Here is a 56,221-nt window from a genome sequence, read left to right on the forward strand (position 1 = left end):
CAGCTGGTGCTGCTGAAAACGGATGCCTAGCGAAACCCGCCGCCTTGCTTTCTGAAAACGCCTGCCTTGTTACGGGGCAGGCGTTTTTTATATCGGCCAACAGCTCTGTGGCGGGGCGCTGACCTGAACCCACAGGCCGGTGCAGCGGGTACAGGGCAGCGGGCCGAAGTTTGAATTATGTCTTCTGGCGGCCAAGGGCTCCGGCTGCAAAACGCCTACATTAGAGCGTTGGAATTCTTTCCCGCTGCATTCCCTCCTACCCCCTCGTTATGCCCGATACCTCTACCCTGCGCCCGGGGCCGTGGGTTTGCCTGAAAAGGGCAGCTCTAACGACTGTTCTGGCCGCCTTCAGCACTGCGGCCGTAGCGCAGCAGGTGCTGTGGGCCGATGCTCCCAAGCTGCCCACCGCGGCAGCCCGGAAATCGGCGCAGCCGCTGACGTACTTCCGGTCCGTTACGTTCCGGCTGCCGGCGCTGCGGAGTGCCTTGCGCAGCGCGCCCGCAGCGCGGGGCATCAGCGCGGCCGGCTCGGCTACGGTGGTGTCGCTGCCCCTGCCCGATGGCACTTCTCAGCGGTTTCGGGTGGCCCAGATGCCGGTGATGGCGCCCGCACTGGCGGCCCGCTACCCCGATATTCAGACCTACACGGCCCAGGGCATCGACGACCCCACGGCTACCGCCCGCCTCGACGTGAGCCCCTCTGGGTTTCATGCCCTGATTCTGGCCGCCGACAAAACCGTGTACATCGACCCGGCTGAGCGCGGCACCGACACCCACCTGGTTTTTGACCGGCGGGCCATGAACCGGGCCGCGTTTCCTTTTGTGTGTGCTACCGCTTCAGCCGAGGAAGTAGCGCCGGCCGCCCTCAGCCAAGCCGCCCGCGCCGCCGTGCCCAACGGTACTACCCTGCGCACCTACCGCCTGGCCCTGGCCTGCACCGGCGAGTATGCCGCCTTTCACGGGGGCACCAAAGCCGGGGCCCTGGCGGCCATGGTTACTTCGCTCAGCCGCGTGAATGGCATTTATGAAAAGGAGCTGGCCGTGCGGATGCTGTTGGTGGAGAATACTGACCGGCTGATCTTTCTGGATGCGGCCAAGGACCCGTATTCCAATGACAACGGCGAGGCCATGCTGGAGGAAAACCAGTACGCCGCCGACTCCCTGATCGGGCCCAGCAATTACGATATCGGGCACGTATTCAGCACCGGCGGTGGGGGCATTGCCCTGAAAGCGTCGGTGTGCCAGCCGGAAAAGGCCATGGGTGTCACCGGTTCCTCGGCGCCCCGGACCGATGCATTTGACGTGGACTACGTAGCCCACGAAATGGGCCACCAATTCGGGGCCGACCATACTTTTAACAGCACCACTGAGTTCTGTAGCGACAACCGGGTGACGGCCTCAGCCTTCGAGCCCGGCTCGGGCTCCACCATCATGGCCTACGCCGGCATCTGCGGCGCCGACAACCTGCAGCCCAACTCCGACGCCTATTTCCACTCGCGCAGCTTCGACCAGATTGTGGCCCATATTACCGGCCGCGGCAACTGCTCCGTGAACACTCCCTCCGGCAACAACCCGCCCCAGGTGGACGCAGGTGCCAACTACGCCATTCCTGTCCGGACGCCCTTCGTGCTGACGGGCTCGGCCACCGATGGCAACCGAGACGCCCTGACCTATGCCTGGGAGCAGTACAACCTGGGCCCCGAGGGCAGCCCAAACGCGCCCGTTGCCGATGCGCCGATTTTTCGTTCGTTCCGGCCCACTGCCAGTCCCTCCCGCACGTTTCCGCGCCTGACGGATATTATCAACAACACCCAGACCATTGGGGAGCTGCTGCCGACTTATGGGCGGCGGCTGATCTTCCGGCTGGTGGCCCGCGACAACCGCTCCGTGGGCGGGGGCGTGAACTACGACTCCATGCACGTGGTAGTGGTGCCTACGGCGGGCCCGTTTGTGGTGCGGGCACCCAATACGGCTACCTCCTGGCTGGCGGGCGCGCAGCAGCAGGTTATCTGGGATGTGGCCAACACCACCCAGCCGCCCATCAACGCCACGGCCGTTAATATTCTACTTTCCACCGATGGGGGCCAGACCTACCCCACGGTGCTGCTGGCTAACACGCCCAATGATGGTTTTGAAAACGTAACCCTGCCTGCCGGTACCAGCAGCAGTGCCGTGCGGGTGCGGGTGCAGGCCAGCAACGGCATCTTCTTCGATATTTCCGACCAGAACCTGACCCTAACGGCTCCTACTGGCCCTACCTTTTTTCTGCAGAGCAGCTCTGCCGCCGCGTTGTCGTTTTGCCCGGGTAGCACCGGCACCCTGCCGCTTAGTGTGGGCCAGTTGCTGGGCTTTACCGGGGAGGTAGCCTTATCAGCCACCAACGTACCGGCGGGGGTTACTATCAGCTATGGAGCACCTACCCTGGCGGCGGGCGGCAGCACTACGGCCACCATTGCCACGGCTTCCACGGCGGCGGCCGGCACCTACACCATCCGCCTGACGGGCACGAGCGGGGGCGTCACGCGGGCCCTAGATTTGCTGCTGACCCTGCAGGCCTCGGCTACGCAGGCCGCTACCCTGACCGCCCCGGCCGCCAATGAGCTGACGACTCTGCGGCCGCGCTTTACCTGGTCCGCCGTGCCCAACGCCACCGCCTACGAGGTGCAGGTAGCCACCGACGCGGCTTTTACCAACCTGGTCATCAACCAGGTGGGCCTCACGGGTACCAGCTTCACAACGCCTCTGCTGCAGCCCGGCACGAATTATTTTCTGCGCGTGCGCGGCCTCAGCAACTGCACTGCGGCCCCATATTCGGCTACCCGCCCTTTCCAGACGGGCACGCATACCTTGCGCACCCTCACGGCTACCCAGGTTCCGCGTACCATTGGCTTAAGCGCCGGGTCCACTATCACCTCTACCATTAGCATCAGCAACACGGAGCAGATTTCGGATGTGCGCGTGCGCGACCTGACCCTGACCCATCCGGAGGTCAGTGAGCTGGAAATCACCCTGACCAACCCGGCCGGCAGCCGGGCCGTGCTGCTGGCCCAGGCTTGCCCCGGTACGGCCAACCTCAACCTAAGCTTTGCCGACGATGCGGCGACTCTTACCTGTCCTATTCCGGCGGGCATCAGTGTACGGCCGGCTACCTCGCTCGGGGAGCTGCTCAACACGTCGGCGTTTGGCCGCTGGACGCTAACTATCCGGGATGCCAGAGCGGGTAATGCCGGTACTCTCACCGGCTGGAAGCTGGACGTATATACCCTCAACGAGCCCCCGGCGGCCCCTTCCAACCTGAGCGTACAGGCCCCGGTTGCGGCCAACAACATCGTTAGCCTGAACCTGCAGTGGTCAGATAACTCGGGCAATGAAACCGGCTTCGAGATTGAGCGGGCCCAGCTGAACACCACGGCCTTCAGTCGCATTGCCACCGTAGGGGCCAACATCACGGACTACACCGACCAGCTACGCACCAACGGCACGTTCTGCTACCGGGTGCGGGCTATTAACGGCAACGGCGCCTCGGGCTACTCCAATGAAGGCTGCCAGACGGTTTCCACTATCACAGCCACCACTAGTCCACTTTTACTGCCGGGTATCGAAGTGTACCCCAACCCCAGCCCGGCCCTGTTCACGGTGAAGGTGGATAACGCACACCGCGGCCCGATTACCCTGCGCCTGACTGATGGCCTGGGCCGCAGCCTTTTCACCCAGACACTGCCCAAAACCGCCGCTGCCTTCCAGTACCCTCTTGATCTGCGCAGTCTGGCCCCGGGTGTGTACCTGCTGCACCTGGACATGGCCGACGGCTCGGCCGTGGTGCGCCTGCTGAAGCAGTAGCCCTCCCAGCCAGCTGATTTACTCAGCAGAAAGGCCGCTTCCCGTTCAGGAAGCGGCCTTTTCTATAGTGCGGCGGGGCCCGATGATGGCAATTTGCTGCCCTACCTAAAACCGGTAGCGCAGCTGGGCCTTTACCTCGGAGCGGGTGGGGCCCTCAATCTCCTCCAGGCCGGAGCCGATGGACTCCTGGTGCCGGTAATGGGTAGTGGCGTAGCGTGCCCATAAAGTCAGGTGGCGGTTGAAGTCGTATTGGGCCAGCAGGTAGGCCCGCGTGCCCTGCCCCGCAAGCGCCGGCACCGAAAAAGCGTACAGTACATCCTGCTCGAATACGTACTGACGGGTGTCGTAGTCATCGGTATCGAAGAGAGCGTAGCGGGCCGAAAGGCGCAGGCGGCGCAGGGGCTGCACAGTTACATCCTGGGCCAGCACGTAGCCGTGGCGGACGGGGCTGCCGGCGGCCTGCTCCTGGTAGCGGGTGCCCTGCACGCGGGTACGCAGGCTGAGCGCGGGGGTAGGGCTGGCATCGTAGAACACCAGCACGCTCCGGCGCTGGGTGGGCACGGGCAGCGGCACGGGGCGCAGGGTATCAGCATCGTAGGCCTTGGTGCGCTGGCGCAGCTGAGCGTAAAGCAGGCTGGTTTTCGTGGGGCTGAAGGTGAGGCGCACCAGCCAGTCGTGGCCGGCACTGGGGGCACCCACCTGGTAGCGCAGCCACGGAAACCGGAACCGGTCATAGTACGCCGAAACCTCCCAGCGGGGCGCGGGCCGCACCTTCAGGCCCAGGTACAGGCCGTTTTCGTTGATGTTGCGGGTGTTTTCACTGAGGGCATTGCCGTAGAGAGTATGGAAGTCCCGGTCGTAGCGGCGGTAGAGCACGGCCGCATCCACGGAGGGCGCCAGGCTGGCCAGCAGCCCGTTCACGGTACCCAGGCCACCACCGCTGCTCCGCGCCATTTCGCCGAAGAGCAGCAGATTGCGCCACACGTAGCTGTAATGCGCGCCCACGGCCAGGTTGCGGCGGCCGCGCAGCTCAAAAGCATTGTACGGCTCGTCGCGACGCTGCAAGGGCTTATCGAACTGGGTATTTACGGCGGTGAGGCCCACCTGCAGGTCGCCGCTGCGGCTGCTGTACCCCAGGTTGCCGCCCAGCACGGTTTCGCCCAGGGCCCGGCGGCCGGCCAGCTCCGTGGGGGTGCGGTGAAAACCCGTCAGGAGCAGCCCCGAGGAAAACTCGCTGAAATCGGCCAACGAATCCTGAGCCTGCCGCACGGAAGCATCAATACGCTTGCGCGAGGCAAAGGCCGTAGCCCGCACCGTGGAGCTGAGGGCCACGGTGGCGGCTGCCCCACGGAAAAACGTGTTTTCCAGCACCGAAGAGTAGGGCCGCACCCCCAGGGAGCTGCGGCGCAGGGTGGTGATGGTTTCGGCTCCCTTCCCCACCGACAACCCCGAGGACAGAAGCAGCCCTTGCCCGAACTGCAGCTGGTAGTCGCCGAGGGCCAGGGTTTTCAGCCTACCCCGCTCCTGCACCACAAAGTGGGCCGAGTAGAAATCGGCGCCGTAGCGGCGGGTAGCAGGGTCCCAGCGGAACTGCTCGCCCGCATCCTTTTCGGCTGTAAAGCCCAAACTGAAATCTTTGCTATGACTCACGCGGTAGCGCAACAGCAGTTTGTTGGGCGAACCGAGGTAGCGCGTGGCCGGGGCGCCGGTGCGGGTGGTATCGGGTGGGGCATAGCCGGGGCGGTTCTGCAGCACCCGCTCGTAGCGCAGAAATAAGGCGTTGTTTTCCTCGTGGGCTATCCGCTGCCAGAGTGGCCCCCGGCTGGCGTTGGGGCTGGGGGTAGCAGCCGTAACAAAGGGCGCGGCCCGGTAAATGGTGCGCAAATCGAAGCCCTCAACGGTTTGCAGCTCATACAAGCTCAGCAGCGCCCCGTTCCGTTGCCGGTGCTCTAGCAGGCGAGTTATCTGGGTTTCGGAAAGCAGCAGCAGGCCGCGCAGCTCCTCGCGGGTGGCGGTGTTGAGGTTGAGCGGGGTCTGGTAATACTGCAGCAGGGTTTCGTAGAGGTCCTCGTAGGGCACCTGGTCGCTCTGGATTTCAGCAAATAGCTCCTGGGTCAGCCGGTCGAGGTCGGGCACGGCGGGGCGGGGGTACTCCTGGGCCTCGGCGGACAGCGCCGCCAGCAGCGCCGCCCCTACCCCCACAACAAACCGCAACCTCATGGCTGTTTGGCTACCCGGTGCCAGGCCACGCTTACCTGCTGACTAAGGCCCAGGGCCTCGTGCCAACCGGCGGCGTAGTCAATCTGAAACTGCCCGGCCCGAAACCCAGCCCCACCCGTCAGCTGACCGGTAAGCGAGGACAGCCCGGCCCGCAAGGCCAGCACTGGCAGGGGCTGGTATTCCAAAGCGGCCTTAAAGTCGGCGTCCTGCTCCACATCTTTTTCGGTTTCGGCCAGCAGCAGCACCTTTTCCGAGGGGCGCCACGCCAGCCCGGCCCGCAGCACGGTAGGCACCCGCTCGTCCTGGTAGCGGGCCAGCCGGGCCTGGGTCAGGTTGTAGAGGGTAGCCCCGAAAGTGAGCTTGCGCGGAATGATATCGGCCTGGCCGCCCAGGGACGCTACTACTACCCGCCGGCTGCCCAGGGCCTCCAGACTGGTTTGCAGCATTTCCACCCGGGCCCCGAGTTGCACTGTACCCAGACGGTAGCCGTAGCCCAGCCCTACCCGCTGCTCGGAGTATAGCCGGCCGCCAAACCGTTGGGCCGTGATGCCTAACACCCCGTAGCGCGGGGCATCGGCGGCTACGGCGGCAGGAACACCCGTTACCGGGGCGGCGGGCAGCTGGTAGCCCAGGGGCACAGCCGCCACTACGGATACGGTATTAAGCGAGGGGAGCAGGTAGCGGTTTTCGGCCCCTACCCCAACCCTGATTTCCCGGAGGCTGCCCAGGGCTGCCGCGTTGTTAGCACCAGCCCACCCATCGTCGGCCAGTACGGCGCTTATTTGCCCGAGGCCGGCGCTGCGGGCGCCCCATAAACCCGGCCCGTTGCCCTGGCTGCGGGCCTCCTGAAATACAGCCATAAGCATAGCTACACTGAGGTAGAATTTTAGCATATATCGAATAATAATAGCCTTGACAGCTGGAAGATAGTCAGGCTTCCTGAACCACACAAACACCCAGGGGTAAGGCATAAAAAAGCCCCGGCACCAAGGGCACCGGGGCTTTCCAGGGGTGGGCCTGCGCCTTACAGCGTGGCCGCGTCTTTCTTGCCCTTGATTTTGGTTTTACCGCCGTTTTCGGTTTTCACCTTCATCTTTTCCACGTCGCTCATTTCCAGGCTGGAGGCGGAAGCGGCGGGGCCTACGCCGGGGTTGGGGCCCTTGTTAACGATGGTCATTTCATCGACGAGGTGCTTGGCGCCGCCCAGCTTTTCCACGCACCAGAGCACGTAGCGAATATCAGCGTTGATGCAGCGCTTCAGCTCGGGGTCGTAGGCCAGGTCGCCGGTCATGGCTTCCCAGTTGCCATCGAAGGCCAGCCCGATCAGCTCGCCACGGCCGTTGATTACGGGCGAACCGGAGTTGCCGCCGGTAATGTCGTTGTCGGTGATGAAGGCCACGGGCAGGTTGCCCTGCTTATCGGCGAAGCGGCCATAATCCTTCATTTTCAGCAGTTCCAGCTCTTTCTGGGGCACTACAAACTCGGGGTTGGTGGGGTCTTCTTTCTCCAGAATGCCCTGGGCCGTGGTTTTGTAGTCGTAAGCCACAGCGTCGCGGCCGCGGTAAGGGCGCACCGTGCCGTAGCTCAGGCGAATGGTGGAGTTAGCATCGGGCGAGTACACCTTCTGGCTGTTCTTTTCGCGCAGGGCGGCCACGTAGAGGCGGTTGGCCCGGCCCAGCCCGGCCTGCAGACCCTGCAGCTTGGGCACGATGTTCTGCACGTAGTTCTGGTACACCGACTGGTAGGTTTTGTAGCCGGGGTCGGCTTCCAGCTTGGCGAGGGTGGGCGCGGCCAGGAAGGCGTTGAGCTTGGCTTCCGAGGTCAGGAACGAAGTACCGAACACGTAGTCGGCGTACTTCGGCAGGGAGCCGCCGTACTGCTTCTGCACCGTCTGAAACACATCGGGCAGCTGGTTTTGGGGCACGTCCTGCTGGTAAAGGGCCATCAGGGCCGCAAACACCTTTTTGTCGGTGGGGGCGCTGTAGTCTTTGAAATGGTCGGCTACGGGCTCTTTCAGGTCGGCTACGGCTTTGTCAATAGCGGCTTTGTCGGCGGCTTTCAGGGCCGTAGCCAGGGGCATCAGGCGGGCGGCCATGGTCACGATTTCGGTGCCGAAGGCGGCCTCGTTCACGTACTGGGTGCTCAGGTTGTACTCCCGGATGCCGGCGTAGGCCTGGTTAATTGTGGCCAAGGCCTCGCCGTACTGCTGCTGGCGGGCCGGGTCCTGGGCTATCCACTGGGCCAGGGCGGCCTCCTCGACCTGCTTGGCATCTACGGTTTTCAGGCGCTTCATGCCCTCATTCTGTCCAATGAAATACTTCCAGTAGTTGGCGATGCTGGCGTACTTGGAGGCGTATTTCAGGCGCAGGGCAGGGTCCTGGTCCATGTCTTCCTTCCAGAGCTTCAGGCGCGTATCGCGCAGCTTGATGCGGGCGGGGTTGGTCTGGTCGAGGGTCAGCTGCAGGCCGGCGGCGGGCAGGAAGCGCTGGGTGCGGCCGGGAAAGCCGAATACCATGGCAAAGTCGCCTTCACTTACACCCTGCAGGCTTACGGGCAGGTGTTTTTTGGGTACGTAGGGTACGTTGCCGGGCTGGGGGGTAGCGGTGGGCTGGTTGTTTTTGTCGGCGTACACCCGGAACATGGAGAAGTCGCCGGTGTGGCGGGGCCACATCCAGTTGTCGGTGTCGCCCCCGAACTTACCCACGGCTTCGGGCGGCGCGCCTACCAGGCGCACGTCGCCGAAGCGCTGGTAAATGAAGAGGTAGTACTCGTTGCCCCCGAACATGTCGCGCACGTAGGCCACGTACTTGCCATTTTCCTTGGCGTTGTCGGCCAGCTCACGCTGGCGCTTCTGCACGGTGGCGGTGCGCTCCTGCTCGGGCGTAGTGGCCGAAATGCCTTCCAGCACTTTGCCCGTCACGTCTTCCATGCGCACCAGAATATCCACGTACAGGCCGGGGTTCTGCTTTTCTTCCTGGCGGGTAGCGGCGAAAAAGCCGTTTTGCAGGATGTTGTTCTGCGGAGTGCTGTGGCTCTGGATGGCATCGTAGCCGCAGTGGTGGTTGGTCAGCAGCAGGCCCTGGCTGCTCACGAACTCGCCGGTACAAAAGCCCCCCAGCTGCACCACGGCATCTTTCAGGGAAGCATTATTCACGTCGTAGATTTCTTCGGCCGTCAGCTTGAGGCCTTTCTTCTGCATGTCGGCCTGGTTGAGCCGCTTCACGAACAGCGGCAGCCACATTCCCTCATCGGCATGGGCCGCAAGGGGTAGCAGCAGCGTCAGCAGCAGGGCTTTGGCCCAGTGGGTGGTGCGCATACGGGGGTGGTTTTAATGAACTATACTCAATGCACGAAGGTACAACTCCGGTTGTTCTGATGGTGCGGCCCCAGCGGAGGAATGCGGCGCCGCACCCGTTTTCCCCGACCTTTGCCGCCATCATGTCGTACCTGTTTCGCCAGCTGCTGCTGGGTTTGCTCTGGGTGTACCGCCACCTGATTTCGCCGCTCACGCCGGCCAGCTGCCGCTATACCCCTACCTGCTCGGCCTACGCCGTGGAGGCCGTAACCAAATACGGCCCCTGGCGCGGCGGCAAGCTGGCTCTGCGCCGCATCAGCCGCTGCCATCCCTGGGGCGGCCACGGCCACGACCCAGTGCCGTAACGGCTGTGAAATGGTAAGTGAATGAGGGAAGTGTCATGGCGAAGGCACCGAAGCCATCCTTCCTGACCAACGCCCTACCCCCTAAAACGTGACAAGCCCTTGACGACTGTACTAGCGTCAAGGGCTTGGCTGTTTAGCAGGCTACTCACAGAAGAGAGGATGGATGGCGGCGCGCTGCTCGCCAGGGCACTCCACTCACTCACTCTCTCACTTACTCATGCATCATTTTACCACCTCCCTATTTCACCGCACGTATAAGGCTTGGTACTGCTGCGGTGGCCTTTGGCTACGGCAGCTTTTTTTCAGCTCCACCCTACCCTTGTATGCGCACGTTATTCTTTACCGCCGCCCTGGCGGGCTTGCTGCTCAGCAGCTGTTCCGAAGCACAAACCCAGGAAGCCCGCGCTCAGCCGCAGCAGGAAAAATCATCGGGGAAGTCCGGGAAGAAAAAAGGCAAGAAAAACAAAGGGCCCGCCGACATTGCCAACCTCACCCAGGTAGGCAAGATGAACGGCGTACCGGAAAGCTCCGGTCTGGCTCTCACTGGCGAGGCCGGCACCTTCTTCACCCACGGCGACGAGGGCGCCCGCCCTATCCTGTTTAAGGTGGATGCCACTGGCCGTACCCTGGCCGAGCTGGAAGTGCCCGTGCAGGGCGACGACTGGGAAAGCATCACCCGCGACACCCGGGGTAACCTCTACATCGGCGACGTGGGCAACAACAACAACAACCGCCGCGACCTGGTGATTTACCGTTTGAACCCGCAGAACATCCAGCAGGTGCAGGAAATCAAGCTAAAATATCCTGATCAGCAGGACTTCCCGCCGGCCAAGCAAGACCAGAACTTCGACTGTGAGGCTACCCTCTGGCACGGCGGCAACGTGTACCTGTTCACCAAAGACCGGGGCCAGGGCCAGACCAGCAAGGTGTATTCCGTGCCCGACCAGCCCGGCTCCTATACCGCCCGCCTCGTAACCAAGCTCGCCATTCCGGGTGAGGTAACCGATGCGGCCCTCAGTCCCGATGGGCGCCGCCTGGTACTGCTGGCCCGACAGGAAATGTTTGTGCTGGAAGGTGGCAGCTTCGAGGAGGCGCTGAAAGCTACCCCTCTTCAGATTTCGCTAAAAGGCGCCGGCCAGACGGAAGGCGCCGTGTTCACCGATAATAACACCCTCTACATCAGCTCTGAGCAGGGCAGCCTGTATAAATACACGTTCTGACACCAGTTGTCGGAAGGCACACAGGCCGCCCCAGCTCCAACCCACGGGCAGCGAATTTTCGCCAGCGCCGAGGTTATACTGGGTAGGCCCTGTTCTTTTCCTTAAGTTTGGCCTACGATTCCGAAACCCGGCGCGGCCTTTTCCAACCACGCCATTACTCCCCAGCAAATGGCTGAACAAACCACTCTCACCGGCCTGCGGGCCGGCGTGCTGCACGGCGACGAAGTGCAGCAGCTCTTCGAACACGCCAAAGCTAACGGCTACGCCCTGCCCGCCGTGAACGTAACGGGTACCGATACGGTAAACGCCGTGCTGGAAGCCGCCCGCGACCTGAACTCGCCGGTAATTATTCAGTTCTCGAACGGGGGAGCCCAGTTCTTCGCCGGCAAGGGTCTGCCCAACGATAAGCAGCAGGCCAGCATTGCCGGCGGCATCTCGGGTGCCCAGCACGTACACCTGATGGCCCAGGCCTACGGTGTGCCCGTGATTCTCCACACCGACCACGCCGCCAAAAAGCTGCTGCCCTGGATTGACGGGCTGCTGGAGGCCGGTGAAAAGCACTTCGCTCAGCACGGCCAGCCCCTGTACTCCTCCCACATGCTCGACCTCTCGGAAGAGCCCATTGAGGAGAACATCGAAATCTGCAAGGAGTACCTGAAGCGCATGTCTAAAATGGGCATGACCCTGGAAATTGAGCTGGGCGTAACCGGCGGCGAGGAAGACGGCGTGGACAACTCCGACGTGGATTCCAGCAAGCTCTACACCCAGCCTTCGGAGGTAGCCTACGCCTACGAGGAGCTCAGCAAAATCAGCCCGCGCTTTACCATTGCTGCCGCGTTCGGCAACGTGCACGGGGTGTATAAGCCCGGCAACGTGAAGCTGCAGCCCGTTATCCTGAAGAACTCCCAGGACTTCGTGAAGGAGAAGTACAGCTTGGAGGCGGAGCGCCCCATTAACTTCGTATTCCACGGGGGCTCGGGTTCGTCGCAGGAGGAAATCCGCGAGGCCATCAGCTACGGGGCCATCAAGATGAACATTGACACCGACCTGCAGTGGGCGTTCTGGGATGGTATCCGGGGCTACTACCAGAAAAACGAAGGCTTCCTGCAAAGCCAGATCGGCAACCCCACCGGCGAGGACTCGCCCAACAAGAAGTACTACGACCCGCGCGTGTGGCTGCGCAAGGGCGAGGAGAGCTTCATTGCCCGCCTGAAGTCAGCCTTCGAAGACCTCAACGCCACCAACCGCCGCTACTAGCCGCCGTCGGATTCCGGCACAAAAAAGCCCCGCGCTCAGTTGAGCGCGGGGCTTTTTATTTCATGAGCCAAGCGAAAAACTTAGGCTACCTACCCCCCTTGGGCGACCTAAACCTCCCGGCTGGCTCTAAATGAAAGAGAGTTATTTGCGGCTGGCGGCCGCCTCCAGGGCAGCCTGCTCTTCCAGGTCGCGGGGGGCATAGCCGTAGGGATTCTGCGGGTCTTTGCCCGCGCGCCATACCACCCAGAGGCCCACAAAAATCAGCGGGACGCTCAGCCACTGGCCCATGTTCAGGCTCATATTCTGCTCAAACGCTACCTGATCTTCCTTGAGGAACTCAATTAGGAAGCGGAAGGAGAACAGCAGCACCACAAACAGCCCGAATAACTGCCCGCGCGGGGTACGCTCCTTGGTGCGGTTCCACATGCTGTACAGAAGCACAAACAGGAACACGCAGAACAACGATTCGTAAATCTGGGTGGGGTGGCGGGGCACTGCCACTTCCGTATTCGCTGCTACCGCACCAGTCACGGGTTGGGTTTCTACCTTGATAGAGCCGTCAGCCTCACGGAAGCGCTGCACAGCTACTGAGCCGGCCGGCACGGGCTGGTCGGGGCGGGGCTGCTGCAGGTGCTCCAAGTCGCGCGGGAACACAAAGGCCCAGGGCACATTCGTCGGGTGGCCCACAATTTCCGAGTTCATCAGGTTGCCCAAGCGAATCAGAGCGCCACCTACGGCCACTACCAGCACAATCCGGTCGAGGGTCCAGAGCCAGTCGAACTTGTTGTTGCGGCTGAACAGCCACACGGCGAAGATGATACCGATAGTAGCTCCATGCGAGGCCAGCCCACCCTGCCAGATCTTAAAGATATCCAGCAGGTTGTCTTTGTACTGGTCCCAGTCGTAGAAAAATACGTGACCCAGGCGGGCACCCACTACCGTGCCCAGCAGCATGTAGATGGTAATGACATCAACCCAGCGCGGCGACACTTTCTCGGAGCGGTAGATGTGCGAGAGAATGAAGGTACCCACCACAAAGCCCGACATAAACAACAGGCCGTACCAGCGCAGGGTCAGCGGGCCGATTTCCGCCAGGATGGGGTTGGGGCTCCAGAGAATGGCGCTCAGAAAGCTCATAAGAAGAAGAAAAGATAGTAGGAGCCCGAAAGTACGGAAAGCGACGGGTACTCGCGTGCTTGGCCGGGGCTTAGCCGAGCAACAGCTGGCGGTAGGCCGGCCAGTCCCACTCGTGCGTACCGTAGAAACACCCGTCATAACGCACCGATACGCGCATATTGTACGCCAGCGCCAACACCAGCAAGGCCCCGGCGCTCCAGCGCAGCCACTGCGGGCGTTGCCATAGGTAGGCCACGGCCGCCGCCAAAGGCCAAGCCAACACCGGGTACAGCTCCACGAAGCCCCGGCCCGCGTAGCTGCAGCCCAGCCCGTAGTCCCACCAGGCCGCGTAGAAGTAAGAGGCGCCCGCCCACAGGCCCAGGGCCAGCCCGGCGCGCCGCCCCGACGTACGGGCCAGCAGCAGGCAGCCCGGCAGCACCAACAACAGCACCGGATTGTAGAGGAAGCTGCCGTTGCGGGGGGCCAGCCACAGCGCAGCTAGTTTAGGCGACAGCGCGTTCGGAAAGCCTTCCTGCCCGTAGCTGTACATCAGCCAACTGCCGCGCAGGTAGTGGTAGTAGGCCAGCTGGGGCAGCCACAGCACTACCCCCGCCAGCAGCAGCAACCCCAGCACCCGCCCCTGCAGCAGTCCGCGTACCTGGGCCGGCCACGCCACACCCTCCCGCACGGGCCAGAGCAGCAGAGGTAGGGCAAATACCATATTCAGGGGCCGCAGCACCGAAATAAGGGCCACGGTGGCCGCAATGGCCACCACATGACCCCACGCCGCCCCCCGCTCATACCAGGCCGGTCCGGTACGCCGGGTAAGCAGGTAAAGCAGCAAGGCAAAAGCGCAAAACGAAAACACATGCGACATGCCCGTTTCCCGGATGCCATAATACCAGAGGTTGGTGCCCACCACCAGCAGGGTCACGCTCAGGCCCGTTATCAGCCCCGAGAAGTAGCGCCGCAGGGTGGCCGTTAGGAGCCAGAGCCCCAGCACAAAATAGGTAGCCGCAGCCACATCAATAGCTTTGTGCTCGGCTTTGGAGAAACCTGATTTATCGGCGGTAAAGGCGTGGGCCACGGCCCAGAACGGGGCTTCCAGCAGGGCTACCCCGTAGGAATATTTGGTTTCCACTTTGCCGGTGGTCCGCTGGAGCCGGAACCCGTTGCCGGTGGCCGTATCCAGCGAATCGGGGAAGGCGCGGGCATCGAAGTCGTAAACAAAGGCCGCCGGCAGGTACACGTAGTACCCGGCCTTATCAGCCCAGATTTCGCTGTGGTAAGTAAAGGGCCGGGCCTTGGAGTGCCGGTTCAGGGCCAGGAAAATCAGGAGGCCATACAGCAGCCCCCACAGCAGGTAGTTCAGATATCCGGTTCTCATTGCGGCACTAAAGGTACACGTCCGGTCACTGCCTACCCCCTCCCGGGTACCGAAAGCCAGGTATTAAGCCGTGAAGAAGAGGCGCCTCCGGTAAAGCACTGACAGAATCAAGACCCACAGCAGCGTGTACACCACGGCCCAGCCCAGGGAAGCATGGTAGGCATCCGTGAACAGGGGCCGCCAGTGGGCGTAAAGCCAGTCGCGGGCGTAAAAGACCGATCCATCGGGATGGTGGAAGCGGAAGCGGGTCAGGAAGCGGTCCAAGGCTTCGGGCACAAAGAACACCAGCAGGGCATTGCTGCCGCAGGCAACCAGGGGCCAGGTCCAGGCTCCCCGCCAGCCCTGCACGTCGCAGAGGAAATACAGGGCTGCCAGAACCAAGCCCGCCAGGCCACCGGCGTACAGCACGTAGGAGCTGGTCCAGAGGGGCTTGTTGATAGGAAACCACCCGTTCCAGATCAGGCCCAGCACCACCAGCCCAGCACTCACCACAAACAGCCACGCGGCTTTCGTGCTGCCATCCAGGGTAGGGCGGCGCAGCCACTGGCCCGCCAGCAGCCCCAGAATACCCGTACCCACGGACGGAATCAGACCCAGCACCGACTCCGGGTCCCAGCCTTCCTGGTCGTGGTTGAGGTGGTGCCGACTGAACAGCAGCCGGTCGAGCCAGGCGCCCAGGTTGGTGGCGGGCTCCAGGTTGGCCGGTCCAATCCCCGGCACGGGCACTAGCTGCAGCAGCGCGGCGTAGAGCACCAGCAGCCCCACGGCCAGCCACACCTGCTGCCGCCAAGTGGTTTTCAGGTACAGCACGGCACACACGCCGTACACTAGCCCCAGCCGCTGCAATACCCCCGGAATGCGAAAGGAGGTAAAGTAAAAGTTCGGAATCAGCCCGATCAGCAGACCCAGCACTACCAGCACCGCTACGCGCCGGGCCACGCGGCCCAGGGCCGGGCGGTGCCGGGCGCCATCGGGCCGCACCGCCGCCAGCCCATACACCACCGAAACGCCCATAATCCCCACAAAGGAGGGAAATACCAGGTCGGCGAGGTGAAAGCCGTGCCACTCGGCGTGTATCAGAGGGGAGTAATAGTAGGGCCACTCGCCGCAGTTGTTGACCAGCAGCATCAGCACAATGGCCAGCCCCCGAAACACATCCAGCGACACCAGCCGGCTACTAGGTTGGCTGGGGCCCAGGGCAGCCTCTTTTACTTCTGTGGCTTCACTTACTTGATAGGGAGCGGACATATCATTTGATAAACAAAAACGGAACCCACGTATTGGAGCGGCCCTTGGTAGCCCCAAAATACGCAGGTTCCGCTTCCGCTCCGGAAAATTTATAGCTTCCGCCCGGTGCCCGGTGCTTACAGCTGGCTCAGCTCCTCGGTAAAGCCGCCGCTCAGGATGGGGAAGCGCAGCCAGGAGCGCGGGTCCACGTTGTAGTCGTCGAGGTGGAAGGCCGGGGCGAACCGCTCACGCTTCCACTGGTTGCGGCTCCAGAGGCTGTAAAAGCGCTTCACGTAGGTTTTGAGCTGCTCGGCGTCTATATCGGGCTGCTCTTCGGCCAGCGTGGCCAGCACCTGCTGCGGGCTGAGGCGGTTGTAGAAGGCCAGGCGCTCTATACGGTTAAGCAGGGGGTAGGGCATCAGGTCCCGCTCGTCGGTTTGCTTGTCCTCCAGGGGGCGCAGCTCGGCCGTAGGCTGCAGGTTGTTCACGTGGCGCAGAGCGGGGTAGTTCAGCTCGGTTTCGGCCCAGCGCAGCCACTCTTTCACAAAGGCCTTGTCCACGCCGCCAATGGGCGAGATGGAGCCGGCCGTGTCGCCATCCATGGTGCAGTAGCCCACACTGGCCTCCGAGCGGTTGGAGGTCGTCATGAGCAGGCAGTTCTGCACGTTGGCCAGCAGCCAAATACTGGGGGCGCGCACCCGGGCCTGAATGTTTTGCAGGGCCAGGTCGTCGGTCTTCCAGCTTAACTCCCGGCCAAGGGCGTGCTCAATCTTGCCCACGTAACCGGTTACTTCCTCGTCAATGGTCCAGTTGTAAAACACGGCCCCAATGGAATCGGCCAGCTCTTTGGCCGAGTTGAAGGTATCGTCGGAAGAATTGACAGTACCCTGGTAAGCACACGTGAGCAGGCGGCGCGTCAGCTCTTTGTTGATGTCGGCTTGCTGTTGGCTGGGCTGGGTATGGGAGGCATCTTTAGGGCCTTGCAGGCTCTGATCGGAGGTAGGCGCGGCCGGACCGGCCAGGCGCTCAATTTCCTCGGCAGTGAAGCAGCCCGCACGGCGCATGAACTCAGCCGTACCTATTTCGGCCGTACCCAACCGCACCAGCTCCGCCACGGCCACGGCGCACATCACCGAGTCGGCCCCGCCCGACAGACTGAGCACGAAGCCCCGGCTCCGGGCCTTGCGCATGTAGTCGAACAGGCCCAGGCTCAGGGCCTGGTTTAGTTCGCGGTACTCATCGGGGGTAGGCAGGGGCTGAATCTCGTCGGCGCGCACCTGCTCAGTGGTGAAATCCACGTCCACGCACTCCATATCTACTTCCTTGAAGCTCATGAGCTGGTTGCGCATCAGCAGATGACCGTTGCGGGCCACCAGGATTTCGCCGTCGTAGATGATGCGGCCGGCTTCGTTGCCCAGCAGGTTGGCGTAGAGGTAGGTGCAGTTGAAGTTACGCGAGGCGTTCAGCACCAGCTTGTAGCGCAGGTCCGTCTTGCTCATGGCAAAATGGCTGGCCGAAGGGTTCACAATCAGATCAACCCGGCCAGTGAGCCGTGCTGCGGGCCGCACGTCGTCAGGTCGCCACGCATCCTCACAGATTTCAAACCCGAACTTCACGCCCTTGTGCTCGAAGATCATATCACCCAGGGGCCACTCCTCCCCTTCCCACTGCACGGTAGTGGTTTTGCCGGCCGGCCAGGGCGTAAAGAAGCGCGGCTCGTAGTGTACGCCATCGTAGGCCATGAACTGCTTGGCCGCGAAGCCCAGAATCTGCCCGTCGCGCAGCACAGCGGCCGTATTGTAGGTGCTGTTATTCAGGCGCACGGGCAGGCCCACTGCCACGCAGATGCCTTCGGTCCAGGGCCGGATCTGCTGCAGGTGCGCCAGCGCCGCCGCGGGCATCCAGTCGCTCAGAAACAGGTCTTCGCAGCCGTAGCCGGTCAGGCAGAGTTCAGGCAGGCAAAGCAGCTCTACTCCGGCCGCCTTGGCCTGGTCAATAGCTTCGCGGATGGTCCGCAGGTTATGGGTCCAGTCAATGGGTATCTGGTTGAGGGCGGCGCCGGCTATTCGCATAGGTCAGAAAGGAAGTTCGTTTCACAAATCAACTCCATTTCTCCGGTTCAGGTTGCCCTCAGAAAACATGGCGTCCTCTGCGGGCTACATCGTGGGTACGATTTCAGCCCGCAGAGGACGCCATGTTTTCTCGGAGGCCACAGTGTTCTTACACCCCCAGCACTTCTAAGGCCCGTTCAGCAGCCAATTGCTCAGCTTGCTTTTTAGAAAGCCCCATGCCGGTAGCCACAGGGTTTTCGTCCAGCAGCACGGTAGCGGAAAACTCCATCACGCCGCCGGGCCGAGCTTCGCCGGTGAGGTCGTAGCGCAGATTTTTGCCGCTGCGCTGGGCCCACTCAATAAGCTTGCTTTTGAAGTTGGTGGTCGTCTGGGTCATGGCCTTCACGTCCACGTAGGGCTTGATCAGGCGGCCAAGCACAAACTTGCGGGCGGTTTTGTAGCCTTGGTCGAGGTACACAGCTCCCACCAGGGCCTCCAGGGCATTGCCGTTCACGGAGCGCGAACGAGCCGCGCGGCCCTGGCCGGCATCCAGTTGCACCAGCTTATCCAGCCCAATTTTAAGGGCGATGCCGTTGAGGCTTTCCCGGTTTACAATGCGGCTGCGCATCTCGGTCAGGAAGCCTTCCTGCTCATACGGGAACTTGCGGAACAGATACTCGGCCACCACCGTGCCCAGCACGGCGTCTCCCAGAAACTCCAGCCGCTCATTGCTTTGGTGACGGGCCTGCTCGCCCTGCTGGCGCACTACCGAGGAGTGCGTGAAGGCCAGCTGGTAAAGCCGCACGTTATCGGGGGTGTGGCCCGTGAGCGTGGCAATGGCCTGCCGAAAGGCCCGGTCACGACCCAGCAGTCGGCGGAAAAAGCCAAACAGCGGCAGGGGCTGACCGGGCCTGGGCATTAGTCGCGGAGTTTACGGAAGATGACGGACGTATTGTGGCCGCCAAATCCGAAGGTGTTACTCATAGCCACGTTTACCTCGCGGGTCTGGGCCTGATTGAACGTGAAGTTCAGCTTGGGGTCCAGCTCCGGGTCGTCGGTGAAGTGGTTGATGGTGGGGGGCACCACGTTGTGCTGCATGGCCAGAATGCAGGCCACCGCTTCAATAGCGCCGGCCCCGCCCAGCAGGTGGCCCGTCATGCTCTTGGTAGAGCTGATGTTCAGGTTGTAAGCGTGCTCGCCAAACACCTTCTGAATGGCCTTCACCTCGGCCCCGTCGCCCAGCGGAGTGCTGGTGCCGTGGGTATTGATGTAGTCCACCTCGGCGGGCGAAATACCAGCGTCGCGCAGGGCATTTTGCATTACCAGCACCACGCCGTTACCCTCAGGGTCCGGAGCCGTAATGTGGTAGGCATCCGCCGACATACCGCCGCCAATCAACTCGGCGTAAATTTTGGCGCCGCGGGCTTTGGCGTGCTCGTACTCTTCCAGCACCAGCGAAGCGGCACCTTCACCCAGCACAAAACCGTCGCGTTCCTTGTCGTAGGGGCGTGAGGCCTGCTCCGGCGCGTCGTTCCGCTCGCTCATAGCCTTCAGGGCATTGAAGCCGCCTACCCCCGATTCGGTGATAGCCGCCTCCGAGCCGCCCGTTACCACTACATCGGCCATGTTCAGGCGGATGTAGTTGAAAGCCGAGATGATGGAGTCAGAAGATGAGGCGCAGGCCGACGTAGTAACGAAATTGGGCCCGCGAAACTTGTGGCGGATGGAGATGTTGCCCGAGGCACTGTCGGCAATCATCTTCGGGATAAAGAAGGGGTTGAAACGGGGCGTACCGTCGCCGTTGGCGAAGTTGATACACTCGGCCTGCAGGGAGGTGAGCCCCCCGATACCGGAGCCCCAGATAACGCCTACCCGGTCTTTGTCAACGCCTTCCTCGTCCAGCTTGGCATCCTTGATGGCCTCGTCGGCGGCAATCAGGGCAAACTGGGTGAAGATGTCCATTTTCCGGCCTTCCTTGGTGGGAAAGTAGTTATCCGGATTGTAGTTCTTCACTTCGCAGGCGAAGCGGGTCTTGAACTTGCTGGCATCGAATCGGGTGATGGGGGCGGCCCCACTCACACCGGCTTGCAGGCCCTCCCAATAGGCGGGGGCAGTGTTACCTAGCGGGGTAATGGCACCCAGGCCGGTCACGACAACTCTCCGAAGAGACATAGGCTGGCTCAGAGAAGCGAAAGAAAGGAATCAGTAGAAAAGCAAAACGGCCGGCGGCAGGCCGGCCGGTAAGCACTTGCAGGTGGCAGGAAGTGAGTAGCTGGTAGTACGTATGCCTACATAAGGCCTAGCCCAGTCCAACTACTTACGACCACGTACCTATTACTATTTAGCGTGCTCTTCGAGGTAGCTGATAGCCTGACCCACGGTACCGATATTCTCGGCTTGATCGTCCGGAATCGACACGTTGAATTCTTTTTCGAACTCCATGATGAGCTCAACAGTATCCAGCGAGTCAGCGCCCAGATCGTTCGTGAAGCTAGCCTCCGGAGTAACTTCCGAAGCTTCTACGCCAAGTTTATCAATGATGATGGCCTTTACTTTTTCTGCAATTTCAGACATTTCCGTGGGGGTTTAAGGAAAACTCGGCACAAATAACACCATCTTCGCTAACATTGTCAAACTTCGCCCCCCGTTTCTTCCCGGTATAAGATTATGGCCCGGGGGGTTCCGCGTGGGTACTGCGGTGCCTATTTTTGCGTTTCCTTTCCTTTGCCGCCGCTCATGAAAACCCTCACGCTCGATGTGGACTATGACTGTGAGTTCGACCTGTTCGGGCTGGTTTCCTCTACCCGCGAGCATACGTTGGCCTGGATTCTTAACCGGACGCTGAAGCTGCGCCTGGTAAAGCAGCAGGACCTGATTTATGATCTGTTCAACAAGGGCCGCCTGGTCATCAGCAACTACCTGTATGCTACGGAGCACTACACCCTGCGCCTGCTGCGCAACCGCTCCGTGGATGCCTCGGCCCTGAAGAAACCCTACCTCGCTCCCGATATCAAGGAGTACGACTACCTGCTGCAGGTCAGCAATGGCTCGGGGGCGCTGGCTGCCGAGGAACTGCTGGCCCACCTGACGGCCCTGCCCGAGGTGCAACTGGTAAGCCAATTCAACCCCAATGACCTTAAATTCAAAGAAAATCTGCTTTTTTGAATTTCATATACCAGCTTAGCTCTTGAGCAACCCGAAGGACTTTAGTACGCGGTAAAGGCTTTTTCCTTGAGCCACTGCCGCCTACTAAAGTCCTTTGCGCTGCCTGGCCCACCCCGGCCTCCACTCTGCATTCACGAACCTTTGAACCTAATACTGCATCATGGAATCTCGACCGCACTTTAATAAAACCAAGATAATTGCCACCGTTGGCCCGGCCTCCAACACGTATGAGAAACTTGGTATGCTGATGCGGGAAGGCGTGGACGTGTTCCGCCTGAACTTCTCGCACGGCAGCCACGAAGACCACCTGGCCGTGGTGAATACCGTACGCCGCCTCAACAAGGATATGCGCATGAACGTGGGCCTGCTGCAGGATCTGCAGGGCCCCAAAATCCGGCTGGGAGAAGTAGAAGGCGGCGGAGTAGAAATTAAGCCCGGCGACAAAATCAAGCTGGTGTGCGGCGAAAAGGAAATCAGCACGGCTACCCGCCTGAGCACGATTTACCTGGGCCTGGCGCGCGACGTGAAAGCCGGTGACATGATTCTCATCGACGACGGCAAGATTGAGCTGCGCGTACTGGCTACTGACCGCGACAAGGAAGTAGATGTTGAGGTTATCTACGGGGGCCTCGTGAAGCCGCGTAAAGGCATCAACCTGCCCGACTCGGAGGTTTCGGCCCCGTCGATGACGGAGAAGGACATTGAGGACCTGAAATTTGGGCTGGAAAATGAGGTGGACTGGATTGCCCTTTCCTTTGCCCGCCGGGCCGAGGACATCCGCTTCATCAAAAACTTGATTGCGGAAAGCGGCAAAACGGCCCGCGTCATCGCCAAAATCGAAACGCCCGAAGGCCTGCGCAACCTCGACGAAATCATTGCCCTCACCGATGCCGTAATGGTAGCCCGCGGCGACCTGGGCGTGGAGGTGAAGATGGAGGAAGTGCCGATGGCCCAGAAGCTCATCGTGGAGAAGTGCAACAAGGCCGGCAAACCGGTAATTGTGGCCACCCAGATGATGGAAAGCATGATTACGGCCCCCCGCCCTACCCGTGCCGAAACCAGCGACGTAGCCAACGCCGTTATCGATGGGGCCGATGCCGTGATGCTGTCCGCTGAAACGGCTGTGGGCGCCTACCCCGCCGAGGTAATCCGCTCCATGGTGGGCACCATTACCAGTGTAGAGAGCCGCATGCCCAGCCTCTACCACCACTGGTACCCTATCACGCCCGACTCACCGACCTTCATGGTGGATAGCGTACTTTCGGCGGCCTGCCACCTGGCCAAAAACACCGGGGCCAAAGCCATTACCGGCATGACCCACCGCGGCTACACGGCCTTCCAGATTGCCAAGTACCGGCCCAAAGCCAACATCTTTATCTTCACCGATAACCGCCCCTTGCTTACTACCCTGAGCCTGATTTGGGGGGTGCGCGGCTTCTACTACGACCGCATGGTAAGCACCGACAGCACCGTATCGGACATCAAGTACGCCCTGACTACCACCGGCCACTTGCAGAAAGGCGACGTGTTCATCAACACGGCCTCCATGCCCATCAATGAAAAAGGCAAAACCAACATGGTAAAAGTAAGCGTCGCATAAGCAGCTTACCTCTACCTGAAAAGCCCGCGCTACTTCTGTGGCGCGGGCTTTTTTGTGGGCGGGGCTCCCGGCCCAGAACCGTCTTTCCCGGCCGGCACTCAGCTTTTCATTTGTTATGCGTGAGCAGCAGCCTTTCTATGAGGGTTCAGAGAAGTACCGGGGGTAGGACCTGCGCTTGCTCACGTCGGTTCGGCTCTTCGGGAGGCCCCAGGAGTTGTTTCCTTCCCTATCGGCCTAGCCCAGCCAGGGGCTGAACGCAGTAAGGCCCTGTGCGCAAGCACAGGGCCTTACGTATATAGAGCAGAGCGCCGGTTTACTGCTTAGGCAGCCAGCGACTTCACGAACTTAGCCAGCTTCGACTTATTGTTAGCGGCTTTGTTCTTGTGAATGATGTTCTTCTTAGCCAGACGGTCCAGCATCGACGAAACTTTCTTCAGCAGCTCCTGAGCCGCGGTAGCGTCGGTGGTGCCACGCAGCTTCTTGATAGCCGTGCGGGTAGATTTAGCCTGGTAACGGTTCAGCACGCGCTTAGCTTCGTTGGAACGGATGCGCTTGAGGGCCGACTTATGATTTGCCATGGGGTATGAAAATGGTCTTCTGCTCGAATTCAGTTCAATTGGGGAGTGCAAAGGTAAAGCTTTGATTTGAAATAGCAAATCCTACCCTTAAGGGATTAGTAAAGAGCAAGGGCTCCGGCCGATGGTCAGTGCCTCAATAAGTTAAAGCAAACGGGGCGCGCCGGCTAAGCCAGCGCGCCCCGTTTTTTACCCTCGGCATCCGTGCCGGTATGCGAGGTAGGATTAGCAGCCCATGTAGGCTAGTCAACTTTCTTCTCGATTTCGTTGGCCATTTTCTCGTGGGAGCGCAGCATGGGCAGCGTTTTGGTGGCGAAGGCTTTCACCGTGGGCGTTTCGGCCGCGTTGCTCTTCACCTCAAACATGGCAATGTCCATCTTATGGGCTGTTTCCATGGCGTCCATGTAGTCCTCGTCAAAGGCCTTCCCGGACTTATTCATCAGCTTGTCGGCCATGGCTTGGTGCACGGGCATCATGGTTTGGGGCAGGGTAACGCCCAGCGGGGTAGCTACCGTTTTGAGTTCCTGAGTGGCTTTGGTGTGGTGGTCCACCATCATCTGCCCGAAGCGCTTGACATCCGCGTTGGTCGATTTCTGGGTAGCCAACTGGCCCATCTGAATTTCAAGCAGGTTGCTGCTGGCGGCCGTCATCAGGAAGACGGGGTCTTGCATGGTGGCGAAAGAAGCCATAAAGGCGTTCATATCCGTTGCGCCGCCGGTGGCAGTCGTGCTGTTGGCCCCGCCCGAGCCGCTGATGGCCGCCGTGCCGCTGGTGCCTACCGAGCCGGCGCTGGCAGCGCTGCCCGGCGTGGTGCTCATGTCGGTTCCCATGCTGGAATCCATAGAGCCGCTGCCGGAAGTAGTGCCGGTGCTGGTGCCGGTATTGGTGCTGCTACATGCGGTGCTAAAGGCAAGGGCACCAACCATGAAAAGCTGGGGAATCAGGTTCGTTGTTTTCATTAGAGTAGGAATTAAGTTCAGAGCTACCTTCTACGGCATTTCTCAGAATAAGTACATATTTTATGAGTATTGATAAAGCATTAGGGCTATTCAGCGTCACCAGACGAACTATTTTATCTTCTTATCCAATTTGCTGTTGAGCTAGGAAAAACCTGGTGCAACTGATTTGGCCCGGCTAGTAGTTGTATGCATGCATACGGTTTCCTGCGTATCTTTCTGTACTGGCTCAGGCCTCTGACTTTCCGATTACTGCCATGCCTCTTATTGCGCACTCCCCTTACCAGCCCCCGTTTTACCTCTTCAATGGCCACTTGCAAACCATTGTGCCCAGCCTGTGGCGTACGGTGCCGGAAGTACGCTACCAGCGCGAGCGGGTAGAAACCCCGGACGGCGACTTTCTGGACCTGGACTGGTCGTGCCGGCCTGGGCCCGCGCCCACGGACCGGCTCGGTATTGTGTCGCATGGCCTGGAAGGCGACGCCAGCCGGCCCTACGTGCGCGGCATGGTGCGGGCGCTTAACCAAGCCGGCCTGGACGCCCTGGCCTGGAACTACCGCAGCTGCAGCGGCGAAATGAACCGCCTGCTCCGCTCCTACCACCTCGGCGACACCGACGACCTGGATTTTGTAGTGCGCTACGCCCTGGGCACCGGCCGCTACCGTCGGGTGTACCTCACAGGCTTTTCAGCCGGCGGCAACGTCACACTGAAGTACCTGGGCGAAAATCCGGCGCGGGTTCCCCAGGAAGTGCAGCGCGCCGCAGTTTTCTCGGTGCCCACCGATTTGAAGGCCAGTTCCCACCACATTGCCCGGCTGGAAAACCGCATCTACCTCAACCGCTTTATGAAAACCCTTCGGGCCAAGATGCGGGCGAAAGCTGAATTGCTACCCGGTCAGGTTGATTTAACTGACATTGACTTGCTGCAGGATTTTCCGCAGTTTGATAACCGGTTTACGGCGCCTATGCACGGCTTCAAGTCGGCTGATGAGTACTATGAGCACGCCAGCTCGGGCCGCTACCTTGGCAACATTCAGGTGCCGACCCTGCTGGTAAACGCCCAGAACGACCCGTTCCTGCCTCCCTCCTGCTTTCCGCGCGAGGTAGCCGCCCGCAGCCCCTATGTGTACCTGGAAACGCCTTCCGATGGCGGCCACGTCGGCTTCGGCGAAGGCAGCCCCGACGGTCAGTATTATTCCGAGCGGCGCGCCGTAGAGTTTCTGACCGCCGAGGTGCCCGCGTGAGGCATAACCCAGAATTTTCCCTACCCCCTCTAAACCGCCAAACCCTTGCTTCTGACAAAGAGGCAAGGGTTTAGCAGTGTAGAGAGTGTAGCACATACGTTGGAGGCAGAGTACCCTACCCCCTCATCAGGCACCAAACCTAAGCGTTAAGCACGACTACCACTTTTTTGGTGTCGAAGAACTCCTCGGCGTAGAAATCATTCAGGTCCACTACGTTGGCCGTCAGGCCTGACTCCTCGATTTCTTCGGTCAGGTCGCCGCCTTTGAGGTAGTAGAGGCCACTGCCGGGGGCGGCTGTGGCAGCGGGCTTGTAGCGGTGCTCAATCCAGGTGTAGAAGGTGGCCAGGCTGGCTACGGCGCGACTCACCACGTAGTCGTAGTGCGGGCGTAGCTGCTCGGCGCGGGTCTGTTCGGCCGTGACGTTGGGAAGCTGCAGGGCGTGAGCCATGTCCTGCACCGCCCTGATTTTCTTACCGATGCTATCCACGAGGTGAAACTTCACTTCCGGGAACAGAATGGCCAGCGGCAGACCCGGCAAACCACCACCCGTGCCCACATCCAGCACCGAGGAGCCGGGCGCAAACTCTACCACCTTGGCAATACCCAGGGAGTGCAGGAAGTGGCGCTCGGCGAGGTTATCCACATCGGTGCGGGCTACCAGATTCAGGCGCTCATTCCAGCCCCGAAATTCGCTTTCGAGCTGTTGAAACTGTTGACGCTGCTGGTTGGTGAGGTGTGGGAAATAGTGGTTGATGATGCTCATGGTGGCGCAAAGGTAAAAACGTCTGTCATCCTGAGCCTACGGAGGACCTTGTCAGGTTTGCTCAGCCCCGTACCATACCATCTACTCAGACGTGGCAAGGTCCTTCGCAGGCTCAGGATGACAGATAAGAAATGACAAGCACAAAAAAGCCCCGACCTGCGCCGGGGCTTTTTTGTGCTTAGATGATTTCCTTTTTGTTCTTCACCATGTCATAGAGCAACTCACGGGCGCGGTGCAGCTGGGCTTTCACGGTGCCGAGGGGGGCTTTCAGCTCCTGGGCAATTTCCTCGTAGCTCAGCTCATCAAAGTAGCGCAAAGTCACGAGGCGCTGGTATTTATCGGGCAGCCGGGATACCACGTGCTGCATGATTTCGATTTTCTGGTTTTTGATGGCCGACTCCTGCGGGTTCAGGTTCTGGTCGCGGAAGTCGATGGTGATTTCGTCGCCATTGTCAATCTTGATGGCCGAGTCAATGGACATCGTCTTGATTTTATTCTTGCGAATAAAGTCGATGCAGTTGTTGGTGGCAATGCGGAACAGCCACGTGCTGAAGGCAAACTCCGGGTTGAACTTGTGCAGGTTTTTGAAGGCCTTGGCGAAGGCTTCGATGGTTAGGTCCTCGGCGTCGTCGGGGTTGCGCACCATCTTCAGCACTACGTGGTACACCGGCTTCTTGTAGATCTGCATCAGCTCGGCGTAGGCTTTTTCGTCGCTCTGCTCAACGGCGGCCCGAATCAGCTTGAAGTCGTGCTTGGCTTTGGCAGAGAACTGTTTTTCCTGATTGTTTACTTCCATCGGAGGGTGCGGTAGAGGAACAGTGACATTCCCAGAGCGAGATAATAAAAAAAATACACGGCGTCGAGGACTGGCAGCCACGCGGGGGGTAGCCGGTCCTCGAGCCGACGGCCGAGCTGGTGGTACACGGCCGTCATGGCCAGGGTGCGCACGAGCCACACCGCAGCCAAAGGTACCCAATCGGGGCGGGAAAACAGCAGACCGATTGTCGTGCCGTAGAATAGCAAATTTACGCCAATAAATGTTCCAATCCGAAGACGATCAGACCATCGATACCGACTGCCTGCGGAGAGGTGCCGCCGCTTCTGGCGCCACCACTGGCCCCACGTCTGGGCTGGCTCGCTCAGGGTATGGGCCCCGGCATCGGCTACTACCGCTACCCGGGCGCCCCGGGCCACGGCATCCTGCACCAGCAGGTCGTCGTCGCCGGAAAGGCTGCGGATGTGCGAGGCGAAACCTTTGGTTAGCTGAAAGACCTGCCGGGTGTACCCAAGGTTGCGCCCCACTCCCATGTAAGGGTAGCCGCGCCACGCGAACGACAAATACTGTGCTCCCGTCAGGAAGGTTTCAAAACGAATCAGCTTATTTAGAAAGCCGCTTTCCGCCGCGTACGCCGAATAACCCAGCACCACATCGGCCGGCTTATGGAAGCCCCGCTGCATGTACCTGAGCCACTGATTGGTGGCCGGAATACAGTCGGCATCGGTGAACAGCAGCCGCTCGTGCCGGGCCGTTTTGATGCCCAGTGTCAGGGCGTATTTTTTAGGTGACAGCCCATCAGGCGTGCTCGTGATGGTTACCAGCCGCACGTGGGGGTAGTACTGGGTGAGCTGCTGCACATACAGGTAGGTATCGTCGGTGGAGCGGTCATCGATGATAATCAGCTCGAAGCCGGCGGGGTAGTCTTGCTGCAGCAGCAGGGGTAGCAACCGGCGCAGGTTTTCCAGCTCGTTGCGGGCGCACACGAGAATAGATACCGGCTCGGTATCGGGTCCGTCGGCGGCCTCGGAGGGGCGGCGGGCGAAGGGCAGAAAGTAGTAGGCGGCGTAGAAAAGCTGCACCAGCACGCAGGCCAGCAGCAGCCACAGGGCCGGGGACAGATGGAAAGGCAAGGCAGAACAGATGATTCGGAGTGCAAAAGTAGGCATTCGGGGTAGGGCGAGTACCTTTGCAGGTGTATCAGTTGCCAGTTGTGGGTTGCCGGTTGCCAGTTCGTTCTATCTGAAAAGAAATACTGGCCCACTGGCAACCGGCAACCCGCAACTGGCAACTGACTTCTCTAGATGACCTTCGACCTCGTAGCCAACGACCCGCGTACCAAAGCCCGCGCCGGCGTAGTTCACACCGACCACGGCCCGATTGAAACGCCCATTTTCATGCCCGTGGGCACGGCCGGCACCGTGAAAGCCGTGCAGCAGCGCGACCTGAAAGACGACATTCAGGCCCAGATTATCCTTGGCAATACCTACCACCTCTACCTGCGCCCCGGGCTGGAAGTGCTCAGCAAAGCCGGTGGCCTGCACCAGTTCAACGGCTGGGACCGGCCCATCCTCACCGACTCGGGCGGATACCAGGTGTACTCGTTGTCGGGTACGCGCAAAATCAAGGAAGAGGGTGTGAAGTTTCGCTCCCACATTGATGGCTCGCAGCACCTGTTCTCGCCCGAGGGCGTCATGGACATTCAGCGCACCATCGGGGCCGACATCATCATGGCCTTTGACGAGTGCACGCCCTGGCCCTGCGAGTACAGCTACGCCGCCCGCTCGCTCGACATGACCCACCGCTGGCTCAAGCGCTGCATTCAGCGCTTCGACAGCACCGAGGGTCACTACGGCTACTCCCAGACGCTTTTCCCGATTGTGCAGGGTAGTACCTTCAAGGATTTGCGGGTAAAATCGGCGGAGTTTATTGCCGAGCAGGGCCGCGAAGGCAACGCCATTGGCGGCCTGAGCGTGGGCGAGCCGGCCGAGCTGATGTACGAAATGACCGAGCTGGTCTGCGACATTCTGCCTAAGGACAAGCCGCGTTACCTCATGGGGGTCGGCACGCCGGCCAACATCCTGGAAAACATTGCCCTGGGCGTAGATATGTTCGACTGCGTGATGCCCACCCGCAACGCCCGCAACGGCATGCTGTTTACTACCCAGGGCATTATGAACATTGCCAACAAGAAGTGGGCCGACGACTTCGCACCTATTGACGAGGAGCTGGGCGGCTACGTCAGCACGTTTTACTCCCGCTCCTACGTGCGCCACCTCTTCCACAGCAAGGAAATGCTGGGCCCGCAGATTGCCTCCATCCACAACCTGACCTTCTACCTGTGGCTGGTGAAGCAGGCCCGCCAGCAGATTCTGGCCGGCACTTTCCGGGAGTGGAAAGAGAAGATGGTAAAGCAGGTGATGACACGTTTGTAATGAGTTGCCGGTTGTCAGGTGTCGGTTGCCAGTTTTTGCTGCGGAACACGTTATGCTATTTCCACTACGACGCTGGTATCCCGCTGCGCAAGTGGGCGCCACTGACAACCGGCAACCGGTAACTGACAACTGAATGAAGCTCCTCGACAAATACATTCTCCAGAAGTTTCTCACCGCGTTTTTCTTCACGGTAGTGCTGCTCGTGTCGGTTATATGCGTGATTGATTTCACGGAAAAGAACGACGACTTTCTCAAGCACGACCTGGGCGCCTGGCAAATTGTCTCGGAGTACTACGTGAACCTGTTTCCGTACTTCGCCAACCTGCTCTCCCCCATCACGGTATTTATTGCGGTGGTGTTCGTGACGGCCCAGCTGGCCTCGCGTACCGAGGTGGTAGCTATGCTGGCTTCGGGCATCAGCTTTAAGCGGTTTTTGCTGCCCTACATCATGGGCAGTGCCATTCTGGGGGCCCTCACCATGGCCATGACGGGCTGGCTCATCCCGATTGCCAACAAAACGCGGGTACAGTTCGAGAAGGCCTACATCAAGAACCCCTACCGCTTTGATGCGCGCAACGTGCACATCAAAATCGGGCCGCAGAGCTACGCTTTCATGGAAAGCTACGACAACGTGAACAACGTGGGCTACAAGTTTGCGCTGGAAACCATTGACGGGCAGCTGCTCAAGCGCCGCATGACGGCCGAGGCCATTACCTGGGACTCCACCAAGCGGGCCTGGCGCCTTACGCCCCAGGTGGTGCGCACTTTCAATGGCGAAAAGGAAACCCTGCTGAGCCTGCCCGCCCGCGACACGACCCTGAACCTCTACCCCAAGGACTTCGCCAGCACCTACCGCTTGGCCGAAACCCTGACCCTGCCGGAGCTCAACCGCTACATCAACCAGAAAATAGCCCGCGGCGCCGACGATACGCAGGTGTACCTGAGCGAAAAGTACGAGCGGTTTGCCTACCCCTACGCCATGTTTATCCTGACGGTGATTGGGGTAATTATGAGCGCGCGCAAGAGCCGGGCCGGGGTAGGCGGCCAGATTGCCCTGGGCTTTGTGCTGGCCTTCGTGTTCATCATCTTCGTGATTCTGAGCCGCAACCTGGCGGCCGTAGGCACCCTCTCGCCCCTGCTGGCCGCCTGGGTGCCCAGCATTGTCTTCACTATTATTGGCCTGTTCCTCTACCGCGTGGTACCACGCTAAACCGGGTAAGGGGAAGGCATGAAGTGTTAAAAGACCTGTCATCCTGAGCGGAGCGAAGGACCTTATCACGCCGGAACGAGTCATTGTTACGATTATCGTGCTACAGGGAGAAGGTCCTTCGCAAGCTCAGGAAGACGACCTCTCTACCTCCCTGCCCCACTCCCTCCTACCCCCAACCTTACCCCTTCCTACCCCCACACCCTCCTACCCTCCTACCCTTGCTCAAAGACTACCTTCGCCTGCATTTTATTGTGTTGCTCTGGGGCTTCACGGCCATTCTGGGCAAGCTGATTTCGTTGCCGCCGGTAGAACTGGTGTTCTGGCGGACGCTGCTGGCGGCCACGGGCCTGGCCGGGCTGCTGCTGGTGCGGCGGCAGCCCTGGCAGATTCCGGCCGGCGAGGCGCTGCGCCTGCTGGGCATTGGGGCCCTGGTGGCGACTCACTGGATTACCTTTTTTCTGTCGGCCCGACTTTCCTCGGTGAGTGTGAGCCTGGCCGGCATGGCTACCCTGGCCCTCTGGACCTCCCTGCTGGAGCCCTTACTGCTGTGGCGGCGGGTGCGGCCCTACGAGGTAGGATTGGGCCTGCTGACGATGGTAGGGCTTTACCTGGTGTCGCAGGCCGAGCTGGACCAGCTGCCGGGCTTGCTGGTGGCCGTGGTATCGGCCGGGCTTTCGGCCTTGTTCAGTGTGTTCAACTCCAAACTGGTGCAGCGCCACCCGCCCCTGCGCCTGACGCTGTACGAAATGGCCGGTGCCTGCCTGAGCATCGCGCTGTTTCTGCCCATTTACGGCCGCTATTTCACCGAGGGCCGGGGCGTGCAGCTGGCGCTGTCCGGTTTCGATTGGCTGTGGCTGCTGGTGCTGGCCGGCGTATGCACGGTGTACGCCTTCTCTACCTCGGTGGAGCTGATGAAGCGCATTTCGGCCTTCGTGGTCAACCTCACCATCAACCTGGAGCCGGTGTACGGCATCATCTTGGCGGTGCTGATGTACACGTTTCATATCCCCGGCTTCGGGCAGGAGAAGCTGTCCACGAAGTTTTACATGGGCACGGTCCTGATTCTGCTCAGCGTGCTCATTCACCCCGTTATCGACCAATGGAACCGCCGCCGCATCCGCAAAAAAGAAGCGGCTGATGTGCTGGTAGGGTAAGAGGTGAATTATTGTCATGGCAAGCAGCGCGAAGCCATCCGTCCTGACCCGCGTGCTACCCCCCCCCTGCAATGTGACAAGCCCTTAACGACTGTGCCAGCGTCAAGGGCTTGTCTGTTTATCAGGCTGGTCACGGAGGAGAGGAAAGATGGCGTCGTCCTGCGTCCTCGCCATGACACGTCACAGCCGTCCGTTCCAGACTTGGTACGCCGCCGGAAGCTCCAGCGCTGGGGGCTGCTCCAGACCCGGAAACAACCCGTATACCGCCGAGCCGGAGCCCGACAGACTGGCGTACGTGGCGCCGGCGGCGTAGAGCTGCTCCTTAATTTCGCCGAGCACCGGGTAGTAAGGCGTCAGCGCGTCCTCAAAGTCGTTGCTGACAGTATCACGCCATGTTTCCAGGGGCCGGGCCAGGGCCGCGCGTAAGTCGTGGCGCGGAGCACGGGGGCTGACGCACGAATAGGCCTCGGCCGTGCTGATGTGCAGGCCCGGGTAGATGACTTTGCAGGCGGTGCCCGTTAGGTTGAGGGGGATGTCTTCGAACACGTCGCCCTTCTCGTAGGCAAAAACCGGCTTGTTCCGAATGAAGAAGGCACAGTCGGAGCCCAGGCGGCGGGCATAGGTTTCGAGCGTTTCGGGGGGTAGGCCCAGGCCAAACAAGTCGTTGAGAGCCCGCAAGGCAAAAGCTGCGTCGCCGGAGCCCCCGCCCAACCCGGCCCCGATGGGCACTACTTTGTGCAGGTGCAGCTGCACCGGCGGCAGGTTGAAATCGGCCTTCAGCAGCTCGTAGGCCCGCAGACAGAGGTTGGTAGTCGGCTCGCCCGGAATCGGGATACCGGTGAGGCTTAGCGTTGTCTCGGTGGCAGGCAGCACCTCCAGCGCGTCGGTCCAGGGCAGCGGCAAAAACACCGATTCGAGGTTGCGGAAGCCGTCGGGGCGCTGGCCCGTGATGTAGAGCCCGAGGTTGAGCTTGGCGTTGGGGAAAACAAGCATACGTTGCGCGGAATGAAGCGCAAGCTAAGCCGCCGGCCGCCGAAGTCAAACCGGCCGGGTATTTCCGCCTATTTTTGGGGCCATGAGCGCCCCCGCATCTTCCTCCTGGTACGTCCGTCGCGGAAAGCGGCTGCTGGATGTTGCGCTGGCGGCTCCGGCGCTGCTGCTGGCCGTGCCCCTGCTCCTACCCCTGGCGCTGGCCTTAAGCCTTCAGAACCGCGGGGCCTGGCTGTTTCGGCAGCGGCGGCCGGGTTTGCACGGGCGGCTGTTCACGTTCTACAAGCTTCAAACCATGACCTCCCGGCGCGACGCCCACGGCCACCTCTTGCCCGATGCCGACCGCCTACCCCCCCTGGGCCGCTGGATCCGGGCCACCTCCCTCGACGAGCTGCCCCAGCTCTGGAACGTGCTGCGCGGCGACCTCAGTCTGGTGGGCCCTCGGCCGCTGCTGGAGCAATACCTGCCGCTGTACTCACCGGAGCAGGCCCGTCGCCATGAGGTGCGGCCCGGCATCACCGGCTGGGCCCAGGTAAATGGCCGCAACGCCATCAGCTGGGAGCAGAAGTTTGCGCTGGATGTGTGGTACGTGGATCATCTGTCGTTTGGGCTGGATCTGCGCATTCTGGCGCTAACTGTTGGGCGGGTGCTGGGCTCTCACGATATTTCCGCCCCCGGCCAGGCCACCACCACTGCTTTTACTGGTACGCCCTCCGCCTCTTCCGATCAACTGCCACCCCTTGCATGAGTTACGCCCCCGCCCTCCCCAATCCGGCTCTTGCGCCGCTTCCTATCCTGGTTATTGTGGGCGCCGGGGGGCTGGGCCGCGAGGTGCTGATGCTGGCCCGTCAAATCAACGAGGCCTCACCCACCTGGGAAATAGCCGGCTTCTACGATGACCGCTCCCCCGCAACGCCTACCCTCCAGGGCCTACCCTACCTGGGCACCACTGAAGACCTCAGGGCGCAGCCTGAGCCCCGGCACGTAGTAGTAGCCGTGGGCAACAGCCACAGCCGGACCGCTATTGTGGAGCGCCTGACGGCCCCGCACCTCACGTTTGCCTCTCTGGTGCACCCGGGAGTAGCCCTGGCAGCCTACCAGCAAGTGCAGGTTGGCGAGGGCAGCATTATCTGTCAGGGCTGCATTCTTACCTGCGATATTACCCTGGGCCGACATGTTCTGCTGAACCTGGGCTGCACCATCGGGCACGATGCCGTGCTGGAAGACTTCTGCTCCCTGATGCCCCATGCCAATGTGGGTGGCGAGGCCCACCTCGAAGCCGGCGTGTACCTGGGCACGAATGCCACGGTTATCAACCAGGTGCGGGTGGGTACCGGCGCCATTCTCGGGGCCGGGGCTGTGGCGGTCCGCTCGCTGCCTGCGCACTCCACGGCCGTAGGGGTACCGGCGCAGGTGCTCAAAATCAGAAATGGGCAATAAGCCCATGTCCCGCAAATTTTTCCCTTCTTTCCTGCCGCTACCTGCCAGTTGGTCGCTTTAGCCTCCACCCGTTTTCGCTTTCATCTCTGCTTCCTCCATGCGCAGCCAGGACTACGACCGACTGTATCTTTCCCCTCCTCACCTCGGCCGCCACGAGCTTAACTACCTGCACAAAGCCATTGAGGACAACTGGGTAGCGCCGGCCGGCCCAAACCTGGACGGTTTTGAGCGCGACATCTGCGAGTTTACCGGTGCCCGGCACTGCGTAGCCCTTACGTCTGGCACGGCCGCCATCCATCTGGGTCTGCGGCTGCTAGGTGTGGGCCCCGGCGACGAAGTACTCTGCCCCTCGTTCACCTTTGTGGCTACGGCCAACCCCATTGTGTACTTGGGCGCTACCCCTATTTTTATTGACAGCGAGGACGAAACCTGGAATCTGTGCCCCGAGCGGCTGCGTGAGGCCTTGGCGGAGCGGCAGCACCAGGGCCGGCGGCCCAAAGCCCTGATTCTGGTACACCTCTACGGTATGCCCGCCAAGCTGCGCGAAATCCGGGACGTAGCGGCCGAGTTCGGGGTGCCCATTCTGGAGGATGCCGCTGAGGCCCTGGGCGCCCGGTACAAGGGTCAGCCGCTCGGTACCTTCGGCGACGTCGGTGTTTTCTCCTTCAACGGCAACAAAATCCTGACGACCAGCGGCGGTGGTGCCTTGGTTACGAATGACCCTGAATGGGCCCGCAAAGCCCGCTTCTGGGCCACCCAGGCCAAGGACGATGCCCCATACTATCAGCACTCGGAGCTGGGCTACAATTACCGCCTGAGCAACCTGCTGGCCGGGATTGGTCGGGGACAGATGGAACTGCTGGAGGATCGGGTAAAGAAGCGTCGCGAGATTTTCGCGTGGTATCAGAAGCACCTAGCCGGTGTCCCGGGCTTAAGCTTCGGCCCGACGGAACCCACTGGAGTCCGCTCCAATCGGTGGCTGACCACTATCCTGCTCAACCCCACCGAAACCACAGTCACGCCGGAGCAGCTGCGCCAGCACCTGGAAACGCACAACATCGAGAGCCGTCCGCTCTGGAAGCCCTTGCATCTGCAGCCGCTCTTCGCCGCTACCCCCTGCTTTGGCGGCAAGGTGTGCGAGCATTTATTTACCCAGGGCCTGTGCCTGCCTTCGGGCTCAGCCATGACCGAAACTGACCTGCGGCGAGTAGCAGAAGCCATTCGGGAGCTATTTTAAGCCCTCCGATCGGCACATAGGCGCGCCTTGTAGTACATAAAGTTCATTCGGCAGTATAAAACGCACAAATCACGGCGGATTCAGTACAACGACAGAGCGGGTAGTACATTCCCAGTAGCTACTGCCCGCTCTGCCGTTGCCCCCTGTGCAGATTTATTTTAGCGCCTGCTCTAAGTCCTGCAGCAGTTCCTCTACCGGCTCAATTCCTACCGACAACCGCACCAAGCCGGTGCTGATACCCAACTCGTCCTGCTGCTCCGCTGTAAGGTAGCGGTGCGATGTTGCCAGCGGGTAGGACAGCGAAGAATCGACGCCGGCCAAGGAAGGAGCGAACGGAAACCGCTGTGTGCGGCGCATAAACTGGTTTACTACCTCCGCATCATCAGCCAACAGCACCGACATCATGCCACCGAACAGGCCGCTTCCCTGCTCTCGGGCCAGCGTGTGCTGCGGATGATCGGGCAGGCCGGGGTAGTACACGGCCCGCACAGAGGGCTGCGCACTGAGGAATTGGGCTACTGCCAGGGCGTTGTGGCTGTGCTCCCGCACCCGCAGCCGCAAGGTTTTCAGCCCGCGCACGGCCAGCCAGCTTTCCATGGGGCTCAGGGTCAGGCCGTAGAACACACCTATCTGCTTGAGGCGGGCGGCCGTTTCCTCATCCTTCGCTACCACTACCCCCGCCGTGACGTCCGAATGGCCGGCAATGTACTTCGTCACGCTGTGCAGCACTATGTCGGCGCCCAGTTCTAGGGGGCGTGTCAGAACAGGAGTAGCAAACGTGTTATCTACCACCAGCTTTAGCCCGTGCTGGTGACATTCCGCCGCCAGCCGCCGCAAATCGGCTACGCGCAGCAGAGGGTTGCTCATGGTTTCAGCCAGCAGCAGCCGGGTGGTGGGCCGCACAAGCTGACCCAGGGAGTACAGCTGCTCAAACGGCACATAGGTCACGGTAATGCCCAGCCGGCTCAGCTCCTGGTCCAGCAGCGACGAGGAGCCGCCGTATATATCGGCCGCACACAGCACATGGTCGCCGGCCTGGCAGCAGGCCAGCAGGGCCGCAAAAATGGCGGCCATACCCGAGCCCGTTGCTACCGCTCCGGCCCCGCCTTCCAGCCGGTTCACGGCCGCGGCCAACTCATCGGAATTGGGGTTACCGTTGCGTGAGTAGAGGTAGCGGCTCCCCGGCTCCCCGAAATACTGCTCTACTTCGTTCAGGTCTTCAAACTTGAAAACCGAAGTTTGATAAATCGGGGTGATTTTGGGGTGGATGTGCATGGGTGGAAAGTCAGGGAAAGCGGCAAAACAAAGGCAAATTACGGCGTGTGTCGCAACCGGACACTATTTCATTTTGCGCACTTCCTTGCCCAGGTCGGCCGCCGCCGGGCGCCCGGCGAGTAGCTTCTGCAACGAAGCCAGGTACTGCTGTGCTTCGGCTTTGCGGTTCGTGTTAATGGCTAGGCGGGTAAGGTTGGAGAGTCTGCCAGTCGTTGGGGCGGCGGCTGTTGGCCTGCTGAAACAGCGGGCTTTGTCGGGCTGCTGTTGCAGGCTGTAATACATGCCCAGGTTAAAGGGCCCGAGCGAACTTTCCGGGTAGTACTGGTTGATCAGCTCGGCCAGCCGGCGGGCTACTTCCGCATCCGCAGGCGTATTTGCCTGCCAGTAAGGCAGCATATACTCTTCCAGACTTTCGGGCAGAAAAACGGTTTCCGGGGCTGGCAAAGCCTTGCCTTCGCTCCAGCGCCAAGGCTTACCGCTGGCTTTATGGTCGGCCAAGGTAGCCGCCAGCACAGCTACTTCGCGGTCTGGCTCGTGGGTTAGCTCATAGGTCTTGGCCAAGCCAAACCGCATATCCAGCCGCTCTGGCGCCAGCTGAATACCCTCGCGCAGGGTAGCGCGGGCAGCTTCGAGCAGCTGTGGTTCATAGCCTTCGTTGATAGAGCCAGCCGGTTTGCCATCTTTTTGTTGAATGGCTACCCCCCGTCCGGTTGCTTGGCTCGTGCTTACCTCCACCCGGTAGGCCTTTCGCAGCAAGTAATTGAACCGGGCTACAAAAAGGTCGGGGTTCTGGGGCTCTTTTCGTTGCCAGGCAGCCAGCACTTTGCGCACCTTGGCTGTATCCTGGGTCCGCATGGCCCGTCGGTAATCAATCTGAAACGTCTGGGCAAAGCCCGAACCGGCCGCCAGCAGCAGGCCAATCCACAATAAAAGGAATACGCATAGCAACCGAACAATAAATCAGCAGAAGATGCCGCAAGCTACACCGGTTGCCGGGTTTTTCATTGGCTCCGGCTACCCCTGGCAAACCGCCTGACCCAAGCATTTTCAACTTGCCTATTACACGCAAAAAGCCCCGTGCCTGCGAGAGCAGACACGGGGCTTGGCAAGCTAGGTTTGTGAAGAAGTTACGCCGAAGCGCCTTCCGCCAACACAATAACGTTGTTGCGGAGCACTTCTACTACCCCGCCTTCAATGCGGAAGCTGGTAGCGCCACCGTTCAGCACGATGTCGCCGGCCTGCAGTGCCGAAATCAGTGGAGCGTGGTTGTTGAGAACCTCAAACAGGCCATCAGCACCCGGAAACCGGGCCGATGTAACCTCGCCTTCAAACACCTTGCGGTCGGGCGTGATGATTTCCAGATGCATATTCTTTGAGCTATTAGCTATTGGCTGTTAGCTATTAGCTGCTTGCTATAGCCCGGAGGCTAACAGCTAACAGCCAATAGCTAACAGCTCAAAAGAAATTACTTGGCTTCCGCCATCAGCTTCTCGCCCTTCACCACAGCATCCTCAATGGTGCCTACCAGGTTGAAAGCCGCCTCGGGCAGGTGGTCGTACTTGCCGTCGATGATTTCGTTGAAGCCTTTGATGGTGTCTTTGATGTCAACCAGAACGCCTTTCAGGCCGGTGAACTGCTCAGCTACGTGGAAGGGCTGCGACAGGAAGCGCTGCACACGGCGGGCGCGGGTTACCGTCAGCTTGTCTTCCTCCGAGAGTTCGTCCATACCCAGAATGGCGATGATGTCCTGCAGCTCTTTGTAGCGCTGCAGAATCTCTTTCACGCGCTGGGCGGTGCCGTAGTGCTCCTGACCGATAACGGCCGGGTCCAGAATGCGCGAGGTGGAGTCCAGGGGGTCCACGGCGGGGTAGATGCCCAGCTCGGCAATCTTACGGCTCAGTACGGTGGTAGCGTCCAAGTGGGCGAAGGTCGTAGCCGGCGCCGGGTCAGTCAAGTCGTCGGCAGGTACATATACAGCCTGTACCGACGTGATAGAACCACGCTTGGTAGAGGTGATACGCTCCTGCATGGCACCCATTTCGGTAGCCAGCGTGGGCTGGTAACCTACGGCCGAAGGCATACGGCCCAGCAGAGCCGACACTTCCGAACCCGCCTGAGTGAAGCGGAAGATGTTGTCGATGAAGAACAGGATGTCACGACCGGCACCGGTGCCGTCGCCGTCGCGGAAGCTTTCAGCAACCGTCAGACCCGACAGGGCTACGCGGGCACGGGCTCCGGGGGGCTCGTTCATCTGGCCGAACACGAGGGTAGCCTTCGAGTCTTTCAGGGCTTCGGCATCCACTTTCGTGAGGTCCCAGCCGCCTTCTTCCATCGAGTGCTTGAAGCCTTCGCCGTACTTAATTACGTCCGACTCCAGGAATTCGCGCAGCAGGTCATTGCCTTCGCGGGTACGCTCACCCACGCCAGCAAATACCGACAGACCACCGTAGGCCTTGGCGATATTGTTTACCAGCTCCATGATCAGTACGGTTTTGCCTACTCCGGCACCACCGAACAAACCAATTTTACCACCCTTTACATAGGGTTCGAGCAGGTCAATTACTTTGATACCCGTGAACAGCACTTCCGACGACGTAGCGAGGTCTTCGAAAGCGGGGGCGCCGCGGTGAATGGGCAGGCCGCCGTCGCTCTGGGGCTGGGCGATGCCGTCGATGGCATGGCCAATAACGTTAAACAGACGGCCGCGCACACCTTCGCCGGTGGGCATGGTAATGGGCGAGCCCAGGTCACGAACTTCAGCGCCGCGGGTCAGGCCCTCGGTCGAGTCCATGGCGATGGTGCGCACACGGTCTTCGCCCAGGTGCTGCTGGCACTCCAGCAGAACTTTTTGGCCGTTGTCTTTCGTGACTTCGAGGGCGTCGAGAATGTTGGGAAGCTTAGAGCCTTCACCCGCGAAGCTCACGTCCACGACGGGACCGATAACCTGGGTGATTTTGCCGGTATTCGCCATTGCTTTTTATATAAGAGGATGGGTGCAACGTTTCAGGACGCAAAAGTACGGCTTAATCCCGGCATTGCCAAAGCCCCTCCGAACCCGGCTCCGTCAACTTTTTTTTCATAAGCTGAAGACCTGAAAATCAGCTTAGAAAGCCCGGCCGCACCCTTTTTGTGAGGTAGGCACCCGAAAAATTTTTACCGGGAAATTTGCCTTGAATAAAAGCTGCCGTACATTTGCACAACCAAACGGCATACTTACACCGGTAGCCGCCTGGAAATTGTCCGATGGTGTAACTGGCAACACGCTTGATTTTGATTCAAGAAAGTCCAGGTTCGAGCCCTGGTCGGACAACCGACAACCCAACGCGAAAGGCGCTGATTCTTCCTAATCCGGAAGAGTCAGCGCCTTTCGCTTTTTATTTCCCCCTCCACCTACCCCTTTCATGTCACAGCAGGTAAAAATCTTTGCGGGCAATGCCTCCCGCGAACTGGGTCAGCAGATTGCCGCCGCCTACGGCACCCAGCTCGGCGACCTCAGCATTCAGCGCTTTGCCGATACGGAGCTCGGTCCTAGTTTCAACGAAAGCATCCGGGGCTGCGCCGTGTTCCTGATTCAGAGCACCAACCCGCCCGCCGAAAACCTGATGGAGCTGGCCCTGATGGTGGACGCCGCCAAGCGTGCCTCTGCTTATAAGGTGAACATTGTAATGCCCTACATGGGCTACGCGCGCCAAGACCGCAAAGACAAGCCACGCGTGAGCATTGGGGCCAAAGTAGTGGCCAACATGATCCAGAGCGTAGGCGCTGACCGCATGATGACCTGCGACCTGCACGCCGGCCAAATTCAGGGCTTCTTTGATATTCCGGTCGATCATCTGGATGGGGCTACTGTGACGGCTCCTTATATCAAGTCACTGAACCTCGATAATCTGATTTTCGCTTCGCCCGACGTAGGGGGGGTAGTACGCACCCGGGCCTTCGCCAAGAAGTTCGGGGCCGAAATTGTGGTCTGCGACAAAATGCGTCTGCGGGCCAACGAAATTGCCTCCATGCAGGTAATCGGCGACGTGACAGGCATGAACGTGGTGCTCGTGGACGACATCGTGGACACGGCCGGCACCATCTGTAAAGCCGCCGAGCTGCTGATGGAGCGCGGGGCCAAGTCAGTACGAGCTGTTATTACCCACGGGGTGCTGAGCGGCCCGGCTCACGAACGGATTCGGAACTCGGCGCTGGAAGAGCTGGTGATTACCGACACGCTGCCTTTGAAAGAAGAAAACCCCAAAATCAAGGTAATTTCCGTGGCTGGCTTGTTTGCCCAGGCTATCCGCAACGTGGTAACCCACGAGTCCATCAGCTCACTGTTTATTTAAGAAGAGCCCTTTCTTGTCATCCTGAGCTTAAGCGAAGGACCTCTACTGAGGGTAACTGCTACCCCCTAACAGAAGCGGTAGAAGTCCTTCGCTTAGGCTCAGGATGACAAGCGGCGGGAATGGGCTACCCATTACTCAAGCTTTCAACTCCCAAACAATCCGCTTATCTTTGCGGCCCGTTTGCCTGCTGTGGGTAAGCGTTTTTATCTTTCAAAGAACACGTTTTATGAAAAGCCTCGAGATTGTAGGGTTTAAAAGAGCGAATCTCGGTAAGAAGGATGCCAAGGCCCTGCGCCTGGACTCCTACGTACCTTGCGTACTGTACGGCGGTGCTGAACAAGTACACTTCTCGGCTCCGGCCATTCTGTTCCGCGAGCTGCTGTACACCCCCGAGGTGCACATCGTGGAGCTGAACATTGAAGGCGACATCCGCCGCGCTATCGTGCAGGACGCCCAGTTCCACCCCGTGAACGAAATGCTGCTGCACGTTGACTTCCTGGAGCTGCAGGAAGGCAAAGAAGTAAAAATGGAAGTGCCCGTGAAATACGTTGGCACCTCGCCCGGCGTTCAGCAGGGTGGCAAGCTGGTAAGCAAGCTGCGCAAGCTGAAAGTAAAGGCTACCCCCGAAAACCTCCCCGATTTCGTAGAGGTAAACATTTCGGACCTGGGCCTGGGCAAGTCGATCAAAGTGAACAAGGTAGAAGCCCAAGGCTACACCATCCTCACCAACCCGCTGGCTCCTATTGCTACCGTGACCATTCCGCGTGGTCTGCGTGGCACGCTGCAGGCTGAGAAATAGTTTTTCGCACTGCCGAATCTTAAAATCCTGCTTTGCCTTGCGGCGGAGCAGGATTTTTTACGTTTGCGGTCCTAACTCTTCCCTATGAAATTTCTTGTTCTCTGCCTGGGCAACATCGGACCAGAGTACGCCGACACCCGGCACAACGTGGGGTTTATGGTGGGCGACTACCTAGCCCGCAAGCACGAAGCCGCGCCCTGGGCGCTGGGCCGCCACGCCTTCACCACTGAAATCAAGCACAAAGGCCACACCTTCGTGCTGGTGAAGCCCACCACGTACATGAACCTAAGCGGGAAAGCGGCAGCTCACTGGCTGAGCGCCCTGAAAATCCCGAAGGAACAGATGGTAGTGGTGACCGACGACCTAGCCCTGCCTTTTGGCAAACTACGGCTGAAAGCCAAAGGCTCGGCCGGGGGCCAGAACGGCCTGAAGCACATTCAGGAAACCCTGAGCTCCGACGAATACGCCCGCCTGCGCTTCGGCATCGACTCCAGCTTCTCCAAAGGCCGGCAGGTGGACTACGTGCTCAGCCCGTTTGCAGCCGATGAAAAGATTGACTTGGAGGCTCGTTTAGAAAAGGCTGCCGAGGCCGTGCTGCTATTTGGCACTGTGGGCTTGGAGCGCGCCATGAACGTGGTAAACGTGAAGTAGATAGTTTGTCATGGCGAGGAGGCACGACGAAGCCATCCTTCCTCTTCTTTTGTGATAAGCCAGATAAACAGACAAGCCCTTACTTCCAGCTCGGAGGTAAGGGCTTGTCTGTTTCAGAGGGGTAGGGATTTGTCAGGAAGGATGGCTTCGGTACCCTCGCCATGACAACGTTGCCACTACGCCACGCCGGAGCCCGGCCGCACGGGGCTGCTGGGCTGCATCAGGCTCAGGGAGCCGTCGGCGTTTTCGGCCATCAGGAGCATGCCCTGGCTTTGGATGCCTTTGATTTCGCGGGGAGCTAGGTTGAGTAGCACCTGCACCTGCTGACCGATGAGGGCTTCGGGCAGGAAGTGCTCCGCAATGCCCGACACGATGGTGCGCGGCTCCTCGAAACCGAGGTCAACGCTTAGTTTCAGGAGCTTCTTGGTTTTGGCGACTTTCTCGGCGGCAACGATGGTGCCCACGCGCAAATCCATCTGCTGGAACTGCTCGAAGCTGACGTCGTCCTTGGCGGGGGCTGAAACAGCAGCGGCCAGCTCGTTGGCTTTCTTGGTGTCGAGGAGCTTCTGCACCTGCGCCTCTACCGTGGCGTCTTCAATTTTTGTGAACAGCAGCGCGGCTTCGGCCAGCTGGTGTCCGGGGGCCAGCAAATCGGGGCGGGCGGCTTGCGGCCAGGTACCTTTCTCGGTGTTGAGCATAGCGCCGAGGCGGGCAGCGGCAGTGGGCAGGAAGGGCTCCAGCAGCGTGACCAGACTGGCGGCCAGCTGCAGGGATACATGCAGCACGGTTCCCGTGCGCGCCGCATCCTTCTTGATGAGCTTCCAGGGCTCCATATCGGCCAGGTACTTGTTGCCCAGGCGCGAGAGGTTCATCAGCTCGTTCAGCGCATCGCGGAAGCGGTAATTGTCAATCAGCTCCCCGATGCGCGCCGGGAACTCACTGAGCTGGCGCAGCACGTCCTCGTCCTCGGTGGTAAAGCCTACGGCGGCGGGCACTTTGCCCTCGAAGAACTTATGGGTGAGTACCACGGCCCGATTCACGAAGTTGCCCAGGTTGGCTACAAGCTCGTTGTTGTTGCGAGCCTGAAAATCCTTCCAGGTGAAGTCGTTGTCTTTGTTTTCGGGGGCATTGGCGCAGAGCACGTAGCGCAGCACGTCGGCTTGGCCGGGGAAATCCTGCAGGTACTCGTGCAGCCACACGGCCCAGTTGCGGCTCGTGGAAATCTTGTCGCCTTCCAGGTTCAGGAACTCGTTGGCGGGCACGTTATCGGGCAGGATGTAGTCGCCGTGGGCCTTGAGCATCGCCGGGAAGATGATGCAGTGGAACACGATGTTGTCCTTCCCAATGAAGTGCACCAGCTTGGTGCCCTGGTCTTTCCAGTAGGTTTCCCAGGTGTCAGGCAGCAGGTCTTTGGTTGCCGAAATGTAGCCGATGGGCGCATCGAACCACACGTAGAGCACTTTGCCCTCGGCCCCTTCTACCGGCACGGGCACACCCCAGTCCAGGTCGCGGGTTACGGCGCGAGGCTGCAGGCCTTGGTCGATCCAGGATTTACACTGTCCGTACACGTTGGCTTTCCAGTCTTGCTTGTGGCCTTCCACAATCCACTCGCGCAGCCAGGGCTCGTACTGGTCCAGGGGCAGGTACCAGTGCTTGGTTTCGCGCAGCACCGGCTGGTTGCCCGAGAGCATGGAGCGCGGGTTGATCAGCTCCGTAGGGCTGAGCGAGGTGCCGCATTTCTCGCACTGGTCGCCGTAGGCATTTTCGTTGCCGCAGTTGGGGCAGGTACCCACAATGTAGCGGTCGGCCAGAAACTGATCGGCTTTCTCGTCATAGTATTGCTGCGAGGTTTGCTCAATGAACTTGCCTTCCTCGTAGAGCTTGCGGAAAAAGCCGCTGGCAACCTGGGCGTGCGTTTGGGAGGAGGTGCGAGAATAGATATCGAAGGAGATGCCGAAATCCTGGAAGGAGTCGCGGATGATGGCGTTGTACTTGTCCACCACCTGCTGGGGCGTTACGCCTTCCTTCTGGGCCCGAATGGTAATGGGCACCCCGTGCTCGTCGGAGCCGCACACGAATTTCACATCGCGCTGCTGGGCGCGCAAGTAGCGGGCGTAGATATCGGCAGGAATGTACACGCCGGCCAGGTGGCCAATGTGCACCGGACCGTTGGCGTAGGGCAGGGCCGCCGTAACGGTGTAGCGTTGGGGAGCAGAAGACATATAGAAAGCGAAAATCAGATTTTCAGGACGAAACCCAACCTAACCGGCGGGCAATGGGAGTGCAAAGGAACAAGTAAAAAGAGGAATCCGGCTTATCCGCTCTTACGGCCAGCCCCCTACCCCCGGCCGGGGCGCAAACCTGCCCAGCCGTCCAATTGCTGGAGCTAATCAGGATACTGCAGCTGCCTTAAAACAACCCAGCACGAAAATCTGTCCTTGCTTCTAGCCACTTATAGTAGAGTTCTGCCGTATTTGAAGGCGCACCTCCTCACTAACGCTTGCACTATGAAAAATCAGAAACAGGAAAAACCTGCCAAGAAGGAAAAAACGGCGAAAGACCCGGCTGAAAAGGCGCAGCGCAAAGCTGCCAAAGCTGCCGAATCAGCTTCTTCTACCCTTACGGAGGCGCGGGCCAGCAAGAAAGTCAGCCAGAAAAAGGCCCTTAAAACTGCGGCTAAGCACCTGCAGAAGCGACTCGATGAGCGCATTGACGAAGTGGTGAAGCGCATTCGGAAGGAAACCAAGGCCAAGCTAAAGGAAGTAGTGAAAGATGCTACCCGCCGCCTCGACGTGGACATTGAGCACTTATTTGAAGAAGCCCTGCACACCATTGTGCGCCACCACGAAACGGGCACTCCTGGCGCCTCCGACAGTATTTCCACGCTGACGGAGCCCTCCACGGCTACCACCAACCTACCCGAAGCGCCCCCGATAGCCGCCCCGGCTTCGCGCCCCAGTCGCCCGGCCGCGCCTAAACCGGCTGCCAAAGTTTCGCCCACGGCTGCGCGGCCGCAGCCCAGCCGTTCTCGGCCCCCGGTTAAAAAGCCGGCCCCCTCTGCCAGCACGCCTTCCCCTACCCCCGATAATGAATCGAGCGTCAATGAGGTAGGACTGTAAGGGCGGCTTGTACTCTGCCTTAAAACAGTAAAACAGGCCCGCTGCCAGCGCAGTGGGCCTGTTTGTTTAAGTGGGTTTCCTACCCGGCTGGGAGGCCAAGGCACTTAGCGGCCTATTGCGGGGGTAGGCGCAGGGTATCGGCGGGGGCCCCGTTGAGGCGGCGCAGGCGAGTTTCGGGTGAGGTGGTATTGTTGTCGTTGGTGTTGAGGCTTTCGGGGCGCTTGCGGGAGTTGATGCCGCTGGCCTGCTCACCCAAAGGCACACGGCCGGGGGTAGCATCGGGCACGGAGCCGCCGTAGCCGGCGTTGCTGTTGTAGGCGGCCTGGCGGTCGGCATCGGTAAGAATGCGGGTGGGCGGCCTCCGCACGGCGCTTTCTTCGCCGGTGGTTTCCTGGGAGGTAGTGCACGCTGCCAGTACGGCCAGCACGGGCAGGGCAAAACGGCAGATATAGGAAGGCAGGCTCATGGCTGTAACAGAAGAAGCCAGCCCACGCGGGCCGGCTTCTTTGCTAACGAACTGGCGGTCGGGAGGTTGGCCCTACCCCCGCGTTTGGGCTAAATCGGCTCGGATGCCGTCCCAGAGCGCCACGCGGGCCTGCATGCAGCGGACTGCCACTGCGCGGCTTTCCTGCCAGCGCTGGGCATCGGTGCCACATAGCTCGCGCACCATCTGCTGGGCCAAGGGGGTGTGCACCTCTTCATCCAGCTGGATATGGCGGTCTAGGTAGTACGTAAAGGTGTCGAGCTGGCCAGGGAAGCGCTGACGCAGATCGTGCACCAAGTGGCGGAACATGTCCGGAATAACATCTTCCCGACCAAAGGTGAAGGCTGCGGCCACCGCGTGCGGCTTCCCTGATTCGATGATGCGGAAGGTATCCAGCACGAACTCCTGCACGGAAGCCGGGGCCTGCGCTTTCACCAGGGCCTCCCCTACCGTATCGCCCGCCGCCAAAGCAGCCAGTAGCCGCTCAATGGGCGCGGTATCGGCGCCGCACTCACGCATGGAGCGCAAATACAGCTCGAAATGGCTGGCGGGGTTGCCTTCGGGGTCCACATCCGTCTCCTCTTCCAGCACAATATCGTTGATGAGGCGGCGGGTAGCAGGGTTGCCGCGCGGCACCCAGGGCACCTCCACGCAAGTAAGCTCCCGCTGCAGGGCCTTCAGCAGCGACATAAAATCCCACACGGCAAATACGTGGTGCTGCATGAACACACGCAAATCGGAGAGGGAGTGCAGCGAATGGTACACACCGTGCGCTACAAGCTGCTCCCGGGCCGGGCTTAGTGCGGCCTGCAGCTCGGCAATGGAATCGGAATAAACCTGGGTTGACATAGAGAAACAGAAACAGTGCCCCACAGCATATGCCTCGGGACACCAACAAACGAAACGAGCCGCTGGGTTGGATTTGCCAACGCTCCTACCCGCAAAAGTAGAAGCGCCCAGTGAGCCAGTGCATATTTCTGGCTGACTGGCTACGAACCCACAGGGAGACGCCTGGTGCCTAGCGGAACGTCTTCCTACCCCTTTACTGGATAGAAAGCTCCTTAAAGCTGCCGCGACAGTGGGCAAGCCCCGGTACCTGCGCTGCATAGCTATTCTTCTATGCTTTCGGGAACTGCAGCTACCCAATGAGTTGTCTGTTTTCTCACTCGCAGTTTCTTCCTCTCTCATTAACAATTAATTACTGCGAGTTATTGCGCCAAACATTCCGTACCTTTGCGCCCGGAAAACCCTTTGTATGCAGAACATTCGGAATATCGCCATTATTGCGCACGTTGACCACGGCAAGACTACGCTGGTGGACAAGATCATTCACGCCTCGAAGCTTTTCGACGAACACCAGCAGTTCGACGACCTGATTCTGGATAACAATGATCTGGAGCGTGAGCGGGGCATTACTATCGTCTCCAAAAACGTATCGGTACGATACAAAGACGTAAAAATCAACATCATCGACACCCCTGGTCACGCCGACTTCGGCGGCGAGGTGGAGCGTGTACTGAAGATGGCCGACGGCGTATTGCTGCTCGTGGATGCCTTCGAAGGCGCCATGCCCCAGACGCGCTTCGTACTGGGCAAAGCCATTGACCTGGGCCTGAAGCCCATTGTGGTGGTGAACAAAGTGGACAAGGAAAACTGCCGCCCAGACGAGGTGCACGAGCAGGTTTTCGACCTGATGTTCAACCTGGGTGCCACCGAAGATCAGCTGGACTTCGTGACGCTGTACGGTTCCTCGAAGCAGGGCTGGATGAGCACCGACTGGAAAGTAAAAACTGACAGCATCATTCCGCTGCTCGACGCCGTGGTGGAATCTATTCCGGCCGCTCCGCAGCTGGATGGTACCCCACAGATGCAGGTTACCTCGCTCGACTACTCCTCGTTCGTGGGTCGTATCGCCATCGGCCGTGTGCACCGCGGTACGCTGCGTGAAGGCGCCAACATGAGCCTGATCAAGCGCGACGGCACCATCAAAAAGGTGAAGATCAAGGAGCTGCAGGTGTTCGAAGGCCTGGGCAAGAACAAGGTAGCAGAGGTTAGCTCCGGCGAAATTTGCGCCGTGACCGGCATCGAAGGCTTTGACATTGGCGACACCCTCGCCGACGCCGAAAACCCCGAAGCCCTGCCGACCATCAGCATCGACGAGCCGACGATGAACATGCTGTTCACCATCAACAACTCGCCGTTCTTCGGTAAGGAAGGTAAGTTCGTGACCTCGCGCCACCTGCGTGACCGTCTGTTCAAGGAAACCGAGAAAAACCTGGCCCTGCGCGTAAAGGAAACCGACCGTGAAGACACCTTCCTGGTGTACGGCCGGGGTATTCTTCACTTGTCGGTACTCATCGAGACCATGCGTCGCGAAGGGTTCGAGCTGCAGGTAGGCCAGCCCCAGGTACTGTTCCGCGAGGACGAAGAAGGCAACCGCCTGGAGCCCATCGAGCACCTGGTAGTGGATGTGCCGGAAGAAACCGCTGGTAAGGTTATCGAGCTGGTGACCATGCGCAAAGGCGAGCTGACCATCATGGAGCCGAAAGGCGACCTGCAGCACCTGGAGTTCAATATTCCGGCCCGTGGCTTGATTGGCCTGCGCAACAACGTGCTGACTGCCACTGCTGGTGAGGCCATCATGAACCACCGCTTCTCGGCTTACGAGCCCTACAAAGGCGTGATTCCGGGTCGTATCTCCGGTTCGCTGATTTCGATGGAGACGGGCCCCGGCACCGCTTACACCATCGACAAGATGCAGGACCGCGGCGAGTTCTTCGTTGATCCGGGCGAGGAAGTGTACGCCGGCCAGGTTATTGGGGAGCATACCCGCCCCAACGACTTGACCATCAACATCCAGAAAGGCAAGAAGCTCACGAACATGCGTGCTTCGGGCTCGGATGAAAACGTGAAAATCGTGCCCAAACGTCAGTTCTCGCTGGAAGAAGCCATGGAATACATCCAGAAGGATGAGTACCTGGAAGTAACGCCGAAATCGGTGCGGATGCGTAAGATCCTGCTCGACGAGAACGAGCGTCTGCGCTCAGCCAAGAAAGTTGACTAAATCTGCGAATTCTGACGGTTGGTTTGATTGTCAAACTCAACCCCACCCACCAGGATTCACATACAAAAAGGCGCGGCCCCTGGGTCGCGCCTTTTTGCTTTTACGTTCAGGGGTAGGCCAAGGAATGGTTAGTGAGCCCCGGTTTTGGAGAAGACGTTGATAACGACAACGCCAGCCAGAATCAGGGCCAGACCGATAAGAGCGGGCACATCCGGAACCTGCCGGTAAAACACTACCCCCGCCAGCGTAATCAGCACAATGCCAATACCCGACCACACCGCGTAGGCCACCCCCATCGGGATGCTTTTCAGAGTCAGGCTCAGAAAGTAGAAAGCAAAGCCGTAGCCCACCACTACCACCACACTGGGCCAGAGGCGGGTAAACTGCTCGGAGGCTTTCAGGGCGGTGGTAGCGGCCGTTTCGGCCAGGATGGCCAGCAGCAGGTAAAGCCAGTATTTCATCATCTTATTCCCCCCGGATAATTTCAAACTCGCGGTAGCCCTGCACCGGTCCAGACCGGGCCTCTACCAACTCTACCCGCGCGGCAGGCGGCCCCTGCCGGCACCAGTGCTCCAGGGCGCTCAGGGCTTCCGCAGGGCCTTCGGCTTCCACGGTCACGGAGCCATCGGGGTTGTTGCGGACGGTGCCGGTCAGGCCCAGTCGGCGGGCTTCGGTACGGGTGCTTTGGCGGTAGAATACGCCCTGCACATGGCCCTGAACGTGAAAAGTACGGTGCTCAGTCTGCATACATGAGGAATAGAGTGGATAGGCGGGCAGCGGCGAAACAGGCGAAAACGCACAATACCGACAGCGGCACCGTGGGTTGTGGTACGCAGCCGGGGTAGGCGCGTTGGGTTGAAGTTGGCTGGCGGGCATTTTCTTCCGGTGCGGAAGTGCAGCATCTTCCGGAGCTTTGCCGTATGTCTTCTGCCAGCATTCCCCTCTCCCAACCTGTGCGCTATCTTCTTCGCAACTGCACCCTCTATACAGGCACTACGGTGCTCCACCATCATGCTCTGCTGGTCGAGGAAGGCCGGATTAAGGCCATCCTACCCGAACTGGTAGCCCCCGACGACGTGCCGGTGGTAGATGGCCGCGGCCTGAATGTAGCGCCCAGTTTGCTCGATGCCCAGGTGTACGGGGCTGAGGGCCAGCTTTTCTCGGTGGCCCCCGGTCCGGAGGCTTTGCGGGCCCTTACCCGGCATGCCTTTCGGCACGGCACCACGGGCGTGCTCGCCACCATGCCCACCAACTCGCTTAGTATGATGCATGCGGCCCTGGAGGCAGGGCAGGAGTTCCGGCGCGAGCAGCCGGGGCTGCTGGGCATTCACCTGGAAGGGCCCTATATCAACCCCGCCAAAAAAGGTGCTCACCAGCCAGAGTTTATTCAGGCCCCCACGGTAGCAGAAATTGAAGAGCTGCTGAAGCGGGCCAATGGGGTGTTGAAAATAATGACCCTGGCCCCCGAAGTTGCTACCCCCGCCGTAGTAGCCCGGCTGCGCGAGGCGGGCGTGGTGTTGTCGGCGGGCCACTCCAACGCCACCTACACCCAGGCTACCGAAGGCTTCCGCACGGGTTTTGGAGCAGCTACCCACCTGTTCAACGCCATGTCGGGGCTACAGGGGCGCGAGCCGGGCCTGGTTGGGGCCGTGTACGACGATGCCGCAGCGCAGGCCAGCATTATTGCCGACGGGGTGCACTGCGATTTTGCCGCCGTGCGCATCAGCAAGAAGCTACTGGGGGAGCGGCTATTTCTGATTACCGATGCCGTGACCGAAAGCCAGCAGGGCGCTTACCGCTTCCGGCGCCAGGGCAACCATTTCGTGGATGAGCAGGGCACGCTGGCCGGCTCGGCCCTGACCCTACCCCTAGCCGTGCGCAACTGCGTGGAGCAGGTAGGCCTGCCTCTGGCCGAAGCACTGCGGATGGCCTCTCTCTACCCCGCCCGCCTGCTGGGCCTCGATGACCAGCTGGGCTACCTGGAAACCGGCTATTCCGCCGACTTCTGGCTGTTTGATGACGAGCTGAATGCGGCAGCTACCGCCTGCGCCGGTAAGCTGGTATGGCATTCAGCGGAAGCGTAGGCACTGCCACTGCCTGCTCCATGACACTGTTCCCGCTGCCAGTCAGTTCTTACCAGGTGTCGGCTGGGTAGCGGGCGGCGCTGTATTGCACGACAGCAAGGCTTCTGGTACTTTTGAGGGGTAGGCCCGCTTCAGCCGTCCGTACGGAAGCTGAGCGGGCTTTTTTCTTCTTATACCCTGAATTTGGTGCCTGTGCTGAAACGTGTACTTATTGCTACCCCTCTGGTTTTTACAAGCTTTGCCGCCGCACACGCTCAGGACGCGGCCGCTACCGCCGCGGCCATGACGCCCACGGCCGCTCCTTATGAATACCGCCTCACGGTCCGCGGCTTCGAGGAAACTTACGGCTTCAACGACACGGCTCGGGCCGTCATCCGGCTTTATTTCGCCAAGTGGAAAACCGGCCTCCGGATTATGCAGTTTGCCGGGGCTCCGGTGCCCATTGTGAGCGTGCTGGGCAAGCACTACAACCCCGATCCGCGCACGGGCGGCGTGGCTCCCAACTACAGCTCTTACTACTACGACCCCTGGGTAGCGCCCGTGGCCTTTAGCCTGCTGGGTGTGTCGGCGTTTGGCTTTGGCAAGACGACCGTTTGGAACCGCAAGCAGCTATACCACACCATCCGGCAGTATCGGGCCAGCCGCCAGCTACCCCGCCAGGTAACCCCGGCCCTGCTCATGCCCTACCTGCAGACGGTAACTGCGGAGTACAACCAGCGCCTTACGCCTCCCGTTGGCGCACCGCCTCAAAAGTAAGAATGGCGGTAGCCGTGCTTACGTTCAGCGAGTCGATGGCCCCGCGCATGGGAATGATGATGGTCTGGTCGCAGGCCTGCATCAGCTCGGGCGTGAGGCCATCGGCTTCGGTGCCCATCACCAGAGCTGTGGGGCCGCGGAAGTCGCAGGTGGTGTAGGGCACCGCTTTATCGGTGAGGGCGGCGGCGTAGGTCCGGATGCCGTGCTGGCGGCACCAGGCCAGCAGCTCGGGGCGGGTGGTGGCAATGGTGGGCACCGTAAACGAGCAGCCGATGCTGCTGCGGATGGCGTTGGGGTTGAACAGGTCGGTGCGCGGGTCGCAGACGATGACGGCCGTGGCCTGGGCCGCGTCGGCGGTGCGCAGGATGGCCCCCAGGTTGCCGGGTTTCTCCACTGCTTCCAGCACCAGCAGCAGGGGGGCGGCGGGCAGGGCCAGCTGGGCCAGTGTCCGGTGGGGCGGCTCGGCCAGGGCCAGCACTCCATCGGAGCCTTCGCGGTAGGCTACCTTCTCAAACACGGCCTTCGACACCTCGAACCACTCGGTCTGGCTACCCTCAAACAGGCCGCGCAACTGCTGCTGGCGTTCCGGCCCGGCCAGCTCGGGGCACACAAACAGGGCCGGCACTGCTACCCCCGCGCCGTGAGCAATAGTCAGCTCCCGTAAGCCTTCAATGATGGTAAGCCCCTGGGCGCGGCGCTCCGAGGACTTTTGCTGGAGCTTGAGCAGGTTTTTGATGCGCGGATTCTGGGGGCTGGTGATGGAGTCGGGCATGAGGCGGCGAGCTAGCAGGTACGGAAGGCGGCCCGGGCGGGCCCGACCTTTCCAGCCGCGAAGATACGGACCGCGCCCCGGGACACCCACGGTTTATGCGGGCTTGCGCCGCAGCATGTACCTTGCGGCTGGTATTATTTCACTTGCCGGACCAGCACCGATGGGGCTTAAGCTAAACACGAAAATTATTCTGGGATTCATTATTGCCGTGGGCGTGCTGCTGCTGACCTCGGCGGTATCGTGGTACAGCATTCAGCAGCTGGCCTACTACACGCAGCGGGTGGAGCACACCTACCAGGTACTACAGGGTACGGCCAACCTGCGCACCCACATGCGCGACGCCCAAAGCCACATCCGGAGCTACCTGCTGCTCAATGATACGTCGGCCCTCACCAGCTTCCGGCGGGTGCTACCCGAGTCGGAGGCTGATTACCAGCTCCTGCGCAGCTTCACCTTCGATAACCCCAGTCAGCAGGACCGGCTCGATACGCTGCATAGGACCATGGAGGCAGAAATAGCCTACCTCAACCAGTGGCCCCAACGCACCCCGAGCAATGAGGCCGTGCGGGAGCTGGTACGCGGCGACCAGAACCGACAGCAGCAGCTCCGAAGCCTGCTGAACCGTATTCACTCGGAGGAGCAGGTGCTGCTGCGAGAGCGGCGGAAGCAGCAGGATTTCTTTGAAAACACTACCCCTGCGGCCATTATGGTATCGGCGGTGCTGGCAGCCATTATTGTGCTGTGGCTGTTCCGGAAAATCACGAAAGAGGTGCGGGCCAATGAGGAGCTTCAGCAGGAGCTGGCTCGCAGCAACGATGCAGTAGCCCGTCGCATTCACATTATTGAAGCACTAGCTAACAAAGTAGTGGAGGGCGACTACTCAGTGAAGATTACCGACCAGGAGCAGGACAGCCTGGGTAACCTCGCTACCGCCCTCAACCGCATGACTCAGACCCTGGACACGAGCTTCACGGCCCTGGAAAACCGTAACCGCGAGCTGGACCAGTTTGCCTACGTAGCCTCTCACGACCTGAAGGCCCCCCTGCGAGGGGTAGTGACGGTAGTGAAATGGATTGAGGACGAGCTACCCCACGAGCTCAGCCCCCAGATGCGCCAGTACCTGGACATGATGAAAGGCCGACTGCACCGCCTTGAAGACCTGATTAACGGCCTGCTGGCTTACGCCCGCGCCGGCCGCACCGAGCAGCAGTTGGAGGAAGTGAGCGTGCAGCAGCTGGTGCAGGAAGTTTCGGAGCTGGTAGTGCCGCCTACGTTCCGGGTAGCTACCCCTACCCCCCTGCCCACCTTCCTAACCGACCGGCTTAGCCTGCAGCAGGTATTCACCAACCTAATGGGCAATGCCGCCAAATACCACAACCGTCCCGACGGCCTGATTACCGTAACCTGCCAGGACATTGGGGAGTGCTACGAGTTCCGGGTGCAGGATGACGGCCCTGGCATTGCCCCACAGTTCCACCAGAAAATCTTCCTGATGTTCCAGACCCTGCGCGACCGGCACACGGCGGAAAGCACCGGCATTGGCCTAAGCATCGTAAAACGCATTATCGAAGAAAAAAAGGGCACCATCCACCTCGAATCAGCCGAAGGCGCCGGCGCCTCGTTCATCTTCACCTGGCCGAAATAAGTGAAGCTTTCCAGGGCAGGAGGTGATGGGGTGAACCGTTTGTCATCCTGACGAAGGATGACAATACTTCTATCCCCGCGCCTCGTACCTTCCTGTCTCTCACATCCCAGAATCCTCCTACCCTCACACCCGCCTACCCTAGCCCCCTAACTTCCCCTTTTCCCTATGCGCTCCGTACTACTGGTTGAAGACGACTTTTTTGATACCATGACGGCCCAGAAGGCCTTTGAAAAATTCAGTGTTCCGCACAAGCTGTACATGGCTTTCAATGGCCTGGAGGCGCTGGACCTGTTGCTGGGCACCAACGGCGTAGAGCCCATCCGGCCCCTGCCGGAGGTGATTCTGCTGGATTTGAACATGCCCAAGATGAACGGCCACGAGTTTCTGGCCGAGCTTCGGGGCAACCCGGAGCTAAGCGCCATTCCGGTGTTCATTACCACTACTTCCGGCATGGACGTGGACCGGCTCAGCGCCCAGAACCTGGGAGTAAGCGGCTACATCCTGAAACCGCTCGATTTTGAAACCAGCGCCAATATGGTGGACAGTATTAATTTACTGGAAAAGCTACTGCGGTAAACGTTTTTACTTCTGATTTGGGCGGGTATGGAAATGGTATTTGAAAATCAACATTGCACCATCTTCTTTGACCCAGCCAGCCGCTGCCTGCACCAGACCTGGACGGGCTTCGCCACCGGCCCCTTGCTGCGCGAAGCCCACGAGGCTACCCTGGAGCTGCTCAGCCGCCACGGGGTGCAGCAGGTACTGGCCGATACCCGTGAGATGCGCACCATCCTGCGCACTGACCAGCAGTGGATTACCGACGACTTTTTTCCGCGGGCTCTGGCCCGGGGCTACCGGCGGGTGGCCGTCGTGGTGTCGGCTGATATGTTTAATCAACTCTCTGTGCGGGCTATTCTGGACCCGGTGCTGGGGCAGAGTGCGTTTACCGTGGAGTACTTCGGCAACCTGGAAACGGCCCGGGCCTGGCTTTATCAGGCGGGCTGAGTCAGGCCCTTGCTCAGCGGGCTTTCTGCCGCCGCAAGGTACCGGGGCACTACTTCTTTTTCGGCCCGGGAGGCTGCTTATACAGCCAAAACGGATTATTTCGTTTGCTTCGTGCACCGGGCACCTTCGGGGGCTACCGGCTGTTAAAAAAACCCGTCGGTAGGGACGGCCCAACCAACTCATACAGGGTAGTAGTTCATCCTGGTTTCACGTTTCGGGCCGTCTTTGCTGACTCCATTGCTTTATCTGCCTGTATGTTGTTTCGCTCTCTTCCTGTCCTGCTGCTTTTGGGCGCCGTAGCCGCACCCACCCTGGCCCAACAAACCCCGCGCGAGCTGAATACGCTGCCCGGCGGTCCGCCACCCACCACTCCGGCCCAGCCGGCCCCCGCTCCTGCGGCCCCGGCCGCAACGGCCGTGGCCCCCCCCGACTCGGTGCGCCGGCCGGTGCCGAGCCCACTGCCCGCCGCCAATACCAGCCGCTACGCCGTGGGGCTGAAAACCGGCCAGGTGGTGCGCGGCTACGATGTAGAGCTGAAGCAACCCATCCTGGGCCGTACCTTTTTGCTGGTTGATGGGCAGCAGCGCCTCGACCTAAACGACGTGCGCTACTACGAGGATGAAACCGGCTTTTATGTGCGCACTACCCTGCCCGGCCGCTCCAAGCGCGAAAGCACCCTGCGCCGCGACCGGGTAGGTCGCATCAGCCTGTACTC

51 protein-coding genes and 1 tRNA gene (2 of these 52 cut by a window edge) are annotated in these 56,221 nt (G+C 60.4%); 26 read left to right on the top strand and 26 right to left on the bottom strand.

Going from position 1 to position 56,221, the window contains the following annotated elements; genetic code table 11:
- Positions 1–30 carry the 3' end of a DUF3857 domain-containing protein gene (locus FGZ14_RS11335; protein ID WP_139924337.1) on the top strand. It extends 1,935 nt beyond the left edge of the window, so the window shows 30 of its 1,965 coding nt (coding positions 1,936–1,965); its start codon lies off the left edge, out of view; its stop codon occupies positions 28–30.
- A 239-nt stretch (positions 31–269) separates the two neighbouring features.
- Positions 270–3,839, top strand: a complete 3,570-nt coding sequence (locus FGZ14_RS11340; RefSeq protein WP_139924339.1) for a reprolysin-like metallopeptidase — start codon at positions 270–272, stop codon at positions 3,837–3,839.
- Between the two features lie 105 nt (positions 3,840–3,944).
- On the opposite strand, the gene FGZ14_RS11345 is transcribed toward FGZ14_RS11340, so the two are convergent.
- The 3 genes from FGZ14_RS11345 to FGZ14_RS11355 all read right to left on the bottom strand — a co-directional run bounded on the left by FGZ14_RS11345 (position 3,945) and on the right by FGZ14_RS11355 (position 9,375).
- Positions 3,945–6,059: a helix-hairpin-helix domain-containing protein gene (locus FGZ14_RS11345; RefSeq protein ID WP_139924341.1), complete on the bottom strand. Its 2,115-nt coding sequence runs from the start codon at positions 6,057–6,059 to the stop codon at positions 3,945–3,947.
- Positions 6,056–6,952: a hypothetical protein gene (locus tag FGZ14_RS11350; protein WP_219601019.1), complete on the bottom strand. Its 897-nt coding sequence runs from the start codon at positions 6,950–6,952 to the stop codon at positions 6,056–6,058. Before FGZ14_RS11350 ends, FGZ14_RS11345 begins: the two co-directional genes overlap by 4 nt.
- Before the next feature lie 131 nt (positions 6,953–7,083).
- The gene (locus FGZ14_RS11355; protein ID WP_139924344.1) at positions 7,084–9,375 is read right to left on the bottom strand and encodes a S46 family peptidase; all 2,292 of its coding nucleotides are present in this window, start codon (positions 9,373–9,375) and stop codon (positions 7,084–7,086) included.
- 122 nt (positions 9,376–9,497) lie between these two features.
- Between FGZ14_RS11355 and yidD the strand changes: the two genes are divergently transcribed.
- The 3 genes from yidD (at position 9,498) to fbaA (ending at position 12,196) form a co-directional block, all read left to right on the top strand.
- On the top strand, positions 9,498–9,719 hold the full coding sequence (gene yidD / locus FGZ14_RS11360) for a membrane protein insertion efficiency factor YidD (protein WP_139924346.1): 222 nt from the start codon (positions 9,498–9,500) through the stop codon (positions 9,717–9,719).
- 323 nt (positions 9,720–10,042) lie between these two features.
- Positions 10,043–10,939: a hypothetical protein gene (locus tag FGZ14_RS11365; protein WP_139924348.1), complete on the top strand. Its 897-nt coding sequence runs from the start codon at positions 10,043–10,045 to the stop codon at positions 10,937–10,939.
- 168 nt (positions 10,940–11,107) lie between these two features.
- On the top strand, positions 11,108–12,196 hold the full coding sequence (gene fbaA / locus FGZ14_RS11370) for a class II fructose-bisphosphate aldolase (protein WP_139924350.1): 1,089 nt from the start codon (positions 11,108–11,110) through the stop codon (positions 12,194–12,196).
- 141 nt (positions 12,197–12,337) lie between these two features.
- Here fbaA and lgt read toward each other — a convergent pair whose 3' ends face one another.
- From lgt to FGZ14_RS11405, 7 genes are all read right to left on the bottom strand, one after another.
- On the bottom strand, positions 12,338–13,333 hold the full coding sequence (gene lgt / locus FGZ14_RS11375) for a prolipoprotein diacylglyceryl transferase (protein ID WP_139924352.1): 996 nt from the start codon (positions 13,331–13,333) through the stop codon (positions 12,338–12,340).
- 70 nt (positions 13,334–13,403) lie between these two features.
- The gene (locus tag FGZ14_RS11380; RefSeq protein WP_139924353.1) at positions 13,404–14,699 is read right to left on the bottom strand and encodes a hypothetical protein; all 1,296 of its coding nucleotides are present in this window, start codon (positions 14,697–14,699) and stop codon (positions 13,404–13,406) included.
- A 63-nt stretch (positions 14,700–14,762) separates the two neighbouring features.
- A complete protein-coding gene (locus FGZ14_RS11385) occupies positions 14,763–15,947 on the bottom strand; it encodes an acyltransferase family protein (RefSeq protein WP_139924355.1) in 1,185 nt (394 codons plus the stop codon).
- 116 nt (positions 15,948–16,063) lie between these two features.
- Positions 16,064–17,998 (bottom strand): NAD(+) synthase, encoded by a 1,935-nt coding sequence (gene nadE, locus FGZ14_RS11390; RefSeq protein ID WP_139924357.1) that lies wholly within the window; start codon positions 17,996–17,998, stop codon positions 16,064–16,066.
- A 148-nt stretch (positions 17,999–18,146) separates the two neighbouring features.
- Entirely contained in the window at positions 18,147–18,896 is a 750-nt protein-coding gene (gene rnc / locus FGZ14_RS11395) for a ribonuclease III (protein WP_139924359.1), read from the bottom strand.
- Positions 18,896–20,149, bottom strand: coding sequence for a beta-ketoacyl-ACP synthase II (fabF, locus tag FGZ14_RS11400; protein ID WP_139924361.1), 1,254 nt, complete (start codon positions 20,147–20,149; stop codon positions 18,896–18,898). The genes rnc and fabF overlap by 1 nt, the downstream gene beginning before the upstream one ends.
- Positions 20,150–20,314: 165 nt before the next feature.
- On the bottom strand, positions 20,315–20,551 hold the full coding sequence (locus FGZ14_RS11405) for an acyl carrier protein (protein WP_019948606.1): 237 nt from the start codon (positions 20,549–20,551) through the stop codon (positions 20,315–20,317).
- Positions 20,552–20,713: 162 nt separating this feature from the next.
- Between FGZ14_RS11405 and FGZ14_RS11410 the strand changes: the two genes are divergently transcribed.
- The gene (locus FGZ14_RS11410; RefSeq protein WP_180754332.1) at positions 20,714–21,142 is read left to right on the top strand and encodes an IPExxxVDY family protein; all 429 of its coding nucleotides are present in this window, start codon (positions 20,714–20,716) and stop codon (positions 21,140–21,142) included.
- Between the two features lie 160 nt (positions 21,143–21,302).
- Entirely contained in the window at positions 21,303–22,742 is a 1,440-nt protein-coding gene (pyk, locus tag FGZ14_RS11415; protein ID WP_139924364.1) for a pyruvate kinase, read from the top strand.
- A 320-nt stretch (positions 22,743–23,062) separates the two neighbouring features.
- Here pyk and rpsT read toward each other — a convergent pair whose 3' ends face one another.
- Positions 23,063–23,320, bottom strand: coding sequence for a 30S ribosomal protein S20 (gene rpsT / locus FGZ14_RS11420; RefSeq protein WP_073287339.1), 258 nt, complete (start codon positions 23,318–23,320; stop codon positions 23,063–23,065).
- Positions 23,321–23,559: 239 nt separating this feature from the next.
- Positions 23,560–24,276 (bottom strand): DUF4142 domain-containing protein, encoded by a 717-nt coding sequence (locus tag FGZ14_RS11425; RefSeq protein ID WP_139924366.1) that lies wholly within the window; start codon positions 24,274–24,276, stop codon positions 23,560–23,562.
- 254 nt (positions 24,277–24,530) lie between these two features.
- On the opposite strand from FGZ14_RS11425, the gene FGZ14_RS11430 reads away from it, so the two are divergent.
- A complete protein-coding gene (locus FGZ14_RS11430; protein WP_139924368.1) occupies positions 24,531–25,517 on the top strand; it encodes a YheT family hydrolase in 987 nt (328 codons plus the stop codon).
- 139 nt (positions 25,518–25,656) lie between these two features.
- On the opposite strand, the gene rsmG is transcribed toward FGZ14_RS11430, so the two are convergent.
- From rsmG to FGZ14_RS11445, 3 genes are all read right to left on the bottom strand, one after another.
- Entirely contained in the window at positions 25,657–26,280 is a 624-nt protein-coding gene (rsmG, locus tag FGZ14_RS11435) for a 16S rRNA (guanine(527)-N(7))-methyltransferase RsmG (RefSeq protein WP_139924370.1), read from the bottom strand.
- A 178-nt stretch (positions 26,281–26,458) separates the two neighbouring features.
- Entirely contained in the window at positions 26,459–27,076 is a 618-nt protein-coding gene (locus FGZ14_RS11440; protein ID WP_139924372.1) for an RNA polymerase sigma factor, read from the bottom strand.
- Positions 27,067–28,188 (bottom strand): glycosyltransferase, encoded by a 1,122-nt coding sequence (locus FGZ14_RS11445; protein ID WP_183402624.1) that lies wholly within the window; start codon positions 28,186–28,188, stop codon positions 27,067–27,069. The genes FGZ14_RS11440 and FGZ14_RS11445 overlap by 10 nt, the downstream gene beginning before the upstream one ends.
- Before the next feature lie 171 nt (positions 28,189–28,359).
- On the opposite strand from FGZ14_RS11445, the gene tgt reads away from it, so the two are divergent.
- The 3 genes from tgt to FGZ14_RS11460 all read left to right on the top strand — a co-directional run bounded on the left by tgt (position 28,360) and on the right by FGZ14_RS11460 (position 31,854).
- Positions 28,360–29,490, top strand: coding sequence for a tRNA guanosine(34) transglycosylase Tgt (gene tgt, locus FGZ14_RS11450; protein WP_139924376.1), 1,131 nt, complete (start codon positions 28,360–28,362; stop codon positions 29,488–29,490).
- Between the two features lie 133 nt (positions 29,491–29,623).
- Positions 29,624–30,700 (top strand): LptF/LptG family permease, encoded by a 1,077-nt coding sequence (locus FGZ14_RS11455; RefSeq protein ID WP_139924378.1) that lies wholly within the window; start codon positions 29,624–29,626, stop codon positions 30,698–30,700.
- Positions 30,701–30,918: 218 nt separating this feature from the next.
- On the top strand, positions 30,919–31,854 hold the full coding sequence (locus FGZ14_RS11460) for a DMT family transporter (protein WP_139924380.1): 936 nt from the start codon (positions 30,919–30,921) through the stop codon (positions 31,852–31,854).
- A 180-nt stretch (positions 31,855–32,034) separates the two neighbouring features.
- On the opposite strand, the gene ispE is transcribed toward FGZ14_RS11460, so the two are convergent.
- Positions 32,035–32,847 carry a 4-(cytidine 5'-diphospho)-2-C-methyl-D-erythritol kinase gene (gene ispE, locus FGZ14_RS11465; RefSeq protein ID WP_139924381.1) on the bottom strand — a complete coding sequence of 271 codons (813 nt, stop codon included), beginning with the start codon at positions 32,845–32,847 and terminating at the stop codon, positions 32,035–32,037.
- An 82-nt stretch (positions 32,848–32,929) separates the two neighbouring features.
- Here ispE and FGZ14_RS11470 point away from each other — a divergent pair, with 82 nt between their 5' ends.
- From FGZ14_RS11470 to FGZ14_RS11480, 3 genes are all read left to right on the top strand, one after another.
- The gene (locus tag FGZ14_RS11470) at positions 32,930–33,592 is read left to right on the top strand and encodes a sugar transferase (protein ID WP_139924383.1); all 663 of its coding nucleotides are present in this window, start codon (positions 32,930–32,932) and stop codon (positions 33,590–33,592) included.
- The gene (locus FGZ14_RS11475) at positions 33,589–34,284 is read left to right on the top strand and encodes an acetyltransferase (RefSeq protein ID WP_139924385.1); all 696 of its coding nucleotides are present in this window, start codon (positions 33,589–33,591) and stop codon (positions 34,282–34,284) included. Before FGZ14_RS11470 ends, FGZ14_RS11475 begins: the two co-directional genes overlap by 4 nt.
- Before the next feature lie 97 nt (positions 34,285–34,381).
- Entirely contained in the window at positions 34,382–35,521 is a 1,140-nt protein-coding gene (locus tag FGZ14_RS11480) for a DegT/DnrJ/EryC1/StrS aminotransferase family protein (protein ID WP_139924387.1), read from the top strand.
- 153 nt (positions 35,522–35,674) lie between these two features.
- Here FGZ14_RS11480 and FGZ14_RS11485 read toward each other — a convergent pair whose 3' ends face one another.
- The 4 genes from FGZ14_RS11485 to atpD form a co-directional block, all read right to left on the bottom strand.
- Positions 35,675–36,796, bottom strand: coding sequence for a PLP-dependent aspartate aminotransferase family protein (locus tag FGZ14_RS11485; RefSeq protein ID WP_139924389.1), 1,122 nt, complete (start codon positions 36,794–36,796; stop codon positions 35,675–35,677).
- Positions 36,797–36,859: 63 nt separating this feature from the next.
- Positions 36,860–37,723: a hypothetical protein gene (locus FGZ14_RS11490; RefSeq protein ID WP_139924391.1), complete on the bottom strand. Its 864-nt coding sequence runs from the start codon at positions 37,721–37,723 to the stop codon at positions 36,860–36,862.
- 200 nt (positions 37,724–37,923) lie between these two features.
- Positions 37,924–38,163, bottom strand: a complete 240-nt coding sequence (locus tag FGZ14_RS11495; protein WP_110978462.1) for a F0F1 ATP synthase subunit epsilon — start codon at positions 38,161–38,163, stop codon at positions 37,924–37,926.
- A gap of 98 nt (positions 38,164–38,261) precedes the next feature.
- Positions 38,262–39,767: a F0F1 ATP synthase subunit beta gene (atpD, locus tag FGZ14_RS11500; RefSeq protein ID WP_139924393.1), complete on the bottom strand. Its 1,506-nt coding sequence runs from the start codon at positions 39,765–39,767 to the stop codon at positions 38,262–38,264.
- Between the two features lie 266 nt (positions 39,768–40,033).
- On the opposite strand from atpD, the gene FGZ14_RS11505 reads away from it, so the two are divergent.
- The 4 genes from FGZ14_RS11505 (at position 40,034) to pth (ending at position 42,577) form a co-directional block, all read left to right on the top strand.
- Positions 40,034–40,106 (top strand) — tRNA-Gln (locus FGZ14_RS11505).
- Positions 40,107–40,197: 91 nt separating this feature from the next.
- Positions 40,198–41,127 (top strand): ribose-phosphate pyrophosphokinase, encoded by a 930-nt coding sequence (locus FGZ14_RS11510; RefSeq protein WP_139924395.1) that lies wholly within the window; start codon positions 40,198–40,200, stop codon positions 41,125–41,127.
- 226 nt (positions 41,128–41,353) lie between these two features.
- The gene (locus tag FGZ14_RS11515) at positions 41,354–41,926 is read left to right on the top strand and encodes a 50S ribosomal protein L25/general stress protein Ctc (RefSeq protein ID WP_139924398.1); all 573 of its coding nucleotides are present in this window, start codon (positions 41,354–41,356) and stop codon (positions 41,924–41,926) included.
- A gap of 84 nt (positions 41,927–42,010) precedes the next feature.
- Positions 42,011–42,577 (top strand): aminoacyl-tRNA hydrolase, encoded by a 567-nt coding sequence (gene pth, locus FGZ14_RS11520; protein ID WP_139924400.1) that lies wholly within the window; start codon positions 42,011–42,013, stop codon positions 42,575–42,577.
- Positions 42,578–42,753: 176 nt separating this feature from the next.
- Here pth and metG read toward each other — a convergent pair whose 3' ends face one another.
- Positions 42,754–44,799, bottom strand: coding sequence for a methionine--tRNA ligase (metG, locus tag FGZ14_RS11525; RefSeq protein ID WP_139924402.1), 2,046 nt, complete (start codon positions 44,797–44,799; stop codon positions 42,754–42,756).
- A gap of 285 nt (positions 44,800–45,084) precedes the next feature.
- Here metG and FGZ14_RS11530 point away from each other — a divergent pair, with 285 nt between their 5' ends.
- Complete coding sequence (locus FGZ14_RS11530; protein WP_139924404.1) at positions 45,085–45,696, top strand: hypothetical protein; 612 nt, start codon at positions 45,085–45,087, stop codon at positions 45,694–45,696.
- Between the two features lie 112 nt (positions 45,697–45,808).
- Here the strand turns inward: FGZ14_RS11530 and FGZ14_RS11535 are convergent, their stop codons facing one another.
- Together FGZ14_RS11535 and FGZ14_RS11540 are read right to left on the bottom strand one after the other, a co-directional pair.
- Positions 45,809–46,162 carry a hypothetical protein gene (locus tag FGZ14_RS11535; RefSeq protein WP_139924406.1) on the bottom strand — a complete coding sequence of 118 codons (354 nt, stop codon included), beginning with the start codon at positions 46,160–46,162 and terminating at the stop codon, positions 45,809–45,811.
- Between the two features lie 72 nt (positions 46,163–46,234).
- Positions 46,235–47,029: a DUF3050 domain-containing protein gene (locus tag FGZ14_RS11540; RefSeq protein ID WP_139924408.1), complete on the bottom strand. Its 795-nt coding sequence runs from the start codon at positions 47,027–47,029 to the stop codon at positions 46,235–46,237.
- Between the two features lie 406 nt (positions 47,030–47,435).
- Here FGZ14_RS11540 and typA point away from each other — a divergent pair, with 406 nt between their 5' ends.
- On the top strand, positions 47,436–49,244 hold the full coding sequence (typA, locus tag FGZ14_RS11545) for a translational GTPase TypA (protein WP_139924409.1): 1,809 nt from the start codon (positions 47,436–47,438) through the stop codon (positions 49,242–49,244).
- A 128-nt stretch (positions 49,245–49,372) separates the two neighbouring features.
- Here typA and FGZ14_RS11550 read toward each other — a convergent pair whose 3' ends face one another.
- Positions 49,373–49,705 carry a multidrug efflux SMR transporter gene (locus FGZ14_RS11550; RefSeq protein ID WP_139926095.1) on the bottom strand — a complete coding sequence of 111 codons (333 nt, stop codon included), beginning with the start codon at positions 49,703–49,705 and terminating at the stop codon, positions 49,373–49,375.
- A 4-nt stretch (positions 49,706–49,709) separates the two neighbouring features.
- Positions 49,710–49,991, bottom strand: a complete 282-nt coding sequence (locus FGZ14_RS11555; protein WP_139924411.1) for an acylphosphatase — start codon at positions 49,989–49,991, stop codon at positions 49,710–49,712.
- Positions 49,992–50,197: 206 nt separating this feature from the next.
- Between FGZ14_RS11555 and nagA the strand changes: the two genes are divergently transcribed.
- Both nagA and FGZ14_RS11565 read left to right on the top strand, forming a co-directional pair.
- Positions 50,198–51,328, top strand: coding sequence for an N-acetylglucosamine-6-phosphate deacetylase (nagA, locus tag FGZ14_RS11560; RefSeq protein WP_180754333.1), 1,131 nt, complete (start codon positions 50,198–50,200; stop codon positions 51,326–51,328).
- Positions 51,329–51,520: 192 nt separating this feature from the next.
- Positions 51,521–52,084: a hypothetical protein gene (locus FGZ14_RS11565; protein ID WP_139924415.1), complete on the top strand. Its 564-nt coding sequence runs from the start codon at positions 51,521–51,523 to the stop codon at positions 52,082–52,084.
- On the opposite strand, the gene FGZ14_RS11570 is transcribed toward FGZ14_RS11565, so the two are convergent.
- Positions 52,050–52,856 carry an RNA methyltransferase gene (locus tag FGZ14_RS11570; RefSeq protein ID WP_139924416.1) on the bottom strand — a complete coding sequence of 269 codons (807 nt, stop codon included), beginning with the start codon at positions 52,854–52,856 and terminating at the stop codon, positions 52,050–52,052. The two genes, FGZ14_RS11565 and FGZ14_RS11570, sit on opposite strands and share 35 nt — an antisense overlap.
- Before the next feature lie 160 nt (positions 52,857–53,016).
- Between FGZ14_RS11570 and FGZ14_RS11575 the strand changes: the two genes are divergently transcribed.
- From FGZ14_RS11575 to FGZ14_RS11590, 4 genes are all read left to right on the top strand, one after another.
- Positions 53,017–54,501: an ATP-binding protein gene (locus FGZ14_RS11575; protein WP_180754334.1), complete on the top strand. Its 1,485-nt coding sequence runs from the start codon at positions 53,017–53,019 to the stop codon at positions 54,499–54,501.
- Between the two features lie 165 nt (positions 54,502–54,666).
- Positions 54,667–55,077 (top strand): response regulator, encoded by a 411-nt coding sequence (locus tag FGZ14_RS11580; protein WP_139924418.1) that lies wholly within the window; start codon positions 54,667–54,669, stop codon positions 55,075–55,077.
- Between the two features lie 27 nt (positions 55,078–55,104).
- The gene (locus FGZ14_RS11585; protein WP_139924419.1) at positions 55,105–55,506 is read left to right on the top strand and encodes an STAS/SEC14 domain-containing protein; all 402 of its coding nucleotides are present in this window, start codon (positions 55,105–55,107) and stop codon (positions 55,504–55,506) included.
- Between the two features lie 254 nt (positions 55,507–55,760).
- Positions 55,761–56,221: the 5' portion of a hypothetical protein gene (locus tag FGZ14_RS11590; RefSeq protein WP_139924420.1), read on the top strand. 442 nt of this gene lie beyond the right edge of the window; 461 of the gene's 903 nt are visible here — the first part of the coding sequence; the start codon lies at positions 55,761–55,763; the stop codon falls past the right edge of the window.

It is taken from the genome of Hymenobacter sp. DG01 (assembly GCF_006352025.1).
Taxonomy (GTDB): Bacteria; Bacteroidota; Bacteroidia; order Cytophagales; family Hymenobacteraceae; genus Hymenobacter.

Excerpts from the sequence above, each read along its gene's own strand:
- FGZ14_RS11340 (WP_139924339.1), top strand. The coding sequence starts at position 270 with ATGCCCGATACCTCTACCCTGCGCCCGGGGCCGTGGGTTTGCCTGAAA.
- FGZ14_RS11345 (WP_139924341.1), bottom strand. The coding sequence starts at position 6,059 with ATGAGGTTGCGGTTTGTTGTGGGGGTAGGGGCGGCGCTGCTGGCGGCG.
- FGZ14_RS11350 (WP_219601019.1), bottom strand. The coding sequence starts at position 6,952 with ATGCTAAAATTCTACCTCAGTGTAGCTATGCTTATGGCTGTATTTCAG.
- FGZ14_RS11355 (WP_139924344.1), bottom strand. The coding sequence starts at position 9,375 with ATGCGCACCACCCACTGGGCCAAAGCCCTGCTGCTGACGCTGCTGCTA.
- yidD (WP_139924346.1), top strand. The coding sequence starts at position 9,498 with ATGTCGTACCTGTTTCGCCAGCTGCTGCTGGGTTTGCTCTGGGTGTAC.
- FGZ14_RS11365 (WP_139924348.1), top strand. The coding sequence starts at position 10,043 with ATGCGCACGTTATTCTTTACCGCCGCCCTGGCGGGCTTGCTGCTCAGC.
- fbaA (WP_139924350.1), top strand. The coding sequence starts at position 11,108 with ATGGCTGAACAAACCACTCTCACCGGCCTGCGGGCCGGCGTGCTGCAC.
- lgt (WP_139924352.1), bottom strand. The coding sequence starts at position 13,333 with ATGAGCTTTCTGAGCGCCATTCTCTGGAGCCCCAACCCCATCCTGGCG.
- FGZ14_RS11380 (WP_139924353.1), bottom strand. The coding sequence starts at position 14,699 with ATGAGAACCGGATATCTGAACTACCTGCTGTGGGGGCTGCTGTATGGC.
- FGZ14_RS11385 (WP_139924355.1), bottom strand. The coding sequence starts at position 15,947 with ATGTCCGCTCCCTATCAAGTAAGTGAAGCCACAGAAGTAAAAGAGGCT.
- nadE (WP_139924357.1), bottom strand. The coding sequence starts at position 17,998 with ATGCGAATAGCCGGCGCCGCCCTCAACCAGATACCCATTGACTGGACC.
- rnc (WP_139924359.1), bottom strand. The coding sequence starts at position 18,896 with ATGCCCAGGCCCGGTCAGCCCCTGCCGCTGTTTGGCTTTTTCCGCCGA.
- fabF (WP_139924361.1), bottom strand. The coding sequence starts at position 20,149 with ATGTCTCTTCGGAGAGTTGTCGTGACCGGCCTGGGTGCCATTACCCCG.
- FGZ14_RS11405 (WP_019948606.1), bottom strand. The coding sequence starts at position 20,551 with ATGTCTGAAATTGCAGAAAAAGTAAAGGCCATCATCATTGATAAACTT.
- FGZ14_RS11410 (WP_180754332.1), top strand. The coding sequence starts at position 20,714 with ATGAAAACCCTCACGCTCGATGTGGACTATGACTGTGAGTTCGACCTG.
- pyk (WP_139924364.1), top strand. The coding sequence starts at position 21,303 with ATGGAATCTCGACCGCACTTTAATAAAACCAAGATAATTGCCACCGTT.
- rpsT (WP_073287339.1), bottom strand. The coding sequence starts at position 23,320 with ATGGCAAATCATAAGTCGGCCCTCAAGCGCATCCGTTCCAACGAAGCT.
- FGZ14_RS11425 (WP_139924366.1), bottom strand. The coding sequence starts at position 24,276 with ATGAAAACAACGAACCTGATTCCCCAGCTTTTCATGGTTGGTGCCCTT.
- FGZ14_RS11430 (WP_139924368.1), top strand. The coding sequence starts at position 24,531 with ATGCCTCTTATTGCGCACTCCCCTTACCAGCCCCCGTTTTACCTCTTC.
- rsmG (WP_139924370.1), bottom strand. The coding sequence starts at position 26,280 with ATGAGCATCATCAACCACTATTTCCCACACCTCACCAACCAGCAGCGT.
- FGZ14_RS11440 (WP_139924372.1), bottom strand. The coding sequence starts at position 27,076 with ATGGAAGTAAACAATCAGGAAAAACAGTTCTCTGCCAAAGCCAAGCAC.
- tgt (WP_139924376.1), top strand. The coding sequence starts at position 28,360 with ATGACCTTCGACCTCGTAGCCAACGACCCGCGTACCAAAGCCCGCGCC.
- FGZ14_RS11455 (WP_139924378.1), top strand. The coding sequence starts at position 29,624 with ATGAAGCTCCTCGACAAATACATTCTCCAGAAGTTTCTCACCGCGTTT.
- ispE (WP_139924381.1), bottom strand. The coding sequence starts at position 32,847 with ATGCTTGTTTTCCCCAACGCCAAGCTCAACCTCGGGCTCTACATCACG.
- FGZ14_RS11470 (WP_139924383.1), top strand. The coding sequence starts at position 32,930 with ATGAGCGCCCCCGCATCTTCCTCCTGGTACGTCCGTCGCGGAAAGCGG.
- FGZ14_RS11475 (WP_139924385.1), top strand. The coding sequence starts at position 33,589 with ATGAGTTACGCCCCCGCCCTCCCCAATCCGGCTCTTGCGCCGCTTCCT.
- FGZ14_RS11480 (WP_139924387.1), top strand. The coding sequence starts at position 34,382 with ATGCGCAGCCAGGACTACGACCGACTGTATCTTTCCCCTCCTCACCTC.
- FGZ14_RS11485 (WP_139924389.1), bottom strand. The coding sequence starts at position 36,796 with ATGCACATCCACCCCAAAATCACCCCGATTTATCAAACTTCGGTTTTC.
- FGZ14_RS11495 (WP_110978462.1), bottom strand. The coding sequence starts at position 38,163 with ATGCATCTGGAAATCATCACGCCCGACCGCAAGGTGTTTGAAGGCGAG.
- atpD (WP_139924393.1), bottom strand. The coding sequence starts at position 39,767 with ATGGCGAATACCGGCAAAATCACCCAGGTTATCGGTCCCGTCGTGGAC.
- FGZ14_RS11510 (WP_139924395.1), top strand. The coding sequence starts at position 40,198 with ATGTCACAGCAGGTAAAAATCTTTGCGGGCAATGCCTCCCGCGAACTG.
- FGZ14_RS11515 (WP_139924398.1), top strand. The coding sequence starts at position 41,354 with ATGAAAAGCCTCGAGATTGTAGGGTTTAAAAGAGCGAATCTCGGTAAG.
- pth (WP_139924400.1), top strand. The coding sequence starts at position 42,011 with ATGAAATTTCTTGTTCTCTGCCTGGGCAACATCGGACCAGAGTACGCC.
- metG (WP_139924402.1), bottom strand. The coding sequence starts at position 44,799 with ATGTCTTCTGCTCCCCAACGCTACACCGTTACGGCGGCCCTGCCCTAC.
- FGZ14_RS11530 (WP_139924404.1), top strand. The coding sequence starts at position 45,085 with ATGAAAAATCAGAAACAGGAAAAACCTGCCAAGAAGGAAAAAACGGCG.
- FGZ14_RS11535 (WP_139924406.1), bottom strand. The coding sequence starts at position 46,162 with ATGAGCCTGCCTTCCTATATCTGCCGTTTTGCCCTGCCCGTGCTGGCC.
- FGZ14_RS11540 (WP_139924408.1), bottom strand. The coding sequence starts at position 47,029 with ATGTCAACCCAGGTTTATTCCGATTCCATTGCCGAGCTGCAGGCCGCA.
- typA (WP_139924409.1), top strand. The coding sequence starts at position 47,436 with ATGCAGAACATTCGGAATATCGCCATTATTGCGCACGTTGACCACGGC.
- FGZ14_RS11550 (WP_139926095.1), bottom strand. The coding sequence starts at position 49,705 with ATGAAATACTGGCTTTACCTGCTGCTGGCCATCCTGGCCGAAACGGCC.
- FGZ14_RS11555 (WP_139924411.1), bottom strand. The coding sequence starts at position 49,991 with ATGCAGACTGAGCACCGTACTTTTCACGTTCAGGGCCATGTGCAGGGC.
- FGZ14_RS11570 (WP_139924416.1), bottom strand. The coding sequence starts at position 52,856 with ATGCCCGACTCCATCACCAGCCCCCAGAATCCGCGCATCAAAAACCTG.
- FGZ14_RS11575 (WP_180754334.1), top strand. The coding sequence starts at position 53,017 with ATGGGGCTTAAGCTAAACACGAAAATTATTCTGGGATTCATTATTGCC.
- FGZ14_RS11580 (WP_139924418.1), top strand. The coding sequence starts at position 54,667 with ATGCGCTCCGTACTACTGGTTGAAGACGACTTTTTTGATACCATGACG.
- FGZ14_RS11585 (WP_139924419.1), top strand. The coding sequence starts at position 55,105 with ATGGAAATGGTATTTGAAAATCAACATTGCACCATCTTCTTTGACCCA.